This window comes from Azospirillum sp. ST 5-10 (assembly GCF_051225715.1).
Taxonomy (GTDB): domain Bacteria; phylum Pseudomonadota; class Alphaproteobacteria; order Azospirillales; family Azospirillaceae; genus Azospirillum.
On the sequence record NZ_JBPJSP010000043.1, the window covers coordinates 1 to 48095 of the forward strand.

A 48095-nucleotide genomic window follows, 5' to 3' on the forward strand; every position below is an offset into this window, starting at 1 on the left:
CCCTTGCGCTCCTGCGTCATCAGCCCGCTGCGCCAGCCGATCCCCACCTTCAGCCCCGGCCCCAGCGCGTCCACCCGGCGCCGCCACGCCGCCGCCCGCTCCGGCTCCGCCACGAGCCAGCCGGCACGCGATGGAAACCGCCCCAGCTCCGGGCGCAGGTGCCGCGCCAGGGACCCCGCCGGGACCTGCACCTCGGCGTCGGGGGGAGCGACGCGTTCGCCCCCGGCCGCGTCGCAGCTTTCGGCGCGCACGGCCGCATCCGGAAAGGAGCGGGCGAACAGCGACACCAGGCGCCGGTCGGCCTCGATGGTCAGCCGGCCGCCGGCGCCGTCGATCAGGTCGCCGTAGCAGGAGGCGAACAGCATCTCGTCGCCCACCCCCTGCTCGCGCCAGACCAGCAGACGGCGGCCGGCCAGCGGCTCGCCGCGCCAGAGGGGAGCGGCGATGCGGCGGTCGGGACGCGCCTCGCGCGCCGCGAACCGGCGGTCGTAGCCGTACCAGCCGCGCGCGAGGTCGCCGTGAAGCAGCGCCAGCAGCGCCAGGTTGTAGGACGCGGTCGCGAGGTCCGGCTTGCGCTCCAGCGCCTGCTCGTAGCAGGCCACCGCTTCGGCGACCTTCCCCTGGGCCTGCAGCGCGTTGCCGAGGTTGTAGAGGGCCTCGACGAAGTCGGGCCGCCGCTCCAGCGCCATGCGGTGGCAGGCTTCCGCCTGGTTCGGCCGGCCCAGCCGCTTCAGCACGCTGCCCAGGTTGTTGAGGGCGCCGACGTGGCCGGGCGCGCGCCGCAGCGCCTGGCGGTAGGCGATCTCGGCCTCCTCGTAGGCGGCCTTCTGCTGCAGGGCGGAGCCCAGGTTGTACCAGGCGTTGGCGTCCTCCGGCCGGAGATGGACGACGGCCCGGTGCCGCGCCACCGCCTCGTCGAGCCGGCCGATGGCGGCCAGCGCGTCGCCGAGGTTGTTGTGCGCTTCCGCCATGGCCGGCTGCGCCGCGGCGGCGCGGGCGAACGCGTCGACGGCGCCGGCGACGTTGCCCGTCTCGCGCAGGGCGTTGCCGAGGTTGAACCACGCCTTGGCGTAGTCCGGCCGCAGGCCGAGCGCCGTCCGCAAGCTGCGCGCGGCAGCGGCGGGGTGGCCGCCGGCCTGCAGGGCGTTGGCGAGGTTGAAGCGGGCCGGCGCCGAATCGGGGCGCAGCCGCAGGGCGCGGCGATGCGCCTCGGCGGCCTCGGCGTGGCGACCGGTGGCGGCCAGGGCGGACCCCAGATTGTCGTGGTAGTCGGCGACGTCGGCGGCGGCGTCGACGGCGCGGCCGATCAGGGCGACGGCGACCTCGGGCTGGCCCACCTGGATGGCGAGCACGCCGAGCAGGTGCAGCGCGTCGGCGTGGCGCGGCTGCGCCTCCAGGACGGCGCGATAGCCGGCCTCGGCCTCGGCCAGCCGGCCGGCCTGGTGGTGGGCGACCGCCTCGGCGAGGCGGGCGGCCGCGTGCCCGGCCGGGAGGTCCGGTGTCCCGGCTGGCCGGCCCTGTCTCGGTTCCTTGCCCATGGTGCCCGTCGCGTCCCGCCGTGCTGCCCGTCCCCCGCCGGCCGCCATGGCAACATGGCCGTGCCATTCGGCGCAAGTCCCGGTACAACGGGGGGCTGATTCCCCACGACCCAAGGTTCCGCCGTGACCGACCGGCCTTCACCCCAGCGCGCCTCCGCGCTCCGCCGGAGCGCCCACGCCGACCGGCTCGCCCGGCTGTTCGCCCGGGCGTCGGGGCTCGCCGGCGAGGGGCGCCTGGACGATGCGGTGGCGGCCTACCGCCGCCTGCTGGCGGCCGACCCCGGCCATGCCGAAGCCTACAACAACCTCGGCAGCGTCCTCGACGCGCAGGGGCACCACGCCGCCGCGGTCGCGGCCTACCGGCGGGTGCTGCGGCTCGGCCGCGATCACCCCGCCGTCCACTACAACATCGGCTCGACCCTGAACCGCGCCGGCCGGCGCACCGCCGCGGCGCGCAGCCTGCGGCGGGCGCTGGCCCTGGCGCCGGACTACGCCGAGGCCCACAACAACCTCGGCAACCTGCTGCGCGAGTCCGACCCCGAGGCCGCCGCCGCCGTCTACCGCCGTGCCGCGGCCTGCCGGCCGGACCTGGTGATGGCGCACGACAATCTGGGCAGCGCCCTCTACCTCCTGCACGAGGCGGGCGCCACCGCGGTGGCGGCCCGCCTCGCCGCGCTGTGGCTGCGCGACCATCCCGAGCAGCCGCTGGCCCGCCATGCCGCCGCCGCCATGGCCGGGATCGGCGACGAGGCGCGCGCCGCCGACGGCTACGTCCGTCTGCTGTTCGACGGCTTCGCCAAGGATTTCGAGCGGACCCTCGCCGGGCTGGACTACCGCGCCCCGGCGCTGCTGGCCGCCGCCGTGGCCGCCGACATCGGGGCCGACATCAAGGCCGGGGCGGCGACCGCCGTGGCCGCGTTGGACGTGCTGGACGCCGGCTGCGGCACCGGGCTGTGCGGGCCGTTCCTGCGGCCGCTGGCCCGCCGTCTGGTCGGCGTCGATCTGTCGCCGGCCATGCTCGACCGGGCCCGGGAGCGCGGTCTCTACGACACCCTGGACGAGGCCGAACTGGGCGCCTTCCTGGCGGCATCGCCGGCCGCCTTCGACCTGATCGTCGCCGCCGACGTGCTGTGCTACTTCGGCCCTCTCGACGGGATTCTGGCGGAGGCGGCCCGCGCCCTGCGGCCGCGCGGGCTGCTGGCCTTCACGGTGGAGCGATCGGCCGACGGCGCCGACCACCGGCTGAATCCGCACGGCCGCTACGCCCACGGCGAAGGCCACGTGCGCGGCGCCCTGACCGGCGCCGGCTTGGCGCCGGTCCGGATCGAAGCGGCGGTCCTGCGCCAGGAGAGCGGGCGCCCGGTGGACGGGCTCGTCGTCACCGCCCGCCGCCCTGGGGCCAGCCAATAGGGGCGAGGTCCTGCCCAACCGTTGGGCAAGAATCCATCCTTTCCGCAACGGATGAACCTTTCCCGGGCAAGATGCGTTCCAGTCCTCGAACCGGCGTCTTATCGGCTCGACTCCGTGCGCCCGATGAATCGTCGTGCACGGGACAATCATGAACAAACCCTTTACGGTTTCGTAAGTTCGATGTAATCTAATTTAGACTGCCCTCTAGACCGGACATGCGGACATGTATGTGGCAAGCGCTGCCTACGCTGCCTCCTCCGGGGCAGCCTACCTCGCGGCTCGCGGAACCGTGTCCGCCGGCCAGCCGGACGACGGGCGCGTGATGGAGCGGGCCGGCGGCCCGTCCGCGGCGACCGGCGGCATCCCCGCCTTCGAGGAGGAGCCGGTGCTCGGCCGCTACCCGGTCGTCGCCTTCTCCTTCAACGCCGACGCCTCCAAGCTCGTTCTTCTGTACCGTGATCCGGCGACCGGCGAGACCGTGTCGCAGATCCCCTCCGAGGTGGCCCTCAAGCAGTACGAGGAAGCGCAGAGGAAGGAGAGGAAGGAGAACCAGCCCAAGCTGGAGCTGGTGGTCGGCGGCACGGGCTCCGTCGTCCCGACGCGGGGCACGACGCCCGGGACGTCCGCGTCGGCGCCGGCCGATGGCGGCACGGCACCCAGCGATGGTGCCGGGAAAGCGGCCGCTCCGGGCACGGCCCCGGCCCCGGCCCCGGCGGCAGCGCGTGCCGCGGCGGGCGGCGGAACGACGCCCCCGATCAATCTGGTGATCTGAACCGACGGAACCGCCCATGCCCATCGATCCCGCCGGCACCAGCGCTCTCGGCGCGGCCTTGACCTTGCAGCAGGGACTGGGGCGGATGGCGTTCGGCGTGAGCGCACTGGCCCAGACGGCCCAGCAGCAGCAGGAGGTGGTGACCTCCCTGCTCGGCGGCACCGGCAGCACCGGCAGCGGCAACGCCACGGCCACCGGCACGCGCGGCCAAGCCCTCGATATTCTCGTTTAGCGCTCGCTCAGCGGCTCGCTCAGCGGGGCGTGCCCGTCCGGGGTACGGCCGGCATCGGGGGGCGACGCCCCCCGGCGGGCGGATCAGCTTTCCTTCGACTTCTGGGTGTCGCTGATGGGCTGCACCGGGTTCTGCTCCTGGCGCTGCATCTGCGGCTGCTCGGCGGGCTGCGGTGCCATCGGCTGCTGCGGTGGCTGCTCGGCCGGCTGCGCCGGCTTGGGCCCGGCCTTGACGTCCTCGTAGACGGCCTTGGTGATGCCCAGCAGCTCGTCCTTGGAGAGGCGGCCGATCAGGGCGTAGGCGAGACCGCCCTCGACCCAGTAGAAGGTGGCGACGTCGCCGTTCTGGGCGAAGCTGAACGACGCCTCCTGTCCCGCCGGCGGCTGGCCGACGAACAGGGTGATCCGCTTGCTCTGGTCGTTGATGTACATGTACTGGGCGCCCGCGCCCGTGTCGGTGGGCAGGGAGCGCCCGCCGATCAGGCGGTAGCCGACCTTCGACAGATCGGGGCCGAAGACCGAGCGGCCGACGCGATGCGACAGCCAGCTGTTGAGGGCGCCCTGATCCTCCGCCCCCATCTCGACCTGGAAGCGCTCGTCGGCGGTGTAGAAGCGGTGGGCCTGCGCCGCCTCCTCGGCGAAGGTCTGCAAGGTGGCCCGCTTGGCCACCGGCTGCGCCACGGTGACCGGGGCGGGGGCCACCGCGCTGCGGCCGAGATAGCCGCCGGAGGCGCCGGCGACCACCAGCATGACCGCCGCCGCGACCCGCACCAGCGGGCGGGCGTGCCACGGCGGAACGTTGTCGTTGCCGGCAAGGCGACCCTTGAGCTGCAGCGTCAGCTCGTGCGCCGCGTCGGTCGGCGCCTCGCGCAGAACGGGATCGAAGATCTCGTGCAGCAGGGCGGCCTGGGCGCGGTAGTCCTCGACCCGGCGCGCCGCCTCGGCGTCTTCGGCCAGCCAGCGTTCCACCGCCAGGCGGCGGTCGCCGTCGAGGCAGCCGTCGACGTAGGCGTGCAGTTCTTCGTCCATCACCCGATGCGCATTCATCACTTCACCCTTCGCAGGGCCACCGAACCGTCGTTGGCCAGCTTCGCCCGAACCGCGTCCCGCGCCCGGGACAGGCGCGACATCACAGTGCCGATCGGGACGCCGAGCGTGGCGGCGACCTCCTCGTACTTCAGGCCCTCCAGCGCCACCAGCAACAGCACCTGCCGCTGCTCGTCTGGCAGCTCGTCGAGGGCGCGCATCATGTCGCGCACCTCGATCCGCTCCTCCTGCCGGGCCGGGGTGACCAGGCGGGACTCCACGGCCTCCACCGGCACCTCGTCCGGCCGCGTGGCGCGGGATCGGACCTGATTGACGTGGACGTTGTGCAGGATGGTGAAGAGCCATGCCCGCAGGTTCGTCCCCGCCTTGAAGGTGTCCGCCCGCGACACCGCGCGGGTCAACGCCTCCTGCACCAGGTCCTCGGCGTCCGTGCGGTTGCGCAGCAGCGCGCGTGCGTAGCGGCGCAGCGACGCGATGTGGACTTCCAGCTCGACCCCGAATTTGCTCAACCGCGCACCCGATCGGTTCAGGCGGCCGGTCTCCCGCGGGAGACGGCCCACCCTGAGGTAGGAAGACGCGGCGCTCGTTCCAGGTCGGTGGTCGGCCAGGTCGTCGGCCGGGGAACCGGTGCCATCTGGACGAACGCGCGTCATTCACGTTTATTCCAGACCCATTGCCCGTGCAGCAAAATTTCGGCGGAATCGTGGCGGGACCGGTCGGCAGCCCCGAAATTGCCTCGGCATGCCTGTGGAAAGGCCGGGGCCGCCGGAAAGGTTCCCGGCCTGTCCGAACGGGGTGGCGGGAGTGGGGTACCTCGTCGCGGCGGCGTCAGCCCTCGCCCGACCGGAACCGGTAGCCGACGCCCGGCTCGGTCAGGATGAGCCGCGGCCGCTCCGGCTCCGCCTCCAGCTTCTGGCGGAGCTGCTTGACGTAGACGCGCAGGTACGCGGTGTCGTCGACGTGGGCCGGGCCCCAGACGGCGCGCAGCAGCTCGCCGTGGGTCTGCACGTGATCGGGGCGGCGGGCGAGCGCGAACAGCAGGTCCAACTCCTTGCGCGACAGATGGACCTCCCGGCCGTCGCGCTCGACGATCCGCCGGTCGAAGTCGATGGCGACGCCCGCCGCCCGGACGACGCGGGCGGCGTCCCCCTCGGGCGGGTGCTGGCGCAGCGCCGCCCGCACCCGCGCCATCAGCTCGCCGATGCCGAAGGGCTTGACCACGTAGTCGTCGGCCCCGCGGTCCAGCGCCTCCACCTTGTCGTATTCCTCGGCGCGCACCGACAGCACGATGATCGGCACGGGGCTGGCCTTGCGCAGCGCGCTGATGACGTCCTGGCCGTCGAGGTCCGGCAGGCCGAGGTCGAGGATCACCAGGTCCGGCCGGTCGCGGGCGCAGGCGTCGATCCCGGCCCGGCCACCGTCCGCCTCGACCACGGTGTAGCCGTTGGCCGTCAGGCTGATCCGCAGGAACTTGCGGATCTGCGGCTCGTCGTCGACGACCAGGATCGTTGCGCCACGCGTGTGGTTCGGCGTCATGCCGTCCCTCTTCATACCGCCGAGCCGAAACCCTGACACACGGATGCCCCACCCCGACCCTTCCCCGCTGCGCAGGGGAGGGTGGGGGCAAGAGATGGGTCAGCCGTTCCGCTCGATGCTATCACTCCTCGGCCGCCGCCGGCAGGGGCGGCGGGGCGGTGACCGGCAGGGTGACGATGACGCAGGTTCCCGCCTCGTTGATGCCGGGCTCGGCCCGGATGTGGCCGCCGTGCGCCTCGACGATGCCGCGGCAGATCGCCAGGCCCAGCCCGGTGCCGGCCGCCTGCCGGTCGCCGGCCTCGACGCGGTAGAACATGTCGAACACCCGCTCGCGGTCGCGCTCGGGGATGCCGGGCCCGAGGTCGCACACCTCCACGACCACCTTGTCGCCCCGCCGCCGCGCCCACACCGTGACCGGGGTGCCGTCCGGCGAATATTTGCACGCGTTGTCGACGAGGTTGAAGAAGACCTGTTCCATCAGCACGGGATCGAGGCGGAGCAGCGGCAGCCCCTCCTCGAGGTCGAGCCGCACGCGGCGGCGGCGCAGCATCGACCGCGCCCGTTCGAGGGCGGAGCCGACGACGTCCTGCAGGTCCACCCAGTCGGTGCGCGGCTTCAGCGCCCCGGAACCGATGCGCGTCATGTCGAGCAGGTTCTGGACGAAGCGGTTCAGCCGTTCCGCCTCCTCCTGGATCGTCTGGACGAGATCCAGGCGCTCCTCGGGTTTCAGGGAACGGTCGTAGTCGCCGAGGCTGGAGGCCGCGCCGAGGATCGACACCAGCGGCGTGCGCAGGTCGTGGGACAGGGAGGATAGGAGCGCCGAGCGCAGGCGTTCCGTCTCGGTGGCGAGGCGCGCCGCCTCGATGTCGGACACCAGGGTGGTGCGCTCGACGGCGAGGGCCGCCTGGTCGGTCAGCGTGTCGAGGAGGCGCCCCTGCTCGGGCGACAGGAGCTGCTGGCCGTCGCCGATCTGCACGCCCAGGATGCCGACCGATCCGCGGGCGGTGCGCAGCGGCAGGAACAGCCAGTCGGCGGCCGGCAGGGTGGTGGAGCCGCGGCCGGCCGGCTTGCCGTGGTCCCAGGCCCATTGGGCGGCCGCCATCGCCTTGTCGTCCAGACGGTCCTCGGGCGGGTAGCCGGCGCGCACCTCCAGCAGACCGTCGGCCGGCATCAGCACCAGCGAGCGGCCGCCCACCGTCGAGGCGACGTGGTGGACCACCGCCCACAGCACGTCGTCCAGCCCGACGGCCGCGGCGACGCGCCGGTTGAAGTCGTACAGGTTGGCGGTGCGCCGCGCGCTCGTCTTGGTGGCCTCGACCTGGGCGCGCACCCGTGCCGCGAGGTTGCTGGCGATCACCGCGACGATCACGAAGAACAGCATGGTCAGCGCGTTCTGCGTGTCGGACACGGCGAAGGTGAAGCGGGGCGCGGTGAACAGGTAGTTGTAGGGCAGGAAGCTGAGCAGCGAGGCGTAGAGCGACGGCCCGAGGCCGAACCGCACGGCCACCAGCAGCACCGCCAGCAGGTAGGCCAGCGACACGTTGGGCAGCGGAAGATACCAGTAGATCGGGAAGGCGACCGTGGTCGCCAGCCCCACCATGGCGGTCGCCGCGGCGTAGCCGGCCCAGTCCGGTCCGGCCGGCGCGGCGTCCCGGCCGGCGGACCGGCCGGGACGTTCCTCCTCGGCGGACACCACGAGGATGTCGAAGTCGCCGCTGCGCGCCAGCAGGTCGCGGGTCACGGAGGGGCGCAGGCCGCCGAACCAGCGGCGCGGATGGGGGCGGCCCACCACGATCTGGCTGACGTTGCGCGCCCGCGCGCAGGCCAGGACCTCCTGCGCCACGTTCTCCCCCTGGACGACGACGCTTTCGCCGCCGAGCTGCGCGGCCAGCCGCAGGGCCTCGGAAATCGCGTCCTTGTCGGCCTCCGGCAACGCCGCGTGCCGGTGGGTCTCGACGTACAGGGCGACCCAGGGCGCGCCGCGGCGCTCGGCCGCGCGCTTGGCGGTGCGCACCAGGCGCATGGCCGTCGGCCCGTTGTCCAGGCACACCAGGATGCGGTCGCGCGTCGGCCAGGGACGGGAGACGGCGTGGGTGCGGCGATAGCGCAGCATCTGCGCGTCGACCCGCTCCGCCGCCTGGCGCAGGGCCATCTCGCGCAGCGCCGTCAGGTTGCCGGCGGAGAAGAAATGGTCGGCGGCGCGCTGCGCCTGCTCCGGCACGTAGACCTTGCCTTCCGAGAGCCGCTTCAGCAGCTCCTGGGGCGGCAGGTCGATCAGCTCGATCTCGTCCGCCTTCTGCAGGACGCCGTCGGGCAGGGTCTCGCGCACCTTGACGCCGGCGATCCGTTCGACGACGTCGTTCAGGCTTTCCAGATGCTGGACGTTGAGGGTGGAGTAGACGTCGACGCCGGCGTCGAGGATCTCCTCGACGTCCTGCCAGCGCTTGACGTGGCGGCTGCCGGGGATGTTGGTGTGGGCCAGCTCGTCCACCAGCACCAGCCGCGGCCGGCGCGCCAGGATCGCGTCCAGGTCCATTTCCCGGAAGGAACGGTCGCGGTACTCGACCGTGCGTCGCGGCAGGATCTCCAGCCCTTCCAGAAGGGCCTCGGTTTCCGCGCGCCCGTGCGTCTCCACGACGCCGACGACGACGTCGCCGCCTTCCTGCCGGCGCCTCTGCGCCTCCTCCAGCATGGCGTAGGTCTTGCCGACCCCCGGCGCCGCGCCGAGGAAGATCTTGAGCTTGCCCCGGTGCTCGTGGACGGCCTCTTCGAGCAGCGCGTCGGCGGAGGGGCGGGATTCGTCGTCGGACATGATGGTCGGTCGGCCGTGGGGTGGCAGGGCGTCGCAACGGAACGTGACCGGAAGGCCCTTGTCTCCGGCCGCCGTGTGCGCCGCCATCCTTTATGAAAACCTGGCCGTTTTCAATATCCGCGATGTCGAGGGGCGGCGACGATTTGTCCAGTTCCACCGATTTCGGGCGTTTATGGATTCTTTATACGCCGCTACGAGGAATTTACGGCCTTCCGTATCGAGCCTTCACGCGTCTTCATGAAACGATGCCCTCCTGCGCAAGGGTTTTCCGTGCCGGAGGATTGGCGATGGCGAGGCTGTTCGGGCGGGATGCCCGGAGAGACGCGGGACGGGCGGCGACGCCGGCCGCCCGGCTGCGGCGGTTCGACGACCTCGGTGAGATCGAGCGGGCGTGCGCCCTCGTGGTGGCGCGCGAGGCCATGCTGGCCGCCTACGGCGGCGGGCTCCCCTGGCGGGAGCAGCAGACCCTGCTGGCCGCCTACCTGCGCCGCCAGGGCATCCTCTACACGCCCCCCGTCACGGACCCGCAGGACGGCCCGGCCTGATACGGCCGCGGCTGCGACCACTCCCCGATGCGATCCGGAGTTCGAGATGTTCGACATTCTTTTCCTGGCGATCGTGCTCGCCTTCTTCGGCTCGAACGCGCTTCTCGTGCGCGCGTTCGACCGTCTTTGAGGAGGGTCGCGCCATGACCTTCGACCTCGTCCTGGGCGGACTGGTCGCGGCGGCCCTGCTCGGCTACCTCGGCTACGCCCTGTTCCGTCCCGAGCGGTTCTGACGGAGGCGCTCCCATGAACGCTGCGGACATCCTTCAGATCATCGTCTTCTGCGGCCTGCTGATCGCCCTGACCCCGGTCGTCGGCGGCTACATGGCGCGCGTCTTCACGGGCGAGCGGGTGTGGCTCGACCGCGCGCTGGGTCCCGTCGAGCGCGGCGTCTACCGCGTCTGCGGCATCCAGGCCGACCGCGAACAGCACTGGACGGCCTACGCGCTCGCCCTGCTCGCCTTCAACCTCCTCGGCTTCCTCCTGCTGTACGCGCTGCTGCGCCTGCAGGCCTGGCTGCCGCTGAACCCGGCCGGCATGGGGCCGGTGGCCCCGGACCTCGCCTTCAACACGGCGGTCAGCTTCATGACCAACACTAACTGGCAGGCCTACGGCGGCGAGAGCACGCTGAGTTACCTCAGCCAGATGGCCGGGCTGACGGTGCAGAACTTCGTCTCCGCCGCCACCGGCATCGCCGTGCTGATCGCCCTGATTCGCGGCTTCGCGCGCCGCTCGGCGCGCACCGTCGGCAACTTCTACGTCGACGTGACCCGCGCCACCCTCTACGTGCTGCTGCCCGTCAGCGTCGTCACGGCGCTGTTCCTGGTCAGCCAGGGCATGCCGCAGAACCTCGACGCCTACGCCGTCGCCACCACCGTGGAAGGCGGCCAGCAGGTCATCGCGCAAGGTCCCGTCGCGTCGCAGGTCGCCATCAAGCAGATCGGCTCCAACGGCGGCGGCTTCTTCTCGATCAATTCGGCCCACCCCTACGAGAACCCCACCCCGCTGTCGAACCTGGTGGAAATGGTCTTCCTGCTGCTGCTCGCCGCCGGCCTGACCTCGACGTTCGGCCGCATGGTGGGCGACCGGCGCCAGGGCTGGGCCATCTTCGCCGCCATGGGGGTGCTGTTCCTCGCCGGGCTCGGCGTCGCCTACTGGGCCGAGCTGCAGGGCAACCCGGCGATGATCGCCGCCGGCCTCGATCCGTCGGGCGGCAACATGGAGGGGAAGGAGGTCCGCTTCGGCGTCGTCAACTCGGTGCTGTGGGCGGTGGCGACGACGGCCGCCTCGAACGGCTCGGTCAACTCCATGCACGACAGCTACACTGCGCTGGGCGGCATGGTGCCGCTGGTCAACATGATGCTGGGCGAGGTCGTCTATGGCGGCGTCGGCGCCGGCCTCTACGGCATGCTGATCTTCGTGGTGCTGGCCGTCTTCATCGCCGGCCTGATGGTCGGGCGCACGCCGGAATACCTGGGCAAGAAGATCGAGGCGAGGGAGATCAAGCTGGCGATGGTCGCCGTGCTGACGGTCCCGCTCGGCATCCTCGGCTTCTCGGCGCTCACCATGGTCCTCCCCGCCGGTCTCGCCGGCATCCAGGACCCGGGACCGCACGGCCTGAGCGAGGTGCTCTACACCTACAGTTCCGGCACCGGCAACAACGGATCGGCGTTCGCCGGATTCGGCGCCAACAGCCTCTACCACAACACGACCATCGCGCTTGCCATGCTGCTCGGCCGCTTCCTGGTGATCCTGCCGGTGCTGGCCATCGCCGGCGCCCTGGCCGCCAAGAAGATCATCCCGGCCTCGGCCGGCACGTTCCCGACGCACGGCGGCCTGTTCGTCGGGCTGCTGGCGGGCGTCGTGCTGATCGTCGGCGGCCTGACCTTCTTCCCGGCGCTGGCGCTCGGCCCGGTGGTCGAGCACCTGATGCTCGGCACCGGCCTGCTGTTCTGAGCGCCCGCAGCCCCAAGGACACCCAACATGATCCATCGCACGTCGGAGATCTCCCTGTTCGACGCCCGGATCGCCGGCCAGGCGGTCGGCGTCGCCGTCCGCAAGCTCGATCCGCGGGACCTGGTGAAGAATCCCGTCATCTTCGTCACCGCCGTGGTGGCGCTCCTGTCCACCGTGCTGTTCCTGCGCGCTCTCGCCGGCGGCGGCGAGAACCTCGCGGTGGTCGGGCAGATCGCCGCCTGGCTGTGGTTCACGGTGCTGTTCGCCAACTTCGCCGAGGCCATCGCCGAAGGGCGCGGCAAGGCGCAGGCGGCCAGCCTGCGCCGGACCAAGACCGAGACCATGGCCAAGAAGATCGCCGCCGAGACCGCCGAGGCCTTCCAGACCGTCCCCGCGGCGTCGCTGCGCGCCGGCGACCTGGTGGTCGCCGAGGCGGGCGACGTCGTCCCCGGCGACGGCGACGTGATCGCCGGCATCGCCACGGTGGACGAGAGCGCCATCACCGGCGAATCGGCGCCGGTCATCCGCGAGTCCGGCGGCGACCGCTCCGCCGTCACCGGCGGCACCCGCGTGGTGTCCGACCGCATCGTCGTGCGGATCACCGCCAACCCCGGGGAGAGCTTCCTCGACCGCATGATCTCGCTGGTCGAAGGGGCCAAGCGCCAGAAGACGCCCAACGAGATCGCCCTGAACATCCTGCTGGCCGGCATGTCCATCATCTTCCTCCTGGTGGTGATGACCTTGCCCGCCTTCGCCGACTATTCCGGTGCGGCGATCCCGGTGGTGTTCCTGGTGGCGCTGCTGGTGACGCTGATCCCCACCACCATCGGCGGCCTGCTGTCGGCCATCGGCATCGCCGGCATGGACCGGCTGGTCCGTTTCAACGTCATCGCCAAATCCGGCCGCGCCGTGGAGGCGGCCGGCGACGTCGACGTCCTGCTGCTCGACAAGACCGGCACCATCACGCTGGGCAACCGGCAGGCGGCCGAGTTCATCCCGGTCGCCGCCGTCGCCGAGCGCGACCTCGCCGAGGCCGCCTTCCTGTCCTCGCTGGCCGACGACACGCCGGAAGGCAAGTCCATCGTCGCGCTGGCCCAGCAGCGCTTCGGCCTCGACCCCGCGGCGCTCGACCGTTCCGGCCTGACCTTCATCCCCTTCACCGCCCAGACCCGCATGAGCGGCGTCGACGTCGCCGGCGCGGCCGGGGCGGCCGCGGCGCTCCAGGGCGACGGGAATCCGACGGCGGAGGTCGAGACCCGGATCCGCAAGGGAGCGCCCGACACGGTCGTGGCGCTGGTTGGGCAGCGGGCGGTCACGCGCGATCTGACCCAGGCGGTCGAGCGGGTGGCCAAGGCCGGCGGCACGCCGCTGGTGGTGGCGCGCGACGGCCGGCCGCTCGGCGTCGTCCACCTGAAGGACATCATCAAGCCGGGCATCCGCGAGCGCTTCCAGATGCTGCGCGCCATGGGCATCCGCACGGTGATGATCACCGGCGACAACCCGCTGACCGCCGCCGCCATCGCCGCCGAGGCGGGCGTCGACGATTTCCTCGCCGAGGCGACGCCGGAGAGGAAGCTGGAGCTGATCCGCCAGTACCAGGGCGAGGGCCGGCTGGTGGCGATGTGCGGCGACGGCTCCAACGACGCTCCCGCCCTGGCCCAGGCCGACGTCGGCGTGGCGATGAACACCGGCACCCAGGCGGCGCGCGAGGCCGGCAACATGGTCGACCTGGAGAGCGACCCGACCAAGCTGATCGAGATCGTGATGATCGGCAAGCAGCTGCTGATGAGCCGCGGCGCCCTGACCACCTTCTCCATCGCCAACGACGTGGCGAAGTACTTCGCCATCATCCCGGCCCTGTTCATCACCGCCTATCCCCAGCTCCAGGCGCTCAACGTCATGGGGCTGGACAGCCCGCAGAGCGCCATCCTGTCCGCCATCATCTTCAACGCGCTGGTGATCGTCGCCCTGATCCCGCTGGCCTTGCGTGGCGTCGCCTACCGGCCGGCCGACGCGGCCAGCCTGCTGCGCCGCAATCTGCTGGTCTACGGCCTCGGCGGTCTCGTGGTCCCCTTCGTCGGGATCAAGGCCATCGACCTCGCCGTCACCGCGCTCGGCCTCGCCTGAGGAGTGCCCGCCCATGCTGAACGCGCTTCGTCCCGCCTTCGTCCTCATGGTCGTCATGACCGTGCTGACCGGCCTCGTCTATCCCCTGGCGGTCACCGGCATCGCCCAGGCCGTCTTCCCGCAGCGGGCCGGCGGCAGCCTGATCGAGAAGGACGGCCGGATCGTCGGCTCGGCCCTGATCGGTCAGCCCTTCACCGGTCCCGCCTATTTCCATCCCCGCCCCTCGGCGGCCGGCGCCGGCTACGACGCCGCCAGCAGCGGGGCCACCAACCTGGGACCGACCAACAAGGCGCTGGTCGATGCCGTCGCCGCACGGGTCGAGGATCTGCGCGCCGCCAATCCCGGCCAGACCAGCCCGGTCCCGGCCGACCTCGCCACCGCGTCCGGCAGCGGGCTCGACCCGCACATCTCGCCCGCGGGCGCCGCCTTCCAGGCGGAACGCGTCGCCGCGGCGCGCAACGTGCCGGTCGCGCGGGTGCGCGCCCTGATCGAGGCGTTCACCGAGGGCCGTGCGCTCGGCCTGTTCGGCGAGCCGCGGGTCAACGTGCTGCTGCTCAACCTGGCGCTCGACGAGCGCCTTGCGAAGCGCGGCTGACACCGGCGCGGGGGGAAGCACGGGGGGGGGCAGACGGCAACGCTCGAGCCGGATAGGCTGTTGGCGGACCGTACCCTTCCCACGCTTTCCCGTCGCACGGTGTCGCCATGCCGCAGCCCAGACCCCGCACCTTCGCCGTCATCGGCCTCGGCACCTTCGGCAGCACCATCGCCGTCGAACTGGAGCGGTTGGGCAAGCAGGTCCTCGGCGTCGACCGCTCGGAGCAGCGGGTCGGCGCCGTCGCCGACCGGCTGTCCCACGCCGTCATCGCCGACGCCCGCGACGAGCGGGCGCTCGCCGACGCCGGGCTGGCCGACTGCGACGTCGCCGTGGTCGCCATCGGCGAGGACCTGGAGTCGAGCATCCTCTGCACCATGGCGCTGAAGACCATGGGGGTGAAGACGGTGTGGGTGAAGGCGCTCAGCCAGACCCACGCCCGCATCCTGGTGAAGCTCGGCGCCGACCGCGTCATCGAGCCGGAGCGCGAGATCGGCCTGCAGGTCGCGCAGTCGCTCAACACGCCCTACGTCCTCGACTACATCCGCATGGCCGGCGACTTCTTCGTGGTCAAGGTGGCGGTCGACGACACGCTCGACGGCCGCAACGTCGGCGATCTCGGCCTGGGCGGCGGCTCCGACGTCCGCTTCCTCGGCGTCATGCGCGGCGTCACCTTCCTTCCCGGCGACGACGAACTCGTCCTCAAGGGCGGCGACCGCATGCTGCTGATGGGCCGGCAGGAGGAATTGCGCCGGCTCGGGAAGTCGCTGTGAGGCCGCGGCGCCGCCGCCGCCCGGCGGCCGTCCGGATGTCGCCGCCGGCGGTGCTGGCGGTCCTCTACGCCGGCCTGATCGTCGCCGGGACCCTGCTGCTGAAGCTGCCCGTCGCGGTCCGGGGACCGCTGTCCTGGGCCGACGCCGCCTTCACCGCCACCTCGGCGGTCACGGTGACCGGCCTCGGGGTCGTGGACGTCGGCAGCCACTTCACCCGCTTCGGCGAGACCGTCATCCTGCTGCTGATCCAGCTCGGCGGGCTCGGCCTGATGACCTTCGCCACGCTGGTCATGCTGCTGCTCGGCCTGCCGTTCGAGCTGCGGCACCGGATCATCCTGCGCGAGGACCTGAACCAGACGTCGTTCGGCGACCTCGGCCGCCTGGTGCGGGTCGTCGTCGGCGTCGTCGCCGGCTTCGAGCTGGCCGGGGCCGCCGTGCTCGCCGTGCGCTGGGTGCCGGACCTCGGCTGGGGCGACGGTCTCTTCGCGGCGCTCTTCCACGCGGTGTCGGCCTTCAACAACGCCGGCTTCGCGCTGTGGCCCGGCAACCTCGGCCGCTGGGTCGGCGATCCGCTGGTCAACGCCGCGGTCACCGTGCTGATCATCGCCGGCGGCCTCGGCTTCACCGTGCTGCTGGAGCTGTGGTCGCAGCGCCGCTGGCGCTTCTTCTCCCTGCACACCAAGCTGATGCTGAGCGGCACGGCGGTGCTGCTCGCCGGCTCCTTCCTCGGCATCCTGCTGCTGGAATGGAGCAATCCGGGGACGCTCGGCGGGCTGGACTCGCCGGCGGACCGGCTCCAGGCCGCGTGGTTCCAGGCGGTGACGACCCGCACGGCGGGGTTCAACACCATCGATATCGCCGCGCTGCGGGACAGCACCTCGCTGATGGTCATCTCGCTGATGCTGATCGGCGGCGGCAGCACCTCCACCGCCGGGGGAATCAAGGTGACCACCTTCATCGTCCTGCTGGTCGCCACCGTCGCCTTCCTCAAGCGCCGGCCCGACGCGCACGCCTTCGGCCGGCGCATCGGCGCCCAGGAGGTGCTCAAGGTGCTGGCCATCACCGCCATCAGCCTGCTGGTGGTGATGCTGGGAACCTTCCTCCTGACGCTCACCCACGACGCGCCGTTCCTCGACCTCGCGTTCGAGGCGGCCTCCGCCTTCGCCACAGTCGGCCTGTCGCGGGGAGCCACCGCCGGTCTCGACGGGGCGGGCTATCTGGTGGTCGGCGTCCTCATGTTCATCGGCCGCATCGGCCCCCTGGCGCTGGCCTTCCTGCTCGCCGCACCGGTGCCGACGCGGATACGCCACCCCGAAGGGCGCCTGTTCATCGGCTGACGGCGCCCTCCGGGACGGCGCGGCCCGTCAGCCGCCGGACGCCTGATTGCCGGCGTCCATGGGCGTGATCCGCCAGACCGCGCCGTCGGCGGCGTCGGTGACGACGTACAGCGCGCCGTCCGGCCCCTGCGCCACGTCGCGGATGCGCTCGCCCAGCGGCACGCGCTCGGCCTCGCGCGGCGTGTCGCCGTCGAAGGCGACGCGCACCAGGGCGGCGCTGCTGAGCCCGCCGATCAGCGCGCTGCCCCGCCAGGCGGGGAACAGGTCGCCGGTGTAGAACGCCATGCCCGACGGCGAGATCACCGGAGTCCAGTGGAGCGCGGCGTCGGCGAACTCGGGCCGGGTCGGCGGGTCGGGGATGTCGCGGCCGTCGTAATGGCGGCCCCAGCTCACCGCCGGCCAGCCGTAGTTCTTGCCCGCCTGCGGCCGGTTCAGCTCGTCGCCGCCGAGCGGCCCCATCTCGGCCACCCACAGGGTGCCGGTCCGCGGGTCGACCGCCGCCGATTCGATGTTGCGGTGGCCGTAGGACCAGATCGCGTCGTCGGCCGCGGCGTCGCCGACGAACGGGTTGTCCGGCGGGATCGAGCCGTCGCGGTTGAGGCGCACCACGGTGCCCAGCGTGTTGGAGGGATCCTGCGCCGGGTCGAACTGGAAGCGCTCGCCGAGCGTCAGGAAGAGGTGGCCGTCGGGCGAGAAGACGATGCGGTTGCCGAAGTGGTTCGGGCCGTCGATCTTCGGCTGCTGGCGGAAGATGACCTGGAAGTCCTCGATGCGGCCGTCGGCCAGCATGCCGCGGCCGAGCGCCGTGCCGGCCTTGCCGCCGTCGCCCGGCTCGGCGAAGGAGAGATAGATGGTGCGGTTGCCGTCGAAGTCGGGGTCGACCGCGACGTCCATCAGCCCGCCCTGGCCCCGGGCGAAGACCTCCGGCGTGCCCTGCAGCGGCTGCGACAGGGTGCCGTCGCGCTGCAGGACGCGCAGGCGGCCCGGCTTCTCGGTCACCAGGGCGCGGCCGTCGGGCAGGAAGGCGATGCCCCAGGGGCGTTCCAGCCCGCCGGTGACCACCTCGACCTGCACCGGGCCGGCCTGGGTTTCGACGCTGCCGGCGCCGCCCGGCAGCTTCGGCTTGTCCTGCGCCGCCGCGGGAAGGGCGGCGGGAAGGGCGAGTGCCGCGGCCAGGGCCGCGGCGGACGTGGCGGAGCGGGAGCGCATCGGTCGTGTCCTCCGTGCGGGAAGGGCAGGGGGCGATGCCCACCCAACAGGCTCCCGGCGAAGAGATCACCGCCCGCGCGGCGCGCCGTCGCCGACGCCGTCCGGCGGGGCGGCGCCGGCCCGCCGGATTCCCCTTTGCTTCGCCGCCCGCTTCGGCGACAGTTCGGCGAACCGAGAACACACCTCAGGGAAACGTCCGCCATGCCCAGCGATCTTTCGCGCAAGGATCCGTCCTCCGTCCTGCCGCTGTCCGGTCTGACGCGCCGCCGTTTCGGCCGGAGCGCCGCGGCGCTGGGCGCGCTCGCCGCCTTCGGCAGGGCGCCGGCCTTCGCCCAGGGCGGCGCGCTGAAGGTCGGCGTGCTGCTGCCGCGTTCCGGCCACCTGGCGCAGCCCGGCCAGGCCTGCCAGCGCGGCGCCGACATCGCCCCGGCGGTGCTGGGCGACATGGGCTACGCCGTGGAGATCCTGTCGGCGGACACGGAGTCCAACGTCGACGTCGCCCGCGCCCGCACGGAGAAGCTGATCGACGACGGCGCCCGCGTCATCGTCGGCGCCTTCGACAGTGGCCAGACCGCGGCGGCGGCCCAGGTCTGCGAGCAGCGCGGCGTGCCGCTGGTGATCAACATCGCCGCTGCCGACAAGCTGACCGAGCAGGGCTACCGCACCGTCTTCCGCAACTTCCCCACCAGCACCATGCTGGTGTCGAACGGCCTGTCGCTCATGAAGGAGCTGTTCCAGGTCACCGGGGCGACGCCGAAGTCCGCCGTCTTCCTGCACGCCAACGACACCTTCGGCATGGCCAACAAGGCGGCGCTGGACACCCTGTTCCCCAAGCTCGACATGCCGTTCGCCATCGTCGACAGCATCTCCTACGACCCCAAGGCCCAGGATCTGGCGATCGAGGTGACCAAGGCCAAGGCGACGGGGGCGGATCTCGCGGTCGTCACCACGCGCGCCAACGACGCGATCATGATGATCAAGGAGATGGTCAAGCAGCGCTGGCAGCCGATGGGCATCATCTCCCCCGGCTCGCCCGGCCTCTACGACGAGCAGACGTACAAGGTGCTGGGCAAGTACGCCGACTACGCCATGACCAACCTGCCCTGGTACGACCCCAAGGCCGAGGTCACCCGGCGGGCGCGGGCCGCCTTCGAGAAGGCGTTTCCCGGCGACCGCTTCGAGGGCTACGCCTTCAACGTCGCCTTCACGCTCGAGGCGATCCTGGTGGCCGCCGACGCCTTCAAGCGCGCCGGTTCGGCGGACTCCGAGGCGATGCTGGAGGCGCTGCGCACCACCAACCTCAAGGACAAGATGATGGTCGGGCCGGCGATCACCTTCGACGCCAAGGGCCAGAACGTCAACCTCGCCTCGGCCTGCGTGCAGAACCGGGATTCCCGTCCGACCGTCGTCCTGCCCAAGGAGTCGGCGGAGATGGAGCCGGTCTTCCCGATGCCGGGCTGGCAGAAGCGCGGCTGACGCGGCCGGCCGGGGCGCCCCCGCCGGGCGCCCCTCGCTGGCCGCCCCTCGCTGGCCGCTACGCCGCCGCCTCGCGGCAGAGGTCGAGCAGCCGCTCCACCGAGCGGCCGCGGTCGCCGATCGCCGCGAAGCGCTCCCGCGCCGCGGCGCCCTGGGCGGCGCGCAGCGCCGTGTCGGTGGCGAGCGCCACGGCGCGTTCGAGCAGCGCCGCTTCGTCCGGAACGGTGAACGTCGGGCCGGCGATGTGGGCGACGTCGCCGGCCGCCGGCGTGACCACCGGCACCCCCTCGGCCAGAGCGAAGGCGGCGCTGCCGCCGCCGCCCTGGCGGCGCGGGTTGAGCACGGCGGTGGCCAGGCGGTAGAGGGCGCGCACGTCGGCGATGTGGCCGAGGTTGCGGGCCCGCGGCGCGTGGCGCAGCGCCGCCAGCCGCCCCGGCAGCGCCTCGGCCTCGCCGGCGAAGGCGACCGTGGCGTCGGGCAGCCGCTCGAGCAGCCGCTCGACGAGGGCGAGGAAGCCGTCGTCGACGTCCTGGTCGAGCCGGTTGCCCACCACGACGAACAGCGGCCCGTCCTCGGCCAGGCCGAGTGCCCGCCGCGACGGGTCCGGGCCGGACGGCGGCAGCGTCCAGCCGAAGCTGAACGGGCGGAAGCGGGCGGCGAGATCCTCCGGCCAGCCGTCGGGGCGGTCGTCCGCGTCGTAGCCGAGGACGAGGCGGGCGTGGGTGGTGGGCCGGCCGGCGGCGGTCGGCAGGAACACCACGGGGCGGGTGTCGGCGAACAGGTCGGCGACGATGTTGGAACTGCCGAAGGCGACGATGGCGTCGGGATCGAAGCCCTCGATGTGGTCGACGATGGCGTGCACCTTCTCGGCGTCGAAGCGGCGCTGCGGGAACGACGCCATGTGCACCCGTGCCCCGTTCTCCTCGATCGTCTGCAGCCCGGCGTACTCTTCCGTGACGTTGTAGGTGAAGTCGGGGATGAAGCCGTTCTCCGCGGTGGCCGCCATGGTGTTGGCGTTGACGATCACCACCTCGCGCCCGAAATCGTCCTGCAGCCGCCGGGCGTAGTCGAAGGCGTCCAGGGTCGGCTGGTGGCCGGCGCCCAGCATCTGGTTGGTGACCAGCGCGATGCGCCGCACCTCCGGACGCGGGCCGACCGGGCGCATCCGTGCCGCCGTGCCGTAGCGCAGGGCCGTCTCTTCGACCAGCAGGTCGTAGAATCGGGGGAGGTCGGCCGCCGCGAACTCGGCGACCGGACCGGAGCGGGCGGCGCCGACGAACAGCTGGCGGACGATGCCCCAGTAGGCGTAATGCAGCGACGGCACGGTGAAGCGCTGCGGCTCGGCCAGCACGGCGCCCACCAGGTCGCGGTAGAAGCGGATGTCGCCGGTGAGATGGAACGGCAGCGACAGCCGCCGCATGACGTCGCCCAGCGCGTATCCCTGGACCACCACCTCGGCGGCGGCTTGCCGCGCCGCCTCGTCGTAGCGCAGGACGAGCCCCGACAGGGCGTTGATGCTGTTGCCGGGATTCTCGCCGCTGTTGCACACGAGGACGAGCGCCCGGGCGAAGCTCTCCGCCGCCTCGCGGCTGCGGCCGAGGGCGTGCAGCGCGTGGCCCAGGTTGGCGTGGAACATGGCGGACTGGTCGTCGGCGGCGATCGCCTGGGCGATCATCTCGGCCGCTTCGGCGGCCCGGCCGGCCTGCAGCGAGAGCACGCCCAGGAGGTGCAGCGCGTCGGGATGGCCCGGCGAGCGGTCGAGCACGTCGCGGTAGAGCCGCTCGGCCTCGGCCGTGCGGCCGGCCTTGTGGTGCTCGGTGGCGACCGCCAGGGTTTGATCGATGGTGTCCATGGCGCCAGCTCTCCGGGACGTCCTGGTGTGACTTGACCGGCGCGCAGTCTACAGGGACGCCGCGGGCGTTGGCGAACGCTTTTCTCCGCCCAGGTGGCGGCTTCGATTAACCCGGCCTTAGCGGTATTGCCGTTTCCTGGGGCCATGGACAGGCGGATTTCCTGGGCGGCCGGAGTCCGGCGGTTCGCCGCCGCGCTGGCGGCGCTGACCCTGCTGCTCCCCGTGGCATCGGCGGCGGCGGCGGAGGAGGGCGGCGGCGCGGCAGCGGTGCGCGCCATCGTCATCAGCCTCGCCGACCGGCGGCTGTACCTGCGGGGGGCGGATCCGGCGGTGCGGTCCTTTCCCGTCGCCATCGGCCGGCCCGGGGTGGCCGTTCCGCTGGGCGACACCACCGTCGTGCGCAAGCGGCGCAACCCCACCTGGCATCCCACCGCCAACCAGCGCCGTGCCGATCCCCATCTGCCGCGCGCCGTGCCGCCGGGCCCCGGCAATCCGCTGGGGCGCTACGCCCTCGACCTGGGATGGAGCACCTACGCCATCCACGGCACCAACCGGCCGGACTCGATCGGCCGGCGGGCCAGCGGCGGCTGCTTCCGCATGCTTCCGGCCGACATCGAGGCGCTGTTCGCGGCGGTCCCCGTCGGCACGCCCGTGCGCGTGATCAAGGAGGCGTACGCGCCGCCGGATCGGCCGCCCGCCGTCGTCCCCGCCGGGCTGCCGGCGACGCCTCCTCCGGCGGCTCCGGCCGCACCGGTCCGTCCGGCGCCGCCGCCGCTTCTGCCCGATCCGCGCTGTCCGTCCGTCACGGCCCCGCTCCATCGCATGCTGTGCGACGACCCGGAGCTGGCGGCGCTGGACGGCCGCCTGCGCGGGCTGACGCACCGGCACCTGGAGGGGCTGCCGGCCGCCGCGCGGACGGCCGCCACGATGGCCCAGTTCCAGGACGACCGCCGGTTCGAGGAGCGGACCGGCGCCGCCTGCTGGATCCGCCGCGGCAGCGAGGCCGATCCGGCGGTCGCCGCCGCCGCCCGCGCCTGCCTGCGCGACGCGCTGGCCGGCCGTCTGGCGGAGCTGGAACGGCGGTTCGCCGCCGGCCGGAACGAGCGGATCGCCGGGCGGGAGTAGGGGCGGTCTCGCTCCGGTGCCGACTCTGCGCTTGCCTGACCCGTGCGGGACTGCTACCCCGCTTGCGCCATCGTGCGGGTGCGGCGGACATGCCTTTCGACTTCTACCTCAACATCGTGGCGTCCGGGGTGCTGACCGGGCTGGTCTACGGGCTGGCGGCGCTCGGGCTGTCGGTGATCTTCGGCGTCGTGCGGGTCGTCAACTTCGCCCACGGCGAGATGATGGTCGCCGGCATGTACGGTGCCGTCCTGCTGTTCGCCGCTTTCGGCGTCGACCCGGTGCTGTCGGCGCCCATCGTCGCGGCGGTGCTGTTCGCCTTCGGCTACGCGCTCCAGCGCGGCCTCGTGAACCGCTTCGTCGAACGGCCCGAGCACATGCAGTTCATCCTGCTGCTGGGCATCGCCACGATCCTGGTGAACGCATTGCTCATGATCTTCGGCCCGGACTCGCGCGGCGTCCAGGTCGACTACGCCTTCGACGCGGTGGAGATCGGCCCGCTGGTGCTGGATGCCGTCCGCGTGCGCGCCGGCATCGGCGCCGTCGCCGTGGCGGCGGCGCTGTTCGCCTTCTTCCGCTACAGCCGAACCGGCAAGGCGATCCGCGCCTGCGCCGACAACCCGCTGGGCGCGCGCGTCGTCGGCCTGAACATCGACGGCCTCTACGCCTTCACCTTCGGCATCGGCGCCGCGGTCGTCGGCATCGCCGGCACGCTGATGGCGCTGATCGTCGAGGTCCGGCCGCAGCTGGCGCCGGAGTACACCCTGTTGAGCTTCATCATCGTCATCGTCGGCGGCCTCGGCAGCCTGCCCGGCGCCCTGCTCGGCGGCGTGCTGATCGGCGTCACGGAGGCGCTCGCCGGCTTCCTGCTGATGCCGTCGCTCAAGTCCCTGGTCAGCTACGGCGTGCTCATCCTGGTGCTGCTGCTGCGCCCGCAGGGCCTGCTGGGGAGGCGTTCGTGACCCGGCGCGGCGGTCTCGCCCTCGTCCTCCTGGTGGCGCTCCTGCTGGCCGCACCGCTGGTGGCCGACCGCTACACGGTGAGCGTCCTCACCACCGTGCTGTGGTTCGCCTATGTCGGCCAGGCGTGGAACGTCATGATGGGCTTCTCCGGCCTCCTCTCGCTCGGCCACGCCCTGTACGTCGGGTTGGGCGCGTACGCCAGCGCCGCGCTGTTCGTCCATTTCGGCATCGGGCCGTGGCTCGGCCTGTGGGTCGGCATGGCGCTGGCGGTGGCCGCCGGCGCCTTCATCGGCTTCCTCGGCTTCCGTTTCGGCGTGCGCGGCGTCCACTTCGCCCTGCTCACCATCGCCTTCGCCGAGGTCGCCCGCATCGGCTTCGACCACGTCGGCTGGACCGGCGGCTCCGGCGGCTTCTTCATCCCGGTGGAGGCCGGCGCCGGCGACGACCTGCTGAACCTGCGGGGATCGCCGACCCTGTTCTACTACGTCGCCCTGGCCTTGACCCTGGGCGCCCTGGCGCTGGCGCGGGTGCTGCTGCACAGCCGGCTCGGCTACCGCTGGCTGGCGGTGCGCGAGGACGCCGAGGCGGCCGAGGCGGCGGGCGTCGACCTGTTCGCCGCGCGCATGACCGCGGTCATGGTGTCGGCCGCGCTGACGGCGCTGGGCGGCGTCTTCCAGGCCTTCTACTTCAGCACGCTGTTCCCCGAGCAGGTGTTCTCCATGGGGCGCTCCATCGAGATCATCCTGCCGGCGATCGTCGGCGGCATCGGCACCCTGTTCGGGCCGATCCTCGGCGCCTTCATCCTGACGCCGCTCGGCGAGGCGCTGACCCACGCCATCGCCCTGACGGGCGTCGACGTGCCGGGCCTGAAGCTGCTGTTCTACGGCGCCGCCCTGGTCGCCATCGTCGTGTTCCGGCCGGACGGGGTCTGGCCGTGGCTGGCCCGGCGCCTGGGCCTGGTGCGGCAGCCCGGGGAGGAGGAGCGATGACGGCGCTGCTGGAGGTCGACGGCCTGTCCAAGCGGTTCCGCGGCCTCAAGGCGGTGGCCGACGTCGCCTTCGCCGTGCCCGAGGGCTCCATCGTCGCCCTCATCGGTCCCAACGGCGCGGGCAAGACGACCACCTTCAACCTGATCGCCGGCCTCTATCCGCCCGACGCGGGGACGGTGCGCCTGCAGGGACGCGCCATCACCGGCCTGAAGCCGCACCGGGTGTGCGCCGCCGGGATCGGCCGCACCTTCCAGATCGTCAAGCCCTTCGCCAACCTGTCGGTGGAGGAGAACGTGGTGGTCGGCGCGCTGGCCCGCGAGCGTTCGGTCGAGCGGGCGCGGCGCGAGGCGCACGAGGTCCTCGGCCTGCTGGGACTCGCCGACCAGGCGGCGCGGCCGGCCCGCAGCCTCACCCTGCCCGACCGCAAGCGGCTGGAGGTGGCGCGGGCGCTGGCGACCAAGCCGCGCCTGCTGCTGCTGGACGAGGTGCTGGCCGGCCTGCGGCCCACCGAGGTCGACCGCATGGTCGAGGTGCTGCGCGGCCTCAACCGCGGCCAGGGCCTGACGATCCTGATGATCGAGCACGTCATGCGCGCGGTCATGGCGCTGTCGGACCGGGTCGTCGTCCTCGACCACGGCGAGAAGATCGCCGAAGGGACGCCGGCCGAGGTGGTCGCCGATCGCCGGGTGATCCAGTCCTACCTCGGTGCCGAGGAGCTCTGAGGCGGCACCGTGCCGTTCAGGGGGTGCGGAACAGCGGGTGGCGGTCGCAGGCGATGGGCGGCGGCCGCTCCGCGCCGGCCTCGGGCGGCAGGACGATGTGCAGCGCCTCGGCGCTGTCCTCGTGCAGCGCGATCGCCACCCGCGGCGAGACCACCAGCTTGAACTCCGCCTCCAGGGCGGCGCGCGGGTCCGCGTAGAGGCGCGCGCGGAACGACGGATCGTCGGCCAGCTTCTGGCGGATCTTGGCCTCCACCTGCGGGCGCATGAGCATCGCGGCCTCCCGGATTGTTCGTTGCGGGAACGATAGCCCGGCCGGAGCGGCGAGTCGGGTGCGCGAATCGTCACAGCCCGATGGCGCGGGGCGGAAGCTCCCCGGGCGGGCGGGGTGCCGGCGGCCGCAGCGGCTGGCGAACGGCGCGGCGCCGGCTTAAGCTTGCCGGCAACCACGAGAGGACCGGGAGGACGGGAATGGTGCCGCAGGGGACCACGTACGAGGAGATCGCCGGGCGTTTCCGCTGGGAGATTCCGGCGCGCTACAACATCGGCGTCGACGTCTGCGACCGTTGGGCGGAGCGGGACCCCGGACGCACCGCCCTGATCTTCAAGCGGCGTGACGGCGGCGTCGCCGAGTACACCTTCGCCGACGTCCGCCGGGAGTCGAACCGGCTGGCCAATCTGCTGCGCCGGCTCGGCGTGGGGCGGGGCGATCGGGTCGCCGTGCTGCTGCCGCAGGCGCCGGAGACGGCGACGGCGCACGTGGCCGTCTACAAGATGGGGGCCGTCGCCGTGCCGCTGTTCGCCCTGTTCGGGGCCGAGGCGCTGCAGTACCGCCTGGCCGACAGCGGCGCGCGGGTGGTGGTGACCGACGCCGCCGGAGCGGCGAAGCTGGCGCCGCTGCGCGACGGCCTGCCGGAGCTGACGACCGTTCTCAGCATCGACGGGGCGGTGGACGGCGCGCTCGACCTCCACGGCCTGCTCGGCGGCGAGTCCGACGCCTTCGCGGCGGCGGACACCGCGGCGGACGATCCGGCGCTGATCATCTACACCTCCGGCACCACCGGCCAGCCCAAGGGCGCGCTGCACGCCCACCGCGTCCTGCTGGGCCATCTGCCGGGGGTGGAGATCTCCCACGACCTGTTCCCGCAGCCGGGCGACCGCATCTGGACGCCGGCGGACTGGGCGTGGATCGGCGGGCTGCTCGACGTGCTGCTGCCGGCCTGGCACCACGGCGTCGCCGTGGTCGCCCGCCGCTTCGAGAAGTTCGATCCGGAAGAGGCGTTCCGCCTGATCGCCGAGTTCGACGTGCGCAACGCCTTCCTGCCGCCGACCGCGCTGAAGATGATGCGCGGCGTGGAGAATCCGCGGGCGCGCCACCGCTACGCCCTGCGCTCGGTGGCCTCCGGCGGCGAGACCCTGGGGGCGGAGCTGCTCGACTGGGGGCGCGCCACCCTCGGCGTGACCATCAACGAGTTCTACGGCCAGACCGAGTGCAACATGATCGTCTCCTCCTGCGCCGCCATCATGCCGGGCCGGCCCGGCGTCATGGGGCGGCCGGTGCCGGGGCACGCGGTGGCGGTGATCGACGACGCCGGCACGGTGCTGCCGCCGGGCGCGCTCGGCGCCATCGCCGTGCACCGGCCGGACCCCGTGATGTTCCTGGAGTACTGGCGCAATCCCGAGGCGACGCGGGCGAAGTTCGTCGGCGACTGGCTGGTCACCGGCGACCAGGGGGTGGCCGACGCCGACGGCTACATCCGCTTCGTCGGCCGCAGCGACGACGTCATCACCTCGGCCGGCTACCGCATCGGCCCGGGCGAGATCGAGGACTGCCTGCTCGGCCACCCGGCGGTGCGCATGGCCGCCGTGGTCGGCGTGCCGGACCCGCTGCGCACCGAGATCGTCCAGGCCTTCATCGTCCTGCAGGACGGCGTGGCGCCGGGTCCGGACCTGGAGCGCGCGATCCAGGACCACGTGCGCACGCGCCTCGCCGCGCACGAGTACCCGCGCGTCGTCACCTTCGTCGACAGCCTGCCGATGACCACCACCGGCAAGGTGGTGCGTCGCGCTCTGCGGGAGCGCGCCGTCCGCGAGCGGCGGAGGGAATAGGCCCGACCGGCCGGCCCGCCGCCCGGGCCCGCCCTCAGGTCCCCGTCCGGCAGGCCGCGTCGAACAGGGCGGCGGGGGCGCCGTCGGCGAGCCAGGCGCTCTCCGGCGGCAGGCCGTCGGGCCCGAGGGCGTCGCTGGCCGGTGCGTGGCGGCGGCCGGCGCAGTCGACGAACCGCTGCAGCGCCAGAGGTTCCCGGTGCTCCTCCAGCAGGCGGGTGGTGACGACGACGATGCCGGGATGGGCGGGGTTGCGCAGCGTCGCCGCCGTGTCCAGCACCAGCAGCCCGCCGGTGCGCGGGAACAGCGCCGTCCACGGCTCCAGGAACCCGTCGTAGGGCAGCTCGGCCAGCACCACGGACCCTTCGGGCAGGCCGGCGACGGTGCGCTCCGCCCAGGTGTAGCGCAGCCACACCGTGAAGGCGATCATCGCCGCCGCGGCGACCAGGGGAACGGCGTAGCGCGGCAGGCGCAGGCGCAGCGTCCGGGCGGCGATCAGCAGCATGCCGCAGGCCGCGAAGGCCACGCAGATCAGGGAGAACAGCTCGACGAACACCGGTGGGGCGTCTCCTGTTGGCGGCCCGGCCTAGAAGCGGCCGAGCTGATAGGCGGCGGCCATGGAGGCCTGCATCGTCTTCACCAGGGTGAAGGCGCTCTTCAGATGGTTGCGCTCGAAGCTCGACAGCTCCTCGGGGCGCAGGAAATTGTCGGCCTTGCGCCCTTCGCGGATCATGCCGGCCTGGTGGCGCAGCCGCGTGAGCGCGATGTATTCCAGGGCGTCGGTGAGGTCGAGCGCCCCCTCCTTGCTCAGCGTCCGCGCCGCGGCGGCGGCGGCGAGACGGTCGAAGGTGTTGACCGCGCGGACCCCCGCCGCCAGGGCATAGACGCGGGCGAGGTCGACGATCGGCACCACGCCGGTGTGCTTGAGGTCCAGGGCGTGGCCGCGGTCGCCGCCGCTGGACAGCACGAAGGTGCGGAAGAAGCCCAGGGGTGGCTGGTGCGACAGGGCGTTGCGCGCCATGTAGGCCTGGAAGATGCGGTTCTTCCGCGACTTCTCGAGAACGCCCGCGGCCAGCTCCTCGTGCAGGGCCGCCTCGCCGTGGACCGGGCGCAGGTCGAAGAAGACGCTGGACAGCATCAGGGCCCTGGGTTCCGGCTCCTCGATCCAGCGGCGGAAATACTCCCTCCAGGCCGCCAGCGGCTGGCGCCACTGGTCGGTCATCGCCATCATCCCGCCGGGGCAGTGGATGTAGCCGCAGGTGTCGAGCCCGTCGCACACGCGGCGGCTCAGCTCCCCGAAATAGGCGCCGTGCTCCTCCGGCCGGTAGGCGTCGGACAGGATCATGCAGTTGTCCTGGTCCGACAGCGCGGTCTGCTCCTGGCGGGCCTGCGAACCGGCGGCCAGCCACACGTAGGGCACGGGCGGGGAGCCCAGGGACTCCTCCGCCAGGCGCAGCAGGCGCACCGTCACGGCGTCGGTCAAGGTCGTCACGACCCGGCCGATGCCGCGGGCCGAGCCGCCCCAGTCCGCCATCTCGTGCACCAGGTCGGGGACGCGGCCGATCACCGCGCGCAGGTCCGCGGCGGTCGCACACTCGTGGATCTTGCGGGCGAGATAGACCGGCGACGTGGTGTGGCTCTCCACCAGCGCCGAGCCGGAGAGGCAGCCGGCGACGCGCTCGCCGTCCATCACCGGCAGGTGATGGATGTTGTGCCGGGTCATCAGGGCGAGGGCGTCGAACGCCTGGTCGGCCGCCTGGACGCGGTGCGGCGACCGGCTCATCACCGCGGCGACCGGCGTGTCGTAGGGCAGCCGCTCGGCGACGACGCGGCCGCGCAGGTCGCGGTCGGTGAGGATGCCGGCGAGCGTACCGTTCTCGGTGACCAGGACCGAGGACACCCCCTCCTCGCGCATGCGGCGGGCGGCCGCGTCGACCGTCGTGTCGGCGGTCACGCACACCGGCCCGCGGCTCAGCAGCGCGCCGACCCGCTTGGTCAGCAGGTCGAGGTTGCGCGGTGGCGCCGCCGCCTGGACGGAATCGCGCAGGCGGCCGCCGTCGAAGGCGGCGAAGAAATAGGCGAAGGGCGGATGGTCGCGGCGCAGCCGGTCGAACAGCGCGGCCGGCAGGCGCAGCAGCCTGGTGTCCTCGACCACGTCGCTGCGGTTGACGGCGACCCCGCCCCGGAGGATGGCGCGCACGCCGAAGCAGTCGCCCTCGTCGAGCCGGGCCAGCAACCGGCCGTCGGGGTCGCGCTGCTCCACCGCGCCGGAACGCACGATGGAGAGCGAATCGACGGCGTCGCCCGGCCGCGCGACGACGGTTCCCCGCGGCAGATCGACGGCGGAAGCGGCCGCGGCGACCTCGGCCAGGACCTCGGCCGGCAGCAGGTCGAAGGGGTGGTGCTGTCGCAGGAAGGCGCCGGTCTCGGCTTGGGCGGCGTCCATGGCGGACTCTCCGGTCGGGGTGGCGGGCCCTGGCGCGGCCTTCCGGGGACGCCGCACCCGGGGAAGGCCGTACGGGTTCCCGCCGCGAAAAAGAAGGCGGGCCCCGGGAATCGTCCCGGGGCCCGTGCCGCGTGCGGCGCGCGCGGCGCCGCACCGACGGATCAGTGGCTCTGCGCGGCCCCCGCGCCGGACGGCAGGCGGATGAGTTCCACCATCTCCTGCACGTCGCGCGGCGGGGCGGCCGTCACCTTGCTGACCGCGAAGGCGACGGCGAAGTTGATCAGCATGCCGACCGAGCCGATGCCCTCCGGCGAGATGCCGAACAGCCAGTTGGCCGGAACGTCGGCGGCCATCGGCGCGAAGAACACGCCCTTGAAGTACAGGATGTAGCCCATGGTGAACACCAAGCCGATGATCATGCCGGCGATGGCGCCCTCGCGGGTGACCGTCTTCGAGAAGATGCCCATCAGGATCGCCGGGAACAGCGAGGCGGCGGCCAGGCCGAAGGCGAAGGCCACGACCTGGGCGACGAAGGCGGGCGGGTTGTAGCCGAGATAGCCGGCGATGAGGATGGCGACCGCGGCGGCGATGCGGCCGGCCATCAGCTCGTTCTTCTCCGACATGTCGGGGGTGAGCGTGCTCTTCAGCAGGTCGTGCGAGATGGCGGCGGAGATGACGAGCAGCAGGCCGGCGGCGGTGGAGAGCGCCGCGGCGATGCCGCCGGCCGCCACCAGCGCGATGACCCAGTTCGGCAGCCGGGCGATCTCGGGGTTGGCGAGCACCATGATGTCGCCGTTGACCGTCAGCTCGTTGCCCTTCCAGCCGTAGGCGGCGGCCTTCTCGGCGAAGGCGGCGTTCTTGTCGTTGTAGTACTGGACGCGGCCGTCGCCGTTCTTGTCCTCGAACTTCAGGAGGCCGGTCGGCTCCCAGCGCTTGAACCATTCCGGACGGTTCTCGTAGGCGAGGTTGCCTTCGGGCGACCCGATCTCGCCGGTCTGGATGGTGGCCGTCAGGTTGTAGCGGGCCATCGCCCCCACCGCCGGGGCCACCGTGTAGAGGATGGCGATGAAGACCAGCGCCCAGCCCGTCGAGGAACGGGCGTCGCGCACCTTCGGCACCGTGAAGAAGCGGACGATCACGTGCGGCAGGCCGGCCGTGCCGACCATCAGCGCGAGCGTGATGGCGAAGATGTCGATGGTGCTCTTGTTGCCCTCGGTGTACTCGGCGAAGCCGAGATCGGTCACCACCTGGTTCAGGCGGTCCAGCATGTAGCCGCCCGAGGTCAGCTCGGAGCCCATGGCGATCTGCGGCAGGGGGTTGCCGGTGAGCTGGAAGGCGATGAAGACCGCCGGCACCGTGTAGGCGGCGATCAGCACGAGGTACTGGGCCACCTGGGTGTAGGTGATGCCCTTCATGCCGCCCAGCACCGCGTAGACGAACACCACCGCCATGCCGACGATCAGGCCGGTGGCGATGTCCACCTCGAGGAAGCGGGAGAAGACGATGCCGACGCCGCGCATCTGGCCGGCGACGTAGGTGAAGGAGATGAAGATCAGGCAGACCACCGCGACGAGGCGGGCCGTCTTCGAGTAGTAGCGGTCGCCGATGAATTCCGGCACCGTGAACTTGCCATACTTGCGCAGGTACGGGGCCAGCAGCATGGCGAGCAGCACGTAGCCGCCGGTCCACCCCATCAGGTAGACCGAGCCGCCGTAGCCGAGGAAGGCGATGAGGCCGGCCATCGAGATGAACGAGGCGGCGCTCATCCAGTCGGCGGCGGTGGCCATGCCGTTGGCCACGGGGTGCACGCCCTTGCCGGCGACGTAGAACTCGCCGGTGGTGGAAGCCTTGGCCCAGATGGCGATCACGATGTAGAGCGCGAAGCTGGCGCCGACGACGAGATAGGTCAGTGTCTTCAGATCCATGGTCTGGCGTCCCCGGTCAGTCTTCGTGCACGCCGTGTTCCCGGTCGATCTTGTTCATGCGGGACGCATAGAAGAAGATCAGAACGATGAACACGTAGATCGACCCCTGCTGGGCGAACCAGAAGCCCAGCTGGAAGCCGCCGATGCGGATGGTGTTGAGGGCGTCCGCGAAGAGAATGCCGGCGGCGTACGACACCAGGAACCAGACGACGAGGCAGCCGAGGATCAGCCGCAGCGACTTCTGCCAATAGGCGGTTGCGGAGTTGGTTTTCTCCACAGTTTGATTGTGGTCATTCATGGAGTGTCCTCCCACGACGCGATGTTTGTCGTTTCACGTCCGCGAGCCCGCGGTGGGTGACGGCCCGCGGATGTCCCCCAGGGCGTGAGCCCCTGCACGAGACAACCAGATACAGGAAATTCTCCCATCCGTCGAGACAAACGCGAGGTGCTCACGGTATTGGCATGAACTTGTCGCCGGGGTGTGCTCCCGACGATCGGTCCCGGGGAAATCCTTGGCATCCGAGCAGTGCGGTCAGGGGGGGGCGAGCGCTTCCAATATATCACCGGTGAGGTGCAGAAGCGGTGGCGCCGAAGTGAAACGTGGCCGAGGCCTGGAGAATCCCTATTCCAAATATAGAGGACAGGGATTTTCCGATTCTGCAGAAAACCGTGGAGATGTACGGCTCATGGTTGCATGTGATCGATGGTCCGGGCGTTCACAAGAAGGTTCCACTCGAGCCACCTCTTTGGGTGGGTTTCCTTCTGTTGTCCGGCACGACGCGCGAGGTCGTGCGCTCCTACCGGCAATGAAAGAGAACTCGTCTGTCTGATGACCGTCCGAAACTGTGAACGTCGATATGATGTTCTTCTTGGCGGAGCGATCCGGCTGAAATATCATGGAATTACATGGGAATTTCTCCGGACTCTCTGGGATTCCGCGGCGCGCGGAGGGACATGGAGCGGATTTTGTGCCGTTTAAAGAATATTTCACTTGCGAATCATTGATGGCCCCCTGCGTCGGCGCATCCGTCGGACGGGGCGTCCTGCCGGGGCTCTCACAGCAGGGAGAGCTGGTCCCCCGCGGCGGGGGGCACCCGGAACTGGCTGGTGTCCAGGCCGCCCCAGCGCTCGCCCAGGCCGAGGCGGCGACGGGCCAGGGCGAAGCGGCGCGCCAGCATCGCCGCGTAGGCGCCGCCGCCGGTCATCCGGACGCCGAATCCGGTCTGATAGAGGGCGCCGCCGCGGCAGTCGCGAATCAGGCCGAGGACGCGATCGGCGCGGTCGGGCACATGCTCGCGCAGCCAGGCCTCGAACAGCGCCGCCAGTTCGCCCGGCAGGCGGATCAGGATGGTGTTGGCGCCCCGTGCCCCGGCCGCCGCCGCGGCCTCGAGGATCGCCTCCATCTCGTGGTCGGTGAGCCCCGGGACCACCGGGGAAACCAGGACGGCGACCGGCACCCCGGCGTCGGCGAGGCGGCGGATGGTGTCGAGGCGGCGGCCCGGCGTCGCCGCCCGCGGTTCCATCCGTCGGGCGAGGTCGCGGTCCAGGGTCGTGACCGACACGCAGACGTGAACCAGGGTGCGGGCGGCCATGCCGGCGAGCAGGTCGAGGTCGCGCAGGATGAGCGCCGACTTGGTGACGATGCCGACGGGATGGCGGTGGGCCTCCAGCACCTCCAGCACGCGGCGGGTCAGGCCGAGCCCCCGCTCGACCGGCTGGTAGGGATCGGTGTTGGCGCCCAGCGCGATGGTGGTCGGCCGGTAGCCCCTGGCCCGCAGCTCCCGCGCCAGCAGTTCGGGGGCGTTCGGCTTGTGGAAGAGGCGCGTCTCGAAGTCGAGCCCGGGCGACAGGCCGAGATAGGCGTGGCTGGGGCGGGCGAAGCAATAGATGCAGCCGTGCTCGCAGCCGCGGTAGGGGTTGACCGACCGATCGAAGGGGACGTCGGGCGAGTCGTTGCGCGCCAGGATCGTCCGGCTCGTGTCGACGCTCAGCGTCGTGCGCAGCGGCGGCAGGTCGTCGTCGGATGCCGAGCCCCAGCCGTCATCGACGGCGGTCCGCGTCGTCCGCTCGTAGCGGCCGTCGGGGTTGCCGACGGCGCCGCGCCCCTTATGCACCCGATCCGGCACCTCGTCCATCATGGGACGAGCGTGACATCACGATAGGAACAAGACAAGAACAAAAGAGCGCCGCGGGAACTGCGCCCCGCCGCGGGCGGGCTCCGGCAGGAGGCCCCGTCCCTCCCCCACGATGGACGTGGGGGAGGGGGGAGCGAACCCGCTCTGGCGGCGCGGCACCGTCAGCGGGTCGCCCGATTGGCTGCGCTGACCAGGGCGCGCAGCGAAGCGGTGACGATGTCCGGGTCGACGCCGACACCGAACAGGGTGCGGCCGTCGCCGGTGCGGACCTCCACATAGGCCGCGGCCTGGGAGTCCTCGCCGGTGGTGACGGCGTGCTCGCGGTAGTCGACCACGTGCAGGTCGATGCCGACGTCGCGGCGCAGGCTGTCGAGGAACGCGTCGATGGGGCCGGTGCCCTTGCCGCGGATGGTCAGCGGCTTGCCCTCGCGCGTCAGCACCGAGGTCAGGGTGCGCGGGCCCGAGCCCGGGCCGCGCGGCTCCGTCGCGTGTTCGACCAGCGACAGCGGACGGTCGTTCTCCAGATACTCCGCCTTGAAGGCCTCCCAGATGCGGGCGGGCGTCAGCTCCTTGCCGGTTTCGTCGGCGATCGCCTGGACGGTCTTGGAGAACTCGATCTGCAGGCGGCGCGGGATCTGCAGGCCGTACTCGGTCTCCAGCACGTAGGCCACGCCGCCCTTGCCGGACTGGCTGTTGATGCGGATGACCGCCTCGTAGCTGCGGCCGATGTCCTGCGGGTCGATCGGCAAGTACGGCACCTCCCACTGGCCGGAGTTGGACCTGGCCAGCGCCTTCAGGCCCTTGTTGATGGCGTCCTGGTGGGAGCCGGAGAAGGCGGTGAACACCAGCTCGCCGGCATAGGGGTGGCGCGGGTGGACGGGCAGCTGCGTGCAGTGCTCCGCCACCCGGCGCACGGCGTCGATGTCCTCGATGGCCAGGCCGGGATCGACGCCCTGGGTGAACAGGTTGAGCGCCAAGGTCACCACGTCGACGTTGCCCGTGCGCTCGCCGTTGCCGAACAGCGTGCCCTCGACCCGGTCGGCGCCGGCCAGCATGCCCAGCTCGGCGGCGGCGACGCCGGTGCCGCGGTCGTTGTGGGGGTGCAGGCTGATGATGAAGCGCTCGCGGTCCTTGATGGTGCGGCAGAACCACTCGATCTGGTCGGCGTGCACGTTGGGCGTGGACATCTCCACCGTCGCCGGCAGGTTGAGGATCATCCGCCGCTGCGGCGTCGGCTGCCACACCTCGGCGACCGCCTCGCAGATCTCGACGGCGAACTCCAGCTCGGTTCCGGTGAAGCTCTCCGGCGAGTACTGCAGGACCACCTCGGTCTCCGGGCACTCCGCGGCCATCTGCTTGATCAGCCGGGCGCCGGCCACGGCGATGTCGACGATCCCCCGGCGGTCGAGGCCGAAGACGACGCGGCGCTGCAGCTCCGAGGTGGAATTGTAGAGGTGGACGATGGCCCGCTTGGCGCCCCTGATGCCCTCGAAGGTGCGGCGGATCAGCTCCTCGCGCGCCTGGGTCAGCACCTGGATGGTGACGTCGTCGGGCAGGCGACCGCTCTCGATCAGATCGCGGCAGAAGTCGAAGTCGGTCTGCGAGGCGGCGGGAAAGCCCACCTCGATCTCCTTGAAGCCCATCTTGACCAGCAGGTCGAACATCGCCCACTTGCGGTCCGGCCCCATCGGCTCGATCAGCGCCTGGTTGCCGTCGCGCAGGTCGACCGAGCACCAGGTCGGCGCCTTGTCGAGGACGCGGTTCGGCCACTGCCGGTCGGCCAGGGCCACCGGACGGAAGGGGGTGTACTTCCCGGCCGGCATGCGCCGGGTGGCGGCTGCGGTGCCGGCAGAGGTGCCGGCGGCGTCGGGGATGGTGACGTGGTTCATGGCGCTGCTCCTGTGGCCCCTCGCGGGTGTCGCCGGGGGGCGTGTCGTGTCGGGTTCGCGTGGCGAGGAACCGGCGCGGGTCACGGCCGCCGAGCTGCCGGACGGGCTCGGCGGCCGCCGGTAAGTCGCAGCGTGCGCAAGGTTCCGGTGGGCCGGGGGACCGGGCGTCGACGGTGAGCGCTCATGGGAAAGGGTGGCTTCGACCAGTTGGGACGAGGAGAACGCGAAAGGCCCGGACGCTGTCAGAGCGCCGGGTCGGTAAGTCGAAGCGCGTTCGTGCGGTCGAAGGTTCGCATGGCGGGTAATCTGCGGTCGGCCGGCGCGCCTGTCAAGCCGCGATGCGGGCGCCTTCCGTCATGGCGGCTTCACGCCAGCAGCCGGTACAGCAGCGGCAGCAACACCGCCGTGGCCAGCCCGTTCAGGCCCATGGCGAGGCCGGAGAAGGCGCCGGCCGTCTCGTCGACCTGCAGGGCGCGCGCCGTGCCGACGCCGTGCGCCGCCAGCCCCATGGCGAAGCCGCGGGCGCGGTAGTCGCCGACCCGCATGCGGTTGAGCACCCAGGTGCCGAGGGTGGCGCCGACGATTCCCGTCAGAATCACCAGGACGGCGGTCAGCGAGGGCAGCCCGCCGAGCCGCTCGGCGACGCCCATGGCGATCGGCGTGGTGGCCGACTTCGGCGCCAGCGACAGGATCGTCTGGCGGGTGGCGCCCAGCGCCCACGACAGCGCGACGGCCGAGCCGGCGGCCGTCAGCGAGCCGACGAGCAGCGCCACCACCAGCGCCGGGGCGGAGCGCCGCACCTCCGTCCACTGGTTGTAGAGCGGCACGGCCAGGGCGACCGTCGCCGGACCGAGCAGGAAATGGACGAACTGGGCGCCGTCGAAATAGGCGCGGTAGTCGATCCCGGTCGCCCACAGGACGCCGACCAGCACGAGCACGGCGACCAGCACCGGGTTGACCACCGGCAGGCGGCGGCAGCGCTCGTGCGCCCACAGGCCGATCTGGTAGGCCACCAGGGTCGCCGTCAGCCCGGCGAGCGGGCTCGCCGCCAGATAGACCCAGAGCTCGTGCAGCCGCCCGTTCATCGCCCGCCCTCCAGCCGGCGCAGCAGCGCCGCCATCAGCCGGGCGGTCACGGCGATCGCCAGGACGGTGCTGCCGACCACCGCGACGACGATGGGCAGCGCCTCCGCAGCCAGCCGGTCGAGATGGACGATGATGCCGGTGCCGGCCGGTACGAACAGCAGCGACAGGTGCCGCAGCAGCCCGCCGGCGACGTCGCGCAGCCCGTCCGGCACGCGGCCGCGCGCCACCAGGCCGGCGAACAGCAGGACCATGCCCAGCACCGGACCCGGCACCGGCAGCCCGGCGGCCAGGGCGATCAGCTCGCCGGCCAGTTGGCAGAGCAACAACAGGGTGACGAATCGCAGCATGCCCGGTCTCCCGTGATGGCAGAGGCCCCCACCATGCCGGAGGGGGCGCGGCGGGGTGAGCGGCGAAATCGTCCCGGCGTCGCTTGGCCGCGGGCCGTCCGGCGCCGCGAACGCCGCCCGTCCCCCTCCCGGGGCCGGAGGCCGCCGGTCAGGCCAGGGTGCGCAGCAGCCAGTCGCGCACCTCGCGGCACACCGACTCCGCCGCCTCGTCGAGGCCGTGGCCGGCCCCGGGGACGAGGACCAGCCGCTTGGGTTCTTCGGCCAGCCGGGCGACGTGGAGCGAACAGGCCGGGGCGAGGACGGCGTCGGCTTCGCCGTGCACCAGCAGCAACGGGACGCCGAGGCCGGCCACCGCGTCGGCCCCGAAGCTCTGGGTCGCCAGCACCGCCACGGTCCGCACCAGGGCGGGGGCCGCCGCCGCGGCGCGGATCGCCACCGCGCCGCCGAAGGAATGACCGGTGATCGCGACGCCCGCCACGCCCTGGCGCTCGAGGAAGGCGAGCCCGGCCCGCGTGTCGTGGACCGCCTCGTCGAGGACGGTGGAGCGGCGGAAGCGCACGCGCAGCGACGCGATTCCGTGCTCGCGGAGGTGCTCGCTCAGGCGCGGGTAGAGGCCGCGGGCCGGCGTGTCGAAGCCGCCGTCGATGCCGCCGATCCACACGGCGCCGCGCGTGGCGCCGGACGACTCGTAGTAGCGGCACTCCACGGGCCCGCGCGCGGTCTCCAAGGTCACCGGCCGGAATCCCTCGGCGGACGCCGCGCCGATGCGGACGTCGAGAAGGTGTGCGGAACTGTCCACGGCGCTGGTCCTCCGGGCCGGTGGCGGGGCGGGTGCGTGTTCAACATGGCGCACCGGCGCGCGTTGCGTCGAAATCCCCGGTCCCGGCAGGACGGTCGGGCCCACGGCCTGTTGCCTCTCCAGGGGGCGCGTGCGCGGCATGCGCTTCCCGCCATCCCGACACTCCAGGAGAGTCGTCATGACCAAGACCGGCAAGAACACGACCGATCACGACCGGCACGTCGCCGGCGGTCCGGGCAAGGCCGCCAAGGACGCCCACCGCCCCGGCGGCCGTGCCGGCAACACGCCCGGCCACGACAACCAGCGCAGCGAACCGCACGAGCGCGGCGCCGGCGCCGGCGGTGCCGAGAACGCGTCCGAGCGGCAGCGCGACCGCACCGGCTGAGCGCGCGGCCGTCGCCCGCGGCGGGACGACAGCCCGCCGCGACTGTTGTGCGATGGGCAACGACAACGATCATCCATGGGACGATCATGCTGAACAAGATCTCGGTCGATACCGTCCGCCGCGCCGCCGATCTCGCCTCGGAAGCGGTCGCGGACCGCGAGCGCTTCCTGGCGGGCATGCGCAACATCGAGCTGACGGAGCAGCAGAAGGAACGGGGCTCGCGCAACCCCACCGACCTGGACGCCCTGAACGTCATGCCGACGGAGGCGAGCGCCGCCCTCGACGAACTGCAGCGCATGCTGGAGGGGCTGTCGGTGGAGGAGCGCACCGAGCTGCGCGCCGTCATGCTGGTCGGCCGCGGCGACTACGCCGGCCAGGAATGGGATGACGCCCTGGCCGAGGCGGGGCGGCCGCCGGACGCCTCGGGCTACAGCGACATCGTCGAGAAGATCAACCTGCACGATTACCTGATGAAGGGCCTGTACGAGCTGAAGCTGGCCGGCGGCAAGGGCTGACGGAGCGCAGGAGGGCGACCATGAGCGTGGACGAATGGGCGCGGCGGGCGGCACGGACGGCGGGACGGGCGCCGGCGCGCGCCTGGGAGCGGTCCGGGCATGGCACGGCGAGCACCGCCGATCGCTGGACGGCGATCATGGGGGGTGTGGCGCTGGGCGTCGCCGGGGCCCGGCGCGGCGACTGGCTGGGGATGGCGCTGGCGGCGGCCGGCGGCGGGCTGCTGTTCGCCGGGGCGACCGGCGTGCCGCTGGTCGACCGCGTGCGGGACCTGGACCTCGGCGACCTCGTGCCGGCCGGGCACCGTGACCCGCGGACGGTGCAGGCCAACGTCACGATCCGGGCACCGCGCGAGAAGGTGTTCCGCCACTGGCGCAACTTCGGCCATCTGCCGGGGCTGATGGATCACGTGGAGGCGGTCGAGGTGCTCTCCGACACGCGCTCGCGCTGGACGGCGCGCGGTCCCGGCGGGGCGACGGTGGCCTGGCACTCGGTGATCGACAAGGAGCGGCCGGACGAGCTGATCTCCTGGCACACCGAAGGCCACGCCGACCTGCCGCACCGCGGCTCCGTGCTGTTCCACGACGCGCCCGGCGGGCGCGGCACGGAGGTGCGGCTGACGCTGGCCTACGACCCGCCGGGGGGCGCCGGCGGGCGGGCCGTCGCGGCGCTTCTCGGCAGCGCGCCGGAGCAGCAGGCGCGCGAGGCGCTGCGCCGGCTGAAGCGGCTCATGGAGACCGGCACGCAGCCGACCATCGCGGGACAGCCGCGTGGCGGCCGCGGCCTGCGGGAGGTGACGGAATGAGGGCGCTCTGCTGGAACGGCGTCAACGACCTGCGGGTGGAGCGGGTGCCCGACCCGACGGTCCTCGACCCGCGCGACGCGATCATCAAGGTCGCCCTGTCGTCCGTCTGCGGGTCCGACCTGCACCTCATCGACGGCTTCGTGCCGACCATGAAGCCGGGCGACATCCTCGGCCACGAGTTCCTCGGCGAGGTCGTCGAGACCGGGCCGGAGGTGCTGCACCTGAAGCGTGGCGACCGGGCGATCACCATCTCCATCATCGGCTGCGGCAAGTGCTGGTTCTGCGAGACCGGGCAATCGTCGCTGTGCGACAACTCCAACCCGCAGCCGGCCTGGGCCGAGGCCGCCTACGGCCACTGCACCGGCGGCATCTTCGGCTACAGCCACGCCTTCGGCGGCTACGCCGGCAGCCACGCCGAATACGTCCGGGTGCCCTTCGCCGACCACAACTGCTTCAGGGTTCCCGAGGGCATCGCCGACGAGAAGGCGGTGTTCGTGTCGGACGCCGTGCCGACCGGCTACATGGCCGCCGACATGGCGCAGATCAGGCCGGGCGACGTCGTCGCCGTGTGGGGGTGCGGCGGCGTCGGCCAGATGGCGATGAGGAGCGCCTATCTCATGGGGGCCGAGCGGGTGATCGGCATCGACCGCTACCCCGCCCGCCTGGAGGCGGCGCAGATGAGGGCCGGCGCGGAGCCGCTGGACTACACCCGGGTCGACGTCTTCGACGCCCTGCAGGCGATGACCGGCGGACGCGGCCCCGACGTCTGCATCGACGCCGTCGGCATGGAGGCCGACGGCTGGGACACCGGGGCGGAGTACTGGTACGACCGCACCAAGCAGGCCGTGGGCCTGCAGTCCGACCGGCCGGCGGTGCTGCGCCAGATGGTGGAGTGCTGCCGCAAGGGCGGCACCCTGTCGATCGTCGGCGTCTACGGCGGCGTCATCGACAAGTTCCCGATGGGGGCCGCCATGAACAAGGCGCTGACCTTCCGCATGGGTCAGCAACATGGCCAACGCTATGCCGAACGTCTGTTCGCGCACATCGAGAAGGGGGAGCTCGATCCTTCCTATCTGATGACGCACAAATGGTCGCTCGACGAGGCCCCGCGGGGCTACCACATGTTCAAGAACAAGGTTGACAACTGCATGAGGGTGGTCTTCACGCCGTGAGGACCATGACAGGAATGAACATCGTCTACGCCTATCCCAGCGAGAAGGGTCATCATGTGCAGGCCGACGTGCTGCGGCTTCTGCGCGCCCGCTTCGGCGGGGTGGAAACCCGGGCCACGGAGGTGCGCGATTCGCTGCACGGCCACGGCACCGACACGGTGGTGACCGTGGCGGTGGGCGAAGTCCACCGCGAGGCGGCGATCGCCACCGTGCGCATGCATCCGGCCGTCATCGACGCGGCGGCCGAGAGTTTCGGCGAACGGGTGTGATGCGGTCTCCGCACGGTCGGTTCGGCCGTGCGAAGACCGTGAGACCCGTCAGCGGCGTCCCGTCACCGTCACCGTGAAGCCGGCGAACCACGCCGCCAGATCGGCGATGTCCTGATCCGACAGCCCCTTGGCGACGACGTCCATCTGCTCGTTGCGCCGCTTGCCCGCGCGGAACGCCTTCAACTGCTCGGCCAGGTACCATTCGTCCTGACCGGCCAGGTTGGGAACCTGCGGCGCCGCGGCGATGCCCTCGCGGCCGTGGCAGGTCTGGCAGACCCGCGCCTTGGCGGCGCCGGCGTCGGGATCGCCGGCCGCGGCCGCGGTCGACGGCAGCAGCAGCGCCGCCAGCAGGACGGCCGGTCGGTGGATGATCGGCATGAGGCGGCTCCCGGCGGCGCGGGCGGCCGGGAGCGGATGCCCCGGCCGCCCCCTGGTCAGTTGCCCGAGTAGGAGATGCGGTAGATCGCCCCGGCCAGGTCGTCGGACACCAGGAGCGACCCGTCGAGGTACTGCGCCACGTCGACCGGCCGGCCGAGATACTCGCCGGTGTCGTCGACCAGCCAGCCGGAGGCGAACACCTCGGTCTCGCCGGCCGTCCCGTCGGGGTTGACCGGCGTGAACAGGACGCGGGCGCCCACCGGCTTGGTGCGGTTCCACGACCCGTGCTGGGCGCTGAAGATGCCGCCGCGGTACTTCGCCGGGAACATCGAGCCGGTGTAGAAGCTCATGCCGAGGTCGGCGGCGTGGGCCGGCATCTCCACCTGCGGCGGCGTGGCGTCGGCGGGCGGCGACTCGCCGGCGTACTCCACCGTCTGGACGGCGCCGCCCCCGTACCAGGGAAAGCCGAAGTTCTGCCCGGCGGCGGTGGCCCGGTTCAGCTCGCCGGGCGGCACGTCGTCGCCCATCCCGTCGACCTGGTTGTCGGTGAACCACAGCTCGCCGTTGGCCGGGTTGAAGTCCAGCCCCACCGAGTTGCGGATGCCGTTGGCGTAGACCTCGCGGTTCTTGCCGTCGCGGTCCATGCGGACCACCCCGCCGATCCCCACCCCGGAGTAGAGCGCCAGCTTGTCCGCCGGCGGCACGTTGAAGGGCTGGCCCAGGGTGACGTAGAGCTTGTTGTCGGGACCGATGCGGCAGACCCGGGCGCCGTGGTTGAAGGATTCCTCGTCCGCCGGGATCAGCTGGCCCTGCGGCACCACCTCGCCGACGGCGACGTCCGGGCTCTCGTAGAAGAACTCGGCGGCCGGGAACACGAGCACGCGGTTGTGCTCGGCGATGAACAGGAAGCCGTCCTTGCTCATGCACGGGCCGTTGGGGACCTTGAACTCCACCGACGGCGCGAAGCGCTTCACCTCGTCGGCGACCCGGTTGCGGTCGCGGTCGGTCACCGCCCAGGCGTCGGCCTTGCGGGTGCCGACGAAGACGACCCCCACGTTGGGCCCGACCGCCATGTGGCGGGCGTCCGGGACGATCGCGTAGAGATCGATGGAGAAGCCCGGCGGCAGCTTGACCCGCTTCAGGTTGGCGCGGATCGCGTCGGCGCGCGGACCGCTCTGTTCCACTTCCTGGATGCGCAGGGGCGTGCCGGTGGTCTTGAACTGCTGCAGCCGCTGCAGGTTGTCGGCCGCCGCCGCGCCGGCGGACCCGGCCACGGCGATCGCCAAGGCGGCCGGGGCCGCCATTGCCCAGGCGGCCCCGGCCGCCGTCGCAAGCCTTGAAGTCACCTTCTCCTCCCTTGAATCGCGTGTTCGCGTGTGCGGGGACGGGCGTTCGCCTCGTTGCGCCGAAGCACCGGAAATAGGGCCGCTTCGGAGACTGTCCCTATGACCAAGCATTGCGGCGGTCACGCTCGACCGTCAACCGTTCCCTTGCGCGGACACGGCGGCGCCGGCCGAATTTTGGTCATATACGTTCCGAACTATGATCCGGAAGGGTGAGCTCGAACCGCACGCCGCGGGCCTTGGCGGGCAGGGCCAGCTCGGCGCCGAGCTGTTGGGTGAGGGCGAGCAGAACCCGCATGCCGAGGCCCTTGGAACCGGCGATGGAGAACCCGTCCGGCAGGCCGACCCCCTCGTCCTCGACGGCGAGCCGCAGGCGGCCGCCGACCTCCTCGAGCGCCACGCCGATCGGGCCGGACGGCGCGGCGGGATAGGCATACTTGGCGGCGTTGGTCACCAGTTCGTTGACGATCAGGCCCAACGGCACCACGACGTCGGCCGGCAGCGTCACGGCCGCCGCCCGGACGTTCAGTCCGGCCGGCGGGAGGCCCAGGGTGCGGGCGAGGTCGCGGCCGAGATCGTGAAGGTAGGCGGCGACGTCCACGGTGGCCTCCCTGGCGTCGACGCCGGTGCGGTACAGCCGCTCGTGCACCTGCGCGACCGTGGCGATGCGCGCCGCCGTCTCCTGGAAGCGGCGGACCGCCTCGGGGTCGTCGAGGTCGGCGGCCTGGAGCAGGACCAGGCTCGCCACGATCTGCAGGGAGTTCTTGATGCGGTGGTTCATCTCCCGCATCAGCAGGTCCTTCTGCACCAGCAGCTCCTCGCGCTCGGCCTCGGCGCGCTTGCGCTCGCCGACGTCCTGAACGACGGCCAGGGTGTAGGGCGGCCGTCCGTCGGCCTCGACGCGGGCGCACGACAGGCTGCTCCACAGCACGCTCCCGTCCTTGCGGATGAAGCGCTTCTCCAGGGAGAAGGTGGCCAGCTCGCCGGCGTAGAGGCGGCGGGTCAGGGCGAGGTCGGCGGCGAGGTCGTCGGGATGGGTGAGCTCCTGGAAGCGGCGCTCCAGCAACTCGTCCCGGCGGTAGCCGAGGAGCGCGCACAGGCGGTTGTTGACGGCGCGGAAGCGGCCGTCGGCGTCCGCCTCGGCGAGCCCGACCGCCGCCTGCTCGAAGGCGGCGCGGTACCGGGCCTCGGTCTCCGCCAGGGCTTGGCGGGTGCGTTGCTGCTCCGCCTCCAGGCGGCGGCGCTCGCTGATGTCGTGAAAGGTGCTGACCGCCAGGACCGGCGCGCCGGCGGCGTTGCGCACCGGCGCGGCGCTGACCAGGAACTGGGTGATCCGGCCGTCGCCGCGGCGGTAGGTCATCGGCTCCAGCTCGACCGTCTCATCGAACAGCGCGGCGCGGGCGATCGGGTATTCGTCCGGCCGATAGGGCGTTCCGTCCGGATGCAGCGCGCCGTAGCGGGCGTAGCCGTGATAGCTGTCGCTTTCCAGCATGGGGTGGCCGATGAGTTCGATGGCCTTGGCGTTGTGCAGCAGCAGGCGGCCCGACGGCGTCTCGGCGATCGCCACGCCGGCCGGCATCTGCGCCAGCACGGCGTCGAGCGACGCGCGGTCGAGGAGCCGGCGCTCCTGCGCCTCGGCGCGGGCGACCGCAGCGCTCAGCAGGAGCGCGACGCTCTGGACGAAGTGGAGGTCCTCGTCGTGGAAGGGACGCTCCTCGCCGGCGTCGACCTCCAGCACGCCCCATGCCGCGCCGGCCGCGACGATCGGCGCGGCCAGCGGCGCGGCGTCCGACTCCGCCGCGGCGCCGGGAGCGTCGTCGCGCCCGCCGGCGTCGGCGACGACCAGAGGATCGCCGCCATCGGAGCGATGGCGGATCACCCTGGCATGGCCGATCCCGATCCCTTCGACGGTCCCCGCCGCCGCCTCCTGCAGCAGGATCGGCAGGCTCGGCTCCGCCAGGGCGCGCGCGCCGAACCGCGCCAGCACCCTCTGGCGATGCAGACCGATCCGCATCCGATCCTGCGGCGAGGTGGCGGAGTCCATGGGAGGGGGGTCCAGTGCCGTCCTGTGGGGTGTGCGGTGACCTTGCTTCCACCGACATAACGCCTCACCCCCTGCCGGGTTTCGCGTGACGAATGGGCGGTGGGCGTGTTGGCGGGGGAGTCACCACCGACCACCCCCCGCGGAGGCATCCATGACCTACACCGAACCTCCTCCCCACACCGACCCTGCCCGCCGCTCGCGGTCCGGCGGCCCCGCTTGGCTGTGGGGCCTGCTCGCCGTGCTCGTCGTCGTCGGCATCGCCTGGTGGATCTGGCCGTCCGACGAGGCGGGCCCGGTGGCCGGCGATCCGGTCGCCGTCGACGGCGTGGCCGAGGAGCCCGCGGCTCCGGCCCCGGCCCCGGCCGATTGATCGGCAGGGCGGCGACGGCGTCCTACGGCGCGGCGCCGTCCGCCGCCTCGGCGTCGGCCCGACCCCTGTCGCCGCCGTCGCGCTCGGCGAGGGCGCCGTAGCTTTCGCGGCGGAACTCGTCGAGGCTGTGCTCCACCGCATCGGCGGCGACGCCGGCCGACCGCAGCGCCAGTCCGGCCATCTGCAGGCTGGCCTCCATGGTTTCCGGGACCACGGCGGAGGCGCCGGCGGCGGTCAGCGTGCCCCGCTGGCGCAGGTCGTGGGCGCGGGCGATGATCGGCAGGTGCCGGGCGTGGGTGCGGATGGCGTCGACCGCCTTTTCCGCCATCGCCGGGCGGTTCAGGGTGATGACCGCGGCCCGCGCCCGGTCGATGCCGGCGGCGCGCAGCACGCCGGCCTGGCTGGCGTCGCCGTAGTAGACCGGCAGGCCGCTCTCGCGCGCCGCCGCCACCCGCTGCGGGTCGAGGTCGAGCGCCACGTAGGGAATGTCGCTGCGGGTCAGGACGCGGGCGACGGCGCGGCCGACCCGTCCGTAGCCGGCGATCAGCACATGCTCCTTGAGGTCGCTGGTCTCCAGCCGGAACGCCTCGGTTCCCCATCGGCTCTCGTGCCAGTGGGCGAGGCGGTGGGCCAGCGCGCCGACGGCCGGGGTGAGCGCCATCGAGAAAGCGACCGTCGTCGCCAGGAGCTGGCCCGTGTCGCGGTCGAGGACGCCGAGATCGCCGGCCCGCGTCACCACCACGAAGGCGAACTCTCCGCCCTGGGCCAGCAGCAGGCCGATGCGCAGCGCCGTCGCGGTGCCGAGGCCCGACAGCCGGCACAGGACGAACAGGAGCACGCTCTTGCCCAGCAGCAGCGCCGCGGTCAGCGCGGCGATGACGGCGATCTGCGACGCCATGAAGGGCAGGTCGAGCGTCATCCCGATGGTCATGAAGAACAGGCCGAGCAGCAGGCCGCGGAACGGCTCGATGTCGGCCTCCACCTGGTGGCGGTAGGCGGTGTCGGCGAGCAGCAGGCCGGCCAGGAAGGCGCCGAGCGCCATCGACATGCCGGCCTCCGCGGTCAGCAGGCCGACCGCCAGCACCAGGAACAGGTTGGTGGCGGAGAACACCTCGGGGCTGCCGGCCGACGCCACGAAGCGGTAGAGCGGCCGCACCACGAATCGCCCCAGCAGCATGATGCCGCCGATGGCGACCAGCGCCTTGCCCAGCGCCACCGCCAGCGCCTGCGGGATGGACGCGCTCTCGGCGGCGAGCAGCGGCAGCAGGGTGAGCAGCGGCACCACCGCGAGGTCCTGGAAGATCAGCACCGCCACCGACACGCGGCCGAACCGGGCCACCGTCTCGCCGCGGTCCACCAGCATCTTCAGCACGGTGGCCGTCGAGGAGAAGGACAGCGCGCCGCCGACCACCAGCGCCGCCGCGGACGGCAGGCCCAGCCCGTAGGCCGCCGCGGCGATCACCGCCGTGGTCAGCAGCACCTGCAGCAGCCCCAGCCCGAAGATGAAACGGCGCATCGCCTGCAGGCGCGACAGCGGCAGTTCCAGCCCGATGGCGAACAGCAGGAAGACGATGCCGAACTCGGCCAGAAGCTGCGGCACCTCCTGGTTGACGACGGGGCCGGGCGTGTACGGGCCGAGGGCCATTCCCGCCACGAGGTAGGCGAGCACGGAGGGGATCCGCAGCACCTGGAACGCGGGCACGATGACGATCGCCGCCAGCAGGAGGTACAAGGTGTCCAACAACAGGTGGGTATCGTGCATCGGTCGGTGCTTCGGTCCCGGAGGCGCGGCGGCGGATGGCACGGGCGGACGCCGTACCGCCGTCGAATGGCCGATTCCGGGCGGCGGGGTCAAGCCTCGCGGGCGGCTCCTCAGGCGCCGACGCCGCGGTCCGCCAGCAGCGTGTCGATGATGGCGATCAGTTCCTCGTTGTCGAACGGCTTGAACAGCAGGCGGTCGGCGCCGTGCATCTCCGACATCTTCAGGGACGCCGCGGCGGGGAAATCCTCCGTCCCGCCGGACATCGCGACGACCGGCGTGTCGTGGCCGGCGGCGCGCAGCCGTTTGACCGTCTCGATGCCGTCGAGGCCGGGCATCATCATGTCGAGCACGACGAGATCGAAACGCTCGCGCTCCATCAGGGCAAGGCAGGCGGCGCCGTCGCCGGCTTCCGCCACGTCGTGGCCGCAATCCTCCAGCGCCACCCGCAGGAGCGCGGTGACCGCCGGCATGTCGTCGACGACAAGGATGCGGGCCATCGGGTGTGCCTCGTGCAGGTTCGCCATCGGATTCGCATCGCCCCCGGCGACCGGCCGCGGCCGACCGTTCCGATCCCCGTCAGTGATACCCCTTGGCCGAGCGTCCGATCAAGCGCCGCCGGAGGGGTGCCACTCCGTCAGGCCGCCGCTTCCGGCTCGCCGCCATCGCGGCGGGCGTTGCGGTGGGCGCGCCGGTGCAGCAGGGTGCGCAGGATCTGGTCGAGGGCATCGGCCACCGCCCGGTGCTGCTGGTCGTTGAGGGTGCCGACCGCCGCCGTGAGTTCGTTCAACGGATCGTTGTCGAGCAGCGAGCGGCCGTCCTCGGTGAGCACCAGGTTGACCGTGCGCCGGTCCCGCTCGCCGCGATGGCGCTCCAGCAGCCCCTTCTTCAGCAGGGCGGCGATGGTCTGGCTGGCCGTTCCCTTGGTCGTGCCGTGATAGCGCGCGAAGGCGACGACGCTGCGCGCGCTCGGCGTCGCCTGCGCGAAGTAGCGCAGCGCCGCCCACTGGGCGGGGTTGAGCCCTTCGGTGAACGCGAGGCTCGCCGTGGTGCGCAGCACCTGCGCCATCACTTCAGCCGTCGCGCGCGCGCTTGGGCGCATGTCTGGAAAGCCTCTCGTCTTCGGGGGGGGCGGTCAATAGGTTTCGAGTCGAAACATACCCAAACCCGCCGGCTCTGTCCAGTGTGGGGCGCCGCATTGTCACCCAGCCGTCCGGTGATGACAAGAAGGCAGGCGGGACCTCACGGTCATCGCATTTGGCCGAGGATGGATCTTGCGAACTCGTCGGACCATCCTGAGCGTTTGCGCTTGCGGCGGAC

General features: G+C 72.1%; 45 protein-coding genes. 22 read left to right on the forward strand and 23 right to left on the reverse strand.

Annotation, left to right across the window (positions count from 1 at the left end; genetic code table 11):
* Positions 1-1538, reverse strand: a 1538-nt coding sequence (locus tag ACSBPG_RS29420; protein ID WP_435540813.1) for a tetratricopeptide repeat protein, incomplete at its 3' end; no start/stop codon positions are given.
* 123 nt (positions 1539-1661) lie between these two features.
* On the opposite strand from ACSBPG_RS29420, the gene ACSBPG_RS29425 reads away from it, so the two are divergent.
* From ACSBPG_RS29425 to ACSBPG_RS29435, 3 genes are all read left to right on the forward strand, one after another.
* A complete protein-coding gene (locus ACSBPG_RS29425; protein ID WP_435540814.1) occupies positions 1662-2948 on the forward strand; it encodes a tetratricopeptide repeat protein in 1287 nt (428 codons plus the stop codon).
* A 289-nt stretch (positions 2949-3237) separates the two neighbouring features.
* A complete protein-coding gene (locus ACSBPG_RS29430; protein WP_435540815.1) occupies positions 3238-3720 on the forward strand; it encodes a hypothetical protein in 483 nt (160 codons plus the stop codon).
* Between the two features lie 16 nt (positions 3721-3736).
* On the forward strand, positions 3737-3952 hold the full coding sequence (locus ACSBPG_RS29435) for a hypothetical protein (protein ID WP_435540816.1): 216 nt from the start codon (positions 3737-3739) through the stop codon (positions 3950-3952).
* Positions 3953-4035: 83 nt separating this feature from the next.
* On the opposite strand, the gene ACSBPG_RS29440 is transcribed toward ACSBPG_RS29435, so the two are convergent.
* The 4 genes from ACSBPG_RS29440 to ACSBPG_RS29455 all read right to left on the reverse strand — a co-directional run bounded on the left by ACSBPG_RS29440 (position 4036) and on the right by ACSBPG_RS29455 (position 9346).
* Positions 4036-4998, reverse strand: a complete 963-nt coding sequence (locus tag ACSBPG_RS29440; protein WP_435540817.1) for an anti-sigma factor family protein — start codon at positions 4996-4998, stop codon at positions 4036-4038.
* Positions 4998-5507 carry a sigma-70 family RNA polymerase sigma factor gene (locus tag ACSBPG_RS29445; protein ID WP_435540818.1) on the reverse strand — a complete coding sequence of 170 codons (510 nt, stop codon included), beginning with the start codon at positions 5505-5507 and terminating at the stop codon, positions 4998-5000. The genes ACSBPG_RS29440 and ACSBPG_RS29445 overlap by 1 nt, the downstream gene beginning before the upstream one ends.
* A 319-nt stretch (positions 5508-5826) precedes the next feature.
* On the reverse strand, positions 5827-6534 hold the full coding sequence (locus tag ACSBPG_RS29450; protein ID WP_435540819.1) for a response regulator: 708 nt from the start codon (positions 6532-6534) through the stop codon (positions 5827-5829).
* Between the two features lie 121 nt (positions 6535-6655).
* Positions 6656-9346 carry a DUF4118 domain-containing protein gene (locus ACSBPG_RS29455; RefSeq protein ID WP_435540820.1) on the reverse strand — a complete coding sequence of 897 codons (2691 nt, stop codon included), beginning with the start codon at positions 9344-9346 and terminating at the stop codon, positions 6656-6658.
* Positions 9347-9633: 287 nt separating this feature from the next.
* Here ACSBPG_RS29455 and ACSBPG_RS29460 point away from each other — a divergent pair, with 287 nt between their 5' ends.
* From ACSBPG_RS29460 to ACSBPG_RS29490, 7 genes are all read left to right on the forward strand, one after another.
* The gene (locus ACSBPG_RS29460; protein WP_435540821.1) at positions 9634-9891 is read left to right on the forward strand and encodes a hypothetical protein; all 258 of its coding nucleotides are present in this window, start codon (positions 9634-9636) and stop codon (positions 9889-9891) included.
* A 143-nt stretch (positions 9892-10034) separates the two neighbouring features.
* A complete protein-coding gene (gene kdpF / locus ACSBPG_RS29465) occupies positions 10035-10124 on the forward strand; it encodes a K(+)-transporting ATPase subunit F (protein ID WP_435540822.1) in 90 nt (29 codons plus the stop codon).
* A 13-nt stretch (positions 10125-10137) separates the two neighbouring features.
* Entirely contained in the window at positions 10138-11847 is a 1710-nt protein-coding gene (kdpA, locus tag ACSBPG_RS29470) for a potassium-transporting ATPase subunit KdpA (RefSeq protein WP_435540823.1), read from the forward strand.
* A 27-nt stretch (positions 11848-11874) separates the two neighbouring features.
* Positions 11875-13974: a potassium-transporting ATPase subunit KdpB gene (gene kdpB / locus ACSBPG_RS29475; RefSeq protein WP_435540824.1), complete on the forward strand. Its 2100-nt coding sequence runs from the start codon at positions 11875-11877 to the stop codon at positions 13972-13974.
* A gap of 13 nt (positions 13975-13987) precedes the next feature.
* Positions 13988-14569 carry a potassium-transporting ATPase subunit KdpC gene (gene kdpC, locus ACSBPG_RS29480; RefSeq protein ID WP_435540825.1) on the forward strand — a complete coding sequence of 194 codons (582 nt, stop codon included), beginning with the start codon at positions 13988-13990 and terminating at the stop codon, positions 14567-14569.
* 107 nt (positions 14570-14676) lie between these two features.
* Positions 14677-15339 carry a potassium channel family protein gene (locus ACSBPG_RS29485; protein ID WP_435540826.1) on the forward strand — a complete coding sequence of 221 codons (663 nt, stop codon included), beginning with the start codon at positions 14677-14679 and terminating at the stop codon, positions 15337-15339.
* A 35-nt stretch (positions 15340-15374) separates the two neighbouring features.
* A complete protein-coding gene (locus tag ACSBPG_RS29490) occupies positions 15375-16676 on the forward strand; it encodes a TrkH family potassium uptake protein (RefSeq protein ID WP_435540827.1) in 1302 nt (433 codons plus the stop codon).
* 27 nt (positions 16677-16703) lie between these two features.
* On the opposite strand, the gene ACSBPG_RS29495 is transcribed toward ACSBPG_RS29490, so the two are convergent.
* The gene (locus ACSBPG_RS29495) at positions 16704-17885 is read right to left on the reverse strand and encodes a PQQ-dependent sugar dehydrogenase (protein ID WP_435540828.1); all 1182 of its coding nucleotides are present in this window, start codon (positions 17883-17885) and stop codon (positions 16704-16706) included.
* A gap of 201 nt (positions 17886-18086) precedes the next feature.
* Here ACSBPG_RS29495 and ACSBPG_RS29500 point away from each other — a divergent pair, with 201 nt between their 5' ends.
* Entirely contained in the window at positions 18087-19361 is a 1275-nt protein-coding gene (locus tag ACSBPG_RS29500; RefSeq protein ID WP_435540829.1) for an ABC transporter substrate-binding protein, read from the forward strand.
* Between the two features lie 58 nt (positions 19362-19419).
* Here the strand turns inward: ACSBPG_RS29500 and ACSBPG_RS29505 are convergent, their stop codons facing one another.
* The gene (locus ACSBPG_RS29505; protein WP_435540830.1) at positions 19420-21213 is read right to left on the reverse strand and encodes a tetratricopeptide repeat protein; all 1794 of its coding nucleotides are present in this window, start codon (positions 21211-21213) and stop codon (positions 19420-19422) included.
* Positions 21214-21357: 144 nt separating this feature from the next.
* Here ACSBPG_RS29505 and ACSBPG_RS29510 point away from each other — a divergent pair, with 144 nt between their 5' ends.
* The 4 genes from ACSBPG_RS29510 (at position 21358) to ACSBPG_RS29525 (ending at position 25008) form a co-directional block, all read left to right on the forward strand.
* Positions 21358-22338 (forward strand): L,D-transpeptidase, encoded by a 981-nt coding sequence (locus ACSBPG_RS29510; RefSeq protein WP_435540831.1) that lies wholly within the window; start codon positions 21358-21360, stop codon positions 22336-22338.
* 89 nt (positions 22339-22427) lie between these two features.
* Complete coding sequence (locus ACSBPG_RS29515) at positions 22428-23297, forward strand: branched-chain amino acid ABC transporter permease (protein WP_435540832.1); 870 nt, start codon at positions 22428-22430, stop codon at positions 23295-23297.
* Complete coding sequence (locus ACSBPG_RS29520) at positions 23294-24286, forward strand: branched-chain amino acid ABC transporter permease (protein WP_435540833.1); 993 nt, start codon at positions 23294-23296, stop codon at positions 24284-24286. The genes ACSBPG_RS29515 and ACSBPG_RS29520 overlap by 4 nt, the downstream gene beginning before the upstream one ends.
* A complete protein-coding gene (locus ACSBPG_RS29525) occupies positions 24283-25008 on the forward strand; it encodes an ABC transporter ATP-binding protein (RefSeq protein WP_435540834.1) in 726 nt (241 codons plus the stop codon). The genes ACSBPG_RS29520 and ACSBPG_RS29525 overlap by 4 nt, the downstream gene beginning before the upstream one ends.
* A gap of 16 nt (positions 25009-25024) precedes the next feature.
* Here ACSBPG_RS29525 and ACSBPG_RS29530 read toward each other — a convergent pair whose 3' ends face one another.
* The gene (locus ACSBPG_RS29530) at positions 25025-25279 is read right to left on the reverse strand and encodes a hypothetical protein (protein ID WP_435540835.1); all 255 of its coding nucleotides are present in this window, start codon (positions 25277-25279) and stop codon (positions 25025-25027) included.
* Between the two features lie 197 nt (positions 25280-25476).
* On the opposite strand from ACSBPG_RS29530, the gene ACSBPG_RS29535 reads away from it, so the two are divergent.
* Positions 25477-27114 (forward strand): acyl-CoA synthetase, encoded by a 1638-nt coding sequence (locus tag ACSBPG_RS29535; RefSeq protein WP_435540836.1) that lies wholly within the window; start codon positions 25477-25479, stop codon positions 27112-27114.
* Positions 27115-27148: 34 nt separating this feature from the next.
* On the opposite strand, the gene ACSBPG_RS29540 is transcribed toward ACSBPG_RS29535, so the two are convergent.
* The 9 genes from ACSBPG_RS29540 to ACSBPG_RS29580 form a co-directional block, all read right to left on the reverse strand.
* Positions 27149-27667 carry a hypothetical protein gene (locus ACSBPG_RS29540; protein ID WP_435540837.1) on the reverse strand — a complete coding sequence of 173 codons (519 nt, stop codon included), beginning with the start codon at positions 27665-27667 and terminating at the stop codon, positions 27149-27151.
* 30 nt (positions 27668-27697) lie between these two features.
* Entirely contained in the window at positions 27698-29557 is a 1860-nt protein-coding gene (locus ACSBPG_RS29545) for a putative nucleotidyltransferase substrate binding domain-containing protein (RefSeq protein ID WP_435540838.1), read from the reverse strand.
* A gap of 161 nt (positions 29558-29718) precedes the next feature.
* Positions 29719-31482, reverse strand: a complete 1764-nt coding sequence (locus ACSBPG_RS29550) for a sodium:solute symporter family protein (RefSeq protein ID WP_435540839.1) — start codon at positions 31480-31482, stop codon at positions 29719-29721.
* Positions 31483-31498: 16 nt separating this feature from the next.
* The gene (locus ACSBPG_RS29555) at positions 31499-31780 is read right to left on the reverse strand and encodes a DUF4212 domain-containing protein (RefSeq protein ID WP_435540840.1); all 282 of its coding nucleotides are present in this window, start codon (positions 31778-31780) and stop codon (positions 31499-31501) included.
* A gap of 757 nt (positions 31781-32537) precedes the next feature.
* On the reverse strand, positions 32538-33617 hold the full coding sequence (locus ACSBPG_RS29560) for a PA0069 family radical SAM protein (RefSeq protein ID WP_435540856.1): 1080 nt from the start codon (positions 33615-33617) through the stop codon (positions 32538-32540).
* Between the two features lie 161 nt (positions 33618-33778).
* The gene (leuA, locus tag ACSBPG_RS29565) at positions 33779-35440 is read right to left on the reverse strand and encodes a 2-isopropylmalate synthase (protein ID WP_435540857.1); all 1662 of its coding nucleotides are present in this window, start codon (positions 35438-35440) and stop codon (positions 33779-33781) included.
* A 431-nt stretch (positions 35441-35871) separates the two neighbouring features.
* Complete coding sequence (locus ACSBPG_RS29570; RefSeq protein WP_435540841.1) at positions 35872-36591, reverse strand: LrgB family protein; 720 nt, start codon at positions 36589-36591, stop codon at positions 35872-35874.
* Positions 36588-36938, reverse strand: a complete 351-nt coding sequence (locus ACSBPG_RS29575) for a CidA/LrgA family protein (protein ID WP_435540842.1) — start codon at positions 36936-36938, stop codon at positions 36588-36590. Before ACSBPG_RS29575 ends, ACSBPG_RS29570 begins: the two co-directional genes overlap by 4 nt.
* A gap of 148 nt (positions 36939-37086) precedes the next feature.
* Positions 37087-37737 carry a dienelactone hydrolase family protein gene (locus ACSBPG_RS29580; protein ID WP_435540843.1) on the reverse strand — a complete coding sequence of 217 codons (651 nt, stop codon included), beginning with the start codon at positions 37735-37737 and terminating at the stop codon, positions 37087-37089.
* A 178-nt stretch (positions 37738-37915) separates the two neighbouring features.
* On the opposite strand from ACSBPG_RS29580, the gene ACSBPG_RS29585 reads away from it, so the two are divergent.
* From ACSBPG_RS29585 to ACSBPG_RS29605, 5 genes are all read left to right on the forward strand, one after another.
* Positions 37916-38122 carry a hypothetical protein gene (locus tag ACSBPG_RS29585; RefSeq protein WP_435540844.1) on the forward strand — a complete coding sequence of 69 codons (207 nt, stop codon included), beginning with the start codon at positions 37916-37918 and terminating at the stop codon, positions 38120-38122.
* Positions 38123-38208: 86 nt separating this feature from the next.
* Positions 38209-38637, forward strand: a complete 429-nt coding sequence (locus tag ACSBPG_RS29590; protein ID WP_435540845.1) for a DUF3775 domain-containing protein — start codon at positions 38209-38211, stop codon at positions 38635-38637.
* A gap of 20 nt (positions 38638-38657) precedes the next feature.
* On the forward strand, positions 38658-39440 hold the full coding sequence (locus ACSBPG_RS29595; protein WP_435540846.1) for an SRPBCC family protein: 783 nt from the start codon (positions 38658-38660) through the stop codon (positions 39438-39440).
* A complete protein-coding gene (locus tag ACSBPG_RS29600; RefSeq protein WP_435540847.1) occupies positions 39437-40612 on the forward strand; it encodes a zinc-dependent alcohol dehydrogenase in 1176 nt (391 codons plus the stop codon). Before ACSBPG_RS29595 ends, ACSBPG_RS29600 begins: the two co-directional genes overlap by 4 nt.
* Before the next feature lie 14 nt (positions 40613-40626).
* Complete coding sequence (locus ACSBPG_RS29605) at positions 40627-40881, forward strand: hypothetical protein (protein ID WP_435540848.1); 255 nt, start codon at positions 40627-40629, stop codon at positions 40879-40881.
* 48 nt (positions 40882-40929) lie between these two features.
* Here ACSBPG_RS29605 and ACSBPG_RS29610 read toward each other — a convergent pair whose 3' ends face one another.
* From ACSBPG_RS29610 to ACSBPG_RS29620, 3 genes are all read right to left on the reverse strand, one after another.
* On the reverse strand, positions 40930-41259 hold the full coding sequence (locus ACSBPG_RS29610; RefSeq protein ID WP_435540849.1) for a c-type cytochrome: 330 nt from the start codon (positions 41257-41259) through the stop codon (positions 40930-40932).
* A gap of 56 nt (positions 41260-41315) precedes the next feature.
* Positions 41316-42605, reverse strand: a complete 1290-nt coding sequence (locus tag ACSBPG_RS29615; RefSeq protein ID WP_435540850.1) for a PQQ-dependent sugar dehydrogenase — start codon at positions 42603-42605, stop codon at positions 41316-41318.
* 178 nt (positions 42606-42783) lie between these two features.
* Positions 42784-44646, reverse strand: coding sequence for a PAS domain S-box protein (locus ACSBPG_RS29620; RefSeq protein WP_435540851.1), 1863 nt, complete (start codon positions 44644-44646; stop codon positions 42784-42786).
* A gap of 151 nt (positions 44647-44797) precedes the next feature.
* On the opposite strand from ACSBPG_RS29620, the gene ACSBPG_RS29625 reads away from it, so the two are divergent.
* Positions 44798-45016, forward strand: a complete 219-nt coding sequence (locus ACSBPG_RS29625) for a hypothetical protein (RefSeq protein WP_435540852.1) — start codon at positions 44798-44800, stop codon at positions 45014-45016.
* A 22-nt stretch (positions 45017-45038) separates the two neighbouring features.
* Here ACSBPG_RS29625 and ACSBPG_RS29630 read toward each other — a convergent pair whose 3' ends face one another.
* The 3 genes from ACSBPG_RS29630 to ACSBPG_RS29640 all read right to left on the reverse strand — a co-directional run bounded on the left by ACSBPG_RS29630 (position 45039) and on the right by ACSBPG_RS29640 (position 47877).
* Entirely contained in the window at positions 45039-46778 is a 1740-nt protein-coding gene (locus ACSBPG_RS29630; RefSeq protein ID WP_435540853.1) for a monovalent cation:proton antiporter-2 (CPA2) family protein, read from the reverse strand.
* Positions 46779-46888: 110 nt separating this feature from the next.
* The gene (locus ACSBPG_RS29635) at positions 46889-47275 is read right to left on the reverse strand and encodes a response regulator transcription factor (RefSeq protein WP_435540854.1); all 387 of its coding nucleotides are present in this window, start codon (positions 47273-47275) and stop codon (positions 46889-46891) included.
* Positions 47276-47412: 137 nt separating this feature from the next.
* Complete coding sequence (locus tag ACSBPG_RS29640) at positions 47413-47877, reverse strand: MarR family transcriptional regulator (RefSeq protein ID WP_435540855.1); 465 nt, start codon at positions 47875-47877, stop codon at positions 47413-47415.
* Positions 47878-48095: the final 218 nt, after the last annotated feature.

Coding starts and splice junctions, on each gene's coding strand:
- ACSBPG_RS29435 (WP_435540816.1), top strand. CDS start 3,737: ATGCCCATCGATCCCGCCGGCACCAGCGCTCTCGGCGCGGCCTTGACC.
- ACSBPG_RS29440 (WP_435540817.1), bottom strand. CDS start 4,998: ATGAATGCGCATCGGGTGATGGACGAAGAACTGCACGCCTACGTCGAC.
- ACSBPG_RS29450 (WP_435540819.1), bottom strand. CDS start 6,534: ATGACGCCGAACCACACGCGTGGCGCAACGATCCTGGTCGTCGACGAC.
- ACSBPG_RS29455 (WP_435540820.1), bottom strand. CDS start 9,346: ATGTCCGACGACGAATCCCGCCCCTCCGCCGACGCGCTGCTCGAAGAG.
- ACSBPG_RS29460 (WP_435540821.1), top strand. CDS start 9,634: ATGGCGAGGCTGTTCGGGCGGGATGCCCGGAGAGACGCGGGACGGGCG.
- kdpF (WP_435540822.1), top strand. CDS start 10,035: ATGACCTTCGACCTCGTCCTGGGCGGACTGGTCGCGGCGGCCCTGCTC.
- kdpA (WP_435540823.1), top strand. CDS start 10,138: ATGAACGCTGCGGACATCCTTCAGATCATCGTCTTCTGCGGCCTGCTG.
- kdpB (WP_435540824.1), top strand. CDS start 11,875: ATGATCCATCGCACGTCGGAGATCTCCCTGTTCGACGCCCGGATCGCC.
- kdpC (WP_435540825.1), top strand. CDS start 13,988: ATGCTGAACGCGCTTCGTCCCGCCTTCGTCCTCATGGTCGTCATGACC.
- ACSBPG_RS29485 (WP_435540826.1), top strand. CDS start 14,677: ATGCCGCAGCCCAGACCCCGCACCTTCGCCGTCATCGGCCTCGGCACC.
- ACSBPG_RS29490 (WP_435540827.1), top strand. CDS start 15,375: ATGTCGCCGCCGGCGGTGCTGGCGGTCCTCTACGCCGGCCTGATCGTC.
- ACSBPG_RS29495 (WP_435540828.1), bottom strand. CDS start 17,885: ATGCGCTCCCGCTCCGCCACGTCCGCCGCGGCCCTGGCCGCGGCACTC.
- ACSBPG_RS29500 (WP_435540829.1), top strand. CDS start 18,087: ATGCCCAGCGATCTTTCGCGCAAGGATCCGTCCTCCGTCCTGCCGCTG.
- ACSBPG_RS29505 (WP_435540830.1), bottom strand. CDS start 21,213: ATGGACACCATCGATCAAACCCTGGCGGTCGCCACCGAGCACCACAAG.
- ACSBPG_RS29510 (WP_435540831.1), top strand. CDS start 21,358: ATGGACAGGCGGATTTCCTGGGCGGCCGGAGTCCGGCGGTTCGCCGCC.
- ACSBPG_RS29515 (WP_435540832.1), top strand. CDS start 22,428: ATGCCTTTCGACTTCTACCTCAACATCGTGGCGTCCGGGGTGCTGACC.
- ACSBPG_RS29525 (WP_435540834.1), top strand. CDS start 24,283: ATGACGGCGCTGCTGGAGGTCGACGGCCTGTCCAAGCGGTTCCGCGGC.
- ACSBPG_RS29530 (WP_435540835.1), bottom strand. CDS start 25,279: ATGCTCATGCGCCCGCAGGTGGAGGCCAAGATCCGCCAGAAGCTGGCC.
- ACSBPG_RS29535 (WP_435540836.1), top strand. CDS start 25,477: ATGGTGCCGCAGGGGACCACGTACGAGGAGATCGCCGGGCGTTTCCGC.
- ACSBPG_RS29545 (WP_435540838.1), bottom strand. CDS start 29,557: ATGGACGCCGCCCAAGCCGAGACCGGCGCCTTCCTGCGACAGCACCAC.
- ACSBPG_RS29550 (WP_435540839.1), bottom strand. CDS start 31,482: ATGGATCTGAAGACACTGACCTATCTCGTCGTCGGCGCCAGCTTCGCG.
- ACSBPG_RS29555 (WP_435540840.1), bottom strand. CDS start 31,780: ATGAATGACCACAATCAAACTGTGGAGAAAACCAACTCCGCAACCGCC.
- ACSBPG_RS29560 (WP_435540856.1), bottom strand. CDS start 33,617: ATGGACGAGGTGCCGGATCGGGTGCATAAGGGGCGCGGCGCCGTCGGC.
- leuA (WP_435540857.1), bottom strand. CDS start 35,440: ATGCCGGCCGGGAAGTACACCCCCTTCCGTCCGGTGGCCCTGGCCGAC.
- ACSBPG_RS29570 (WP_435540841.1), bottom strand. CDS start 36,591: ATGAACGGGCGGCTGCACGAGCTCTGGGTCTATCTGGCGGCGAGCCCG.
- ACSBPG_RS29575 (WP_435540842.1), bottom strand. CDS start 36,938: ATGCTGCGATTCGTCACCCTGTTGTTGCTCTGCCAACTGGCCGGCGAG.
- ACSBPG_RS29585 (WP_435540844.1), top strand. CDS start 37,916: ATGACCAAGACCGGCAAGAACACGACCGATCACGACCGGCACGTCGCC.
- ACSBPG_RS29590 (WP_435540845.1), top strand. CDS start 38,209: ATGCTGAACAAGATCTCGGTCGATACCGTCCGCCGCGCCGCCGATCTC.
- ACSBPG_RS29595 (WP_435540846.1), top strand. CDS start 38,658: ATGAGCGTGGACGAATGGGCGCGGCGGGCGGCACGGACGGCGGGACGG.
- ACSBPG_RS29600 (WP_435540847.1), top strand. CDS start 39,437: ATGAGGGCGCTCTGCTGGAACGGCGTCAACGACCTGCGGGTGGAGCGG.
- ACSBPG_RS29605 (WP_435540848.1), top strand. CDS start 40,627: ATGAACATCGTCTACGCCTATCCCAGCGAGAAGGGTCATCATGTGCAG.
- ACSBPG_RS29610 (WP_435540849.1), bottom strand. CDS start 41,259: ATGCCGATCATCCACCGACCGGCCGTCCTGCTGGCGGCGCTGCTGCTG.
- ACSBPG_RS29620 (WP_435540851.1), bottom strand. CDS start 44,646: ATGGACTCCGCCACCTCGCCGCAGGATCGGATGCGGATCGGTCTGCAT.
- ACSBPG_RS29625 (WP_435540852.1), top strand. CDS start 44,798: ATGACCTACACCGAACCTCCTCCCCACACCGACCCTGCCCGCCGCTCG.
- ACSBPG_RS29630 (WP_435540853.1), bottom strand. CDS start 46,778: ATGCACGATACCCACCTGTTGTTGGACACCTTGTACCTCCTGCTGGCG.
- ACSBPG_RS29635 (WP_435540854.1), bottom strand. CDS start 47,275: ATGGCCCGCATCCTTGTCGTCGACGACATGCCGGCGGTCACCGCGCTC.
- ACSBPG_RS29640 (WP_435540855.1), bottom strand. CDS start 47,877: ATGCGCCCAAGCGCGCGCGCGACGGCTGAAGTGATGGCGCAGGTGCTG.